A 57,671-nucleotide genomic window follows, 5' to 3' on the forward strand; every position below is an offset into this window, starting at 1 on the left:
AAAAGTGTCAAAAGTAAAAAATAATGAACCATTTGATCCTCACAATTTAAAACCGGAAGAAGTACTTAAGTTTGAAATAGCCACCGAACTCGGGCTTGGCGATAAAGTAATAAGAGGCGGATGGCGCAGCCTGACTGCTAAAGAGAGCGGCCGAATCGGCGGATTGATTACGAAACGAAAAAGAGAATTAAAAAGAGAAGCTTTGGAAAAAGAAGAGGAAGCATAGGAAAAAGCTAGGAATTCCCTTGCGCCATAAGCAAAAATCTTTTATAATGTACATCAAAGAGGATAAAAAATGGAAAAATACCAACTAAGAAGCGGATTTACCACTGGCACATGTGCCGCTGTTGCGGCAAAGGCAGCAGCAGCCATGTTGCTTACGGGAAATCCTTTACAACATATGAAGCTTGTGACACCAAAGGGGACGGAAGCCGATCTGCCCCTTTTTCGCGTTGTCCTAAATGATCAGGAAGCAGCCTGTGGAGTACAAAAGGATGCAGGAGATGATCCGGATGTGACCCATCAGGCATTTGTTTTTGCAAGTGTGGGTCATTTTTATGGGGATGAAAAGGAAGCTCTTAAGACCTGTTACCGATACGATTTAGAGAATGGAAGCCCCCTGTTTCTGACCGCAGGGGAAGGAATCGGCTGGGTGACGAAGCCAGGTCTGTCCTGTCCCATTGGCTTACCTGCCGTTAATCCCGTTCCCAGAGCCATGATTTTTCAGGGAGTGGAAGAGGCCAGAAGAGAAGCCGGATTTGAGGGACCTCTTATAATAACCATTTCCATGCCGGAAGGAAAAAAGTTGGCAGAGAAGACCTTTAATTCAAAGCTTGGTATCGTGGGAGGGCTGTCTATCCTGGGAACCACGGGAATCGTTAACCCCATGAGTGAAGAAGCACTCACTGCCACCATACGCCTGGAGCTTCATATGAAGGCTGTGGCAGGGGAAAGAAAGGTCATACTCACTCCTGGGAATTATGGAGAAGCATTCATTAAGGAAGCTTTATGCCTTTCCATGTCAGAAGGAGTCACCTGCAGTAATTTTATTGGGGAAGCTTTTACCATGGCAAGAGAGGACCGCTTTAAAGAGATTTTGTTCGTTGGCCACATCGGAAAGCTGATAAAGGTAGCAGGAGGGGTATACAACACCCACTCCAAGCATGGAGACCGGCGCATGGAAATCCTATGGGATTGTGTTAGCAGCGTAATTCCGGATTCTCAAAGGCTTGAGAAAGAGATATTAAGTGCCAATACCATGGAAGAGGCTTCTAAGATTCTAAAGGAATATAATATTCTTGAGCCGGTAATGAAAGAAGTCGTACATAGAATACAAGCTCATGTGTCTCGCTGGAGCGGAGGGATCCATGTGGAAGTCGTAACCTTTTCCACCACATACGGAATCCTCGGTATGAGTGAGGGCGCACAGGAGATGATAAGTCATTTTGCAACACGAGAAGAGGACAGGGAATAGACAGGAGGATAAAACATGGCAGGGATCATGTATGGAATTGGAGTCGGACCAGGGGATCCTGAGCTGATGACGATAAAAGCAGTAAAAAGAATCAGAGAATTAAAGGTAATTGCAATCCCCCATAAGGATAGGGAAAAGTGCACTTCCTATGAGATTGCCAGACAGGCGGTGCCTGAAATTACAGAGAAGGAATGTCTTTGCCTTCATATGCCTATGACAAAGGATGAGGAGGCGCTGAAAAGAAGTCATGACGAGGCCGCAGAGGCTGTGATGGAGCGGCTTAAGCAGGGAGAGGACGTGGGCTTTCTCACTCTTGGAGATGTGAGCATCTATTCTACCTTTGCCTATCTGGCAGAGCGTGTCATAAGCGAAGGCTATGAGATACAGCTGGTCAGCGGAATTCCTTCTTTTTGTGCAGCGTCAGCAAGACTGAATCTACCCCTGGTGACTGGGTCAGAGGAACTTCATATCATACCGGCTTCCTATCAGATTTCCCATGCCTTAAAACTGCCTGGGGTAAAGGTATTGATGAAAGCAGGCAGGCAGATGAGCGCAGTGAAGGAAGAAATAAAAAACAGCGGCTTGACCGCAGTCATGGTGGAAAATTGCGGTATGGAAGAGGAACGGATTTATCTAAACCTGGATGAAATACCGGAAACGGCTGGTTACTATTCATTGCTGATTGTGAGGTAAATATGGTACATATTGTTGGAGCAGGTCCGGGAGCACCGGATCTTATTACAGTAAGAGGGAAAGAACTCCTTTCCAAAGCGGATATAATTATTTATGCAGGTTCACTCGTAAATCCCCTTCTTTTAGATTACAGAAAAGAAACGTGTCAGGTCTATGACAGTGCCAGGATGACTCTGGAAGAGGTGATCTCTGTGATAGAAAAGGGAGAAGCCGAAGGAAAGATGATGGTAAGGCTTCATACAGGAGACCCCAGTCTTTACGGAGCCATCAGAGAACAGATGGACGAGCTTGATGTCAGAGGGATTTCTTATGAGATCTGTCCTGGTGTCAGCTCTTTTTGCGGTGCTGCAGCAGCTCTACAGATGGAATATACCCTTCCTCAAATAAGCCAAAGTGTAGTGATTACCCGTATGGCAGGCAGGACACCGGTGCCAGAAAGGGAATCCATCGCTTCCTTTGCTTCTCACGGTGCCACTATGGTCATATTTTTAAGCACAGGAATGCTTACGGCTTTATCAGAAGAGCTGATCAAAGGGGGATATGCTCCTGAAACACCGGCTGCCATCGTTTATAAAGCTACCTGGGAGGATGAAAAGACCGTTGTTTGTACGGTTGCCACTCTGGAAGAGAATGCCAGAAGGTGGGGCATTAAAAAAACGGCTCTCATTATAGTAGGAGATGCAGTGGCTCAGACAGGCTATGAGCGGTCTAAGCTTTACGATCCTGAATTCACCACAGAGTACCGGAAAGGAACCGGTGAAAATTCATGAAAATTTCCCTTGTCTGCTTTACCAGGGCTGGAGCCGGATTGTGTGTAAGGCTTATGGAGGGATTGTCAAAATCCGGAGATGTCTGCGAAGGATTTGGACCAGAGGGAAGCCCTCTTTTGCCAATGAATGCGCCTTTAAAGGATTGGACAGGGGATCAGTTTGAGCGGAAAGAGGGAATTGTCTTTATCGGGGCAACAGGAATTGCAGTCCGTGCCATCGCTCCATATTTAAAAGGGAAAGATAAAGATCCTGCTGTGGTGGTGTTAGACGACTTAGGCCGCTTCTCGATCTCGCTGCTATCCGGTCACTTAGGAGGCGCCAACGAGCTGGCGGCCCGGGCAGCCAGTATTTCAGGAGGACAGGCAGTGATTACGACAGCAACGGACAATCATGGCAGATTTGCGGTGGATCTGTTTGCAAAAGAACATGGTCTTTTTATCTCCCGACTGGATGGGATTAAGGATATATCATCTTCTCTGCTAAATGGACATGATGTTGGATTTTTCAGTGATTTCCCCATAGAAGGAAAGCTCCCAAAAGGACTTTGCAAAGACGGGCCATTCTCTCCGTCAGTCTATATCAGTATAAAGGATCGCCTTGAGGGAGAATGGAAAGATTCTCTGCTCCTGGTTCCTAAGATAGCAGTACTTGGAATCGGATGCAGAAAAGGAGTTTCTTTTAATGCCATAAAATCTGCTGTGGATCAGGTGCTTTTTGATTGGAATATAAAGAAAGAAAGTCTGGCTGTATGTGCCAGCATTGATATAAAGAAAGAAGAACCGGGAATCTGCCAATTGGCAGCCTTTTATGGAATTCCGTTTGTTACGTACCCGGCGGAAGTTCTATCAAAGGCAAAAGGAGAGTTTTCTTCCTCATCTTTTGTAAAACAGATAACTGGTGTTGATAATGTATGCGAACGGGCAGCCATAACCTGCGTAGAAGAAATGGGTGGAGGTAAGCTTCTGATTAAGAAACAGCCCCACCATGGTGTAACAGTGGCATTGGCAGTCCGGGATTGGAAGGTAGAGATATGAAAAAAACAGGTAAGCTTTATGTTGTGGGAATCGGCCCAGGTTCCTATGAGGACATGACAGTCAGGGCGATCAATATATTAAAGGAATGTGAACTCATTGTTGGGTATACTGTATACATAGATCTCATTCGAGATCATTTCCCGGATAAGGAAACTCTTACAACTCCAATGCGTCAGGAGAAAGAACGGTGTCAGATGGCTCTTGATGAAGCAAAAAAAGGGAAGACAGTTGCCATGGTATGCAGTGGAGATTCCGGCGTATATGGAATGAGCGGATTAATTCTGGAGCTTTCAGATGGAAGCGTTGATGTTGAGATGGTTCCTGGTGTAACGGCCGCATTAAGTGGAGGAGCCCTTCTTGGAGCCCCTCTTGGACATGATTTTGCAGTCATCAGTTTAAGCGATCTGCTTACCCCCATGGAACTGATTGAAGACAGATTAAGAATGTCTGCAAAAGCGGATATGGTAATCTGCTTGTACAATCCTTCCAGCAAGAAGCGGTCAGATTATTTAAAGAAGGCCTGTGAAATTGTGATGGAGTACCGGGATCCTAAAACTGTCTGCGGAATCGCAAGAAATATAGGAAGAAGCGAGGAAGAGAAGAGTGTCTTAAGTCTGGAAGAATTAAGGGATACCCAGGTAGATATGTTTACCACCGTGTACATAGGAAATTCCATGACAAAAGAAATAGATGGAAACATGGTAACGCCGAGAGGATACCGGCATGTGTAGGATTCTGATTTTCGGAGGAACAACGGAAGGACGTCTTCTTTCTGAGTACTGCCACCAGCAAAAAAAGAAAGTTTGGGTCAGCGTTGCCACTGGTTACGGCAAAATGGTCCTTCCGGAAAGTCCCTATCTTTTCGTTCATGAAACCCCAATGAATGAAGAGGAGATGGAAGGGTTTATCAGACGCAACAAGATTACCCTTGTGTTCGATGCGACCCACCCCTATGCAGCAGTGGTGAGTAAAAACATTGCCTCCTCCTGTGAAAAAACTGGGACTAGAAGAATTCGTGTGATACGGGAATCCTTAACCAGCGTGGAGGATTTAGGAGCAGGGGATCATGTTGTCTGGGTCGATTCTGTAGAAGAGGCAGTTAAGTATCTGGAGGAAGAGACTGGAAATATTCTTGTTACCACAGGCAGCAAGGAGCTTGTCCGCTTTACTCGCTTAGACTCCTTTGAGGAGCGCGTCTACGCCAGGGTACTTCCTACGGTTGGTGTTATTTCTGCCTGTGAGGAAATCGGCATAAAAGGAAAGCGCTTAATCGGGATGCAGGGTCCGTTTTCGCAGGAACTGAACGAAGCCATGATCCGGCAGTATGATATTCGCTATCTGGTGACCAAGGAGGCAGGATCTGCCGGAGGTTTTCAGGAAAAAATAAATGCAACAGAAGCCTGTCAGATAAAAGCTGTGGTTGTGGGCCGTCCCGTTGTCGAATCGGGTATGACCTTAACAGAAGCAAAAGAGTTTCTTTCTGAGTATGAAGCAGAAGAAGAGGAAGAGGATGATAAAAAATCACCTTCTGAGGCATTTGGAATCAGAAACGTATCCCTCATTGGAATCGGCATGGGCGGACCGGAACAGATGACCGGACAGGCTGTCAAAGCATTAAAAGAGAGTCAGGTGGTATTTGGAGCAGAAAGAATGCTTAAAAGCATAGGAGATTTGATTCCAGGCGTAAATCTGATTCCATGGTATTTAAGCCATGACATTCTCCCCTGGCTGAATGAACATAAGGAATACAAGAAGATAGCCATTCTTTATTCTGGAGATACCGGATTTTACAGCGGTGCAAAAAAGATGATAGAAGCATTTCAGACTGAAACAAAGGAAAACCAGTATGAAATAGAGGTTCTACCCGGTATTTCTTCGGTATCTTACCTGTGTGCCAGGTTAAGCACCGGATGGGAGGATGCCAGACTCATAAGCCTTCATGGAAGAGACGGAGATGTGGCCCGGGAGCTTTTAAAATTCCATAAGGTATTTGCACTTTTAGACGGAACCAATACCGTAAACCAGGTATGTGGCCGGCTTATAGAAGAAGGGTTTGGACATGTTTCTCTCTCTGTTGGTGAGAGGCTTTCCTATCCGGATGAGCGAATTACTACTGGTACGCCGGAAACCTTGAAAGATGGTTCTTTTGATGTGCTGTCAGCAATATGGATTGAGAGGTAGGATATGAGAGATGAAGTCTTTATCAGAGGAGCTGTGCCCATGACCAAAAGTGAGGTCAGGGCTGTTTCTCTTTCTAAACTGGAGCTAAGACAGGATTCCATTCTATATGATGTAGGTGCAGGCACCGGCTCCGTTTCCATAGAAGCGGCTTTCGCTCTTTCTAAAGGACGGGTCTACGCCATAGAAAAAAAGCCAGAAGCCATTGAACTGATTCAGGCAAATAAGGAAAAATTTTCTGCGGAAAACGTAACTGTAATCGAAGGCATAGCGCCTCATGCTCTTTCTGATTTAGAGGCACCTACCCATGTGTTTATTGGTGGCACCTCCGGGGCCATGGGAGAGGTTTTAGATACCGTCCTTAAGAAAAATCCAAAGGCAAGGATCGTTATAAATGTGCTTGCCCTGGAATCCATAGCAGAAGTACTTGACTGGCTAAAAGCTCATTGTGTAGAAGCGGAAATGGTACAGGTACAGGTTTCCAAAGGGAAAACGGCAGGCAGCTATCATATGATGATGGGACAAAATCCGGTGTATGTGATTTCCTTCGGGGGAGAAGGAGGTGTGCCGGTTGCGTGATTCTTTTCATAGACTCCTTCTTGGTGCTCCTAAAAGTGGCAGCGGAAAGACCATGATTACCTGTGGGCTGTTAACCGCATTTCAATTACGAGACATTTCCTGCCGCTCCTTTAAATGCGGCCCCGACTTCATTGACCCCATGTTCCATAAACATGTGCTGGGCATAGAAGGCGGAAATTTAGATACATATTTTCTGGAAAAAGAAAGAGTAAGGGACCAGTTCATGGCAAGGGCATTAGGTGCGGATGTGTCTGTCATAGAAGGGGTTATGGGGTATTACGATGGAGTGGGAGGCAATACCACCCAGGCAAGCTCCTACGAAGTAGCCTGCGCCATAGATGCCCCTGTAGTCCTGATTATAGATTGCAAGGGTGCCAGCCTTTCTCTGGCGGCTGTGGCAAAGGGGTTCCTGGAGTATAAGGCTGACAGCCATATTGCCGGTGTTATCCTAAATCGTACCTCAAAGGCCATGGCAGAACGACTGAAACCAGAGATAGAGGCACTGGGAGTAAAGGTTTACGGATATCTGCCGGAATGCGAGGAAGGGAGACTAGACAGCCGTCATCTTGGCCTGGTTCTGCCGGGTGAGATCGGGGGGCTGAAAGAAAAGCTGAAACAATTGGCTGAGACTATGGAAGCTACCATAGATATTCAAGGGCTGTTAGAGCTGGCAAGGAGTGCAAGTCCTCTTTTAACGTCTGATTCTTTTGTTGAAGAGAATGTACCTATAGGTGAAGAACAAGAACAGGTGTCCATCGGAATTGCAATGGATGATGCTTTTTGCTTTTATTACCAGGAAAATCTGGAACTTTTAAAATCCATGGGAGCAAGGCTGGTTCCATTTAGTCCGTGTAAGGACCATAAGCTGCCGGAAGGAATCTTAGGGATTCTCCTTGGGGGCGGTTATCCTGAGCTATATGCAAAAGAATTGTCTGAGAACACCTCCATGCTTTCAGACGTGAACCAAGCGTTTCATTCCTCCCTGCCCATATTGGCTGAATGCGGTGGTTTTATGTATCTTCATGAAGAGCTTACCACTGATGAGGGTACTTATCCCATGGCTGGGGTAATTAAAGGGAAGGTATTTCCCACCAAACGGCTGGGACGATTCGGTTATATTGAGGTCCATCCCAAGGAAGACCTTTCATTTCTGAAAAAAGGAGAATCCATACGAGGCCACGAATTTCACTATTGGGACAGCGAAAATAATGGTGACCATATGGAAGCGGTAAAGCCGGGACAAAACAGAAGCTGGGACTGTGTTCATGGGAAGAATCATCTGATGGCAGGCTTTCCTCATTTTTATTATCCTTCTAACCCATCCTTGCCCCGCCGCTTTTTGGAAGCCTGTAGAAACTATAAGTCACAAGAATGCAGTGAAATGCCTGTGACGGGAAAGGGCTGATGATATGACAGAGGAATTAAAGGAATCTTTACTTAAAATCGCTCCACTGGATGAAGAAGCCATGGAGATGTCCAAAATTCGATGGAGCCGGGTTGCAAAACCGCTCTACAGCCTTGGGGCCCTGGAAGAGGACATCATTAAAATAGCAGGAATCAGCCAAAATCCCAGAGTCCATATGGATAAAAAAGCACTGATCATTATGTGTGGGGATAATGGAATTGTGGAAGAAGGGGTTACACAGACTGGGCAGGAAGTAACTGCGGTTGTAACTGAAAATATGACCCATGGGAACAGCAGCGTCTGTATTATGGCAGAGCGGGCAGAAGTGGACGTATTTCCTGTCGATATAGGTGTTTCCAGAGATTTAGAATCCGGGGACCGTTACCCCCTCATACGTAAAAAACTGGCTTATGGAACGAAAAACTTCTGCAAGGAGCCTGCAATGACAAGGCAGGAGACCATAAAAGCAATTGAAACCGGTATGGAACTTGTAAAAGTTCTGGCAGAGAGAGGCTACCGTCTGATTGCCACGGGAGAGATGGGAATTGGAAACACCACCACCAGCAGTGCGGTAACCTCCATGCTGTTAAGTATGGAGCCTGGCCTATTGACAGGCAGAGGTGCGGGGTTAAGCGATGAGGGACTGGACCGGAAGCGTAGGGTCATTGAGGAAGCCGTAAGAACCTACGGGCCTTCCTGCAAGGACGGGATCGATGTTCTTTCCAAGGTAGGTGGGTTTGATCTGGCTGGCCTTACGGGAGTTTTTCTGGGAGGTGCCATTTACCGGATCCCCATTCTTTTGGATGGATTTATTTCAGGAGCAGCCGCTCTGGCTGCGGAAAAGATCCATCCTGGCTGCCGTGATTTTATGCTAGCGTCCCATGTTTCGGCAGAACCAGCAGGAAAGCTGCTCCTTGATGAGCTTAAGCTGACTCCTCTCATTCAGGCAGGTCTTTGCCTTGGAGAAGGAAGCGGAGCCGTGGCTGCCATTCCCCTCCTTACTATGGCGGCTGATATTTATGAGAAGATGAGCTCCTTTGAAGATATAAAGATTGAAGAGTATAAGCCTTTGGGAGGTAAATGATGATAACCCTGATCATCGGAGGAAGCGGAAGCGGAAAATCAGAATATGCAGAAAACATGATTACCAGCCGGTCCAAGGGAAGGTGTATCTATATCGCTACCATGAAGCCCTGGGATGAGGAATGTGAAAAGCGGATTCAGAGGCACCGACTCATGAGGGCTGAAAAAGGATTCGAGACGGTGGAATGCTACCGGGATTTAAAAGAAGTCCATTTCTCACAACAGGAGGCGGTTTTGGAGGTCCTTCTGGAATGCATGTCAAATCTGGTATCCAACGAGCTTTTTGGCCTTTTGGAACAGGGGGAAGTCTTACTGACGCCCCATGAGGCAGTGACGGAAATTTTAGAAGGCATCAGCCGTATCCACCTTCAGACAGGTAATCTTACCATAGTGACCAATGAAGTCTTTTCCGACGGAGACAGCTATAGCATTCAGACCAATGAATACCGGGAGGCCCTGGCAAGAATCAATCAGGAGATTGCCCGTATTTCAGATCGCGTGATAGAAGTGACAGCAGGAATCCCGATAATCGTAAAAGGAATTAATTGAAAAAAATCCTCAAGTATGATATTATCTTAACATAGCAGTATCCTGACACCAAAAACGTTGTTTGAGGTAGAAGGTTCGGCATTTGGGGAATGTTATGTTTGCCGCACCTTTTTGGTGCGGTTTTTTGCATGTTAAAAGAACCGTATCAGGTGTGATGAAGATGGAGGAACAGACATGGAAACTAGAATTGCTGTTATCGGAATCGTGGTGGAGGAAGAGGAGTCTGTAGAGCTGCTTAATGATATCCTTCATGACTACCGCAATATTATCATTGGGCGCATGGGAATCCCATATCCTCAAAAAGGAGTCTGCATCATAAGCATAGCGGTTGACGGACCGCAGACCGCCATTTCTGCGCTGACGGGAAAGATCGGGAAGCTGAAAGGAATCAGCTCCAAGACAGCTTACCAGGGAGTAAGCGGTTGATAAAAAGCCGGAAATAATTTCAAAAGACCAAGGTCTTATGAAGTAATATACCACTGACGGAGAAGCAAAAAGCTGACCCTAAAGAAAGGAAGTAACATTTATGTATGATCCTAAATCGCTGAAGGCGGAAGAATTCATTTCACACGAAGAAATTCTTGAAACACTTGATTATGCGGAAAGAAACAAAGACAATGTAGAGCTGATCGACCAGATTATTGAAAAGGCACGCAGCTTAAAGGGACTGACACACCGGGAGGCTTCTGTGCTTCTGGCCTGTGATATCCCGGAGAAGATTAAAGAGCTTTATGATCTGGCGGAGCAGATTAAAAAAGACTTTTACGGAAACCGTATCGTTATGTTCGCTCCATTGTATCTGTCCAATTACTGTGTAAACGGCTGTACTTATTGTCCTTACCATTTAAAGAACAAACACATAGCAAGAAAGAAACTGACTCAGGAAGAGGTAAGGAAAGAAGTGATTGCACTTCAGGATATGGGGCACAAGCGCCTTGCTATAGAGGCCGGCGAGGACCCGGTAAACAATCCCATCGAGTATATATTAGAATGTATTGATACCATTTACTCCATCAAGCATAAGAACGGCGAGATACGAAGGGTCAATGTCAATATAGCGGCAACCACAGTGGAGAATTACCGTAAGCTAAAGGATGCAGGAATCGGAACCTACATTCTTTTTCAGGAAACATATCATAAAGAGAGCTACGAAGAGCTTCACCCAACAGGTCCAAAGCATGATTATGCCTACCATACCGAGGCCATGGACCGTGCCATGGATGGGGGGATTGATGATGTGGGCTTAGGCGTGCTTTTTGGTCTGGAACGTTATAAATATGAATTTGCAGGTCTTTTGATGCATGCGGAGCATTTAGAGGCAGCAAAAGGGGTAGGTCCTCATACCATCAGTGTTCCCCGTATTAAGGCTGCGGATGATATTGACCCGTCAGCATTTGCCAATGGAATTGATGATGAGATATTTGCCAAATTATGTGCTCTGATCCGGGTTTCTGTGCCTTATACAGGAATGATCATTTCTACCAGAGAAAGTCAGGCGGTAAGGGAAAAAGTGCTTCGTCTTGGCGTGTCTCAGGTGAGCGGTGGTTCCAGAACAAGCGTCGGCGGATATCAGGAAGAGGAACGTCCTACAGATACCGAGCAGTTTGATGTATCGGATCAGCGTTCCCTTGATGAGGTGGTTCGCTGGCTCATGGATATGGGATATATTCCTTCCTTTTGTACTGCCTGCTACCGGGAGGGAAGGACCGGAGACCGTTTTATGAAGCTGTTAAAGAGCGGCCAGATTCATAATTGCTGCCAGCCCAATGCACTTATGACTTTAAAGGAATATTTAATGGATTACGCCTCAGAAGAGACCCATCAAGTGGGACAGGCGCTGATTGAAGCCGAATTAGACCGTATTCCCAAAGAAAAGGTACGGCTGATTTGTGAAGATCATTTAAAGAAGATAGAAGAAGGCATCAGGGATTTCCGTTTCTAGTAGTAGCACATACGAATAATGAGGTGAAAGCATGGGACTTAACGAGACACCGTCATCTGAACGGGTACACATCGGCTTTTTCGGCCGCCGCAATGCAGGCAAATCCAGCGTAGTCAATGCAGTGACAGGACAGGAACTGTCCGTAGTATCTGATGTAAAAGGCACCACCACCGATCCTGTTTACAAGTCCATGGAGCTTCTTCCCATGGGTCCGGTAGTCATCATAGATACCCCAGGTTTTGATGATGAGGGAGCCTTGGGGGAAATGAGAGTCAGAAAGACAAAGCAGATACTTAACCGGGCAGACTGTGCTGTTTTAGTGGTTGACGGCACCCTTGGTAAGACTGAGATGGATGAAGAACTCATCGGCCTGTTTCAAGAAAAAAAAATACCTTATGTAGTCGCTTATAATAAATGTGACCAGACAGGCAGTCAGGAGTATTCAGACGGTTTGGCTGTCAGTGCAACCGAAGGGCTGTTTATCCATGAATTAAAGGAGAGAATCGGAGCCCTTGTAAATACCGGGGATGCCAAGATGAAGATTGTCGGAGATTTATTAAAGCCTCTGGATCTGATTGTTCTCGTAATCCCAATTGACACGGCAGCACCCAAAGGACGTCTCATACTGCCGCAGCAGCAGACCATAAGGGATATTCTGGAAGCAGGGGCCGTAGCCATTTCCGTTCGTGACACGGAACTTAAGGATACTCTTCATCGGCTAGGGACAAAGCCTGCTCTTGTGATTACCGACAGCCAGGCGTTTGAACAGGTAAATAAGGATACGCCGGAAGATATTTTACTTATCTCTTTTTCCATTCTCATGGCCAGATACAAGGGCTTTCTGGCTGATGCGGTGAAAGGCGTTTCCGTAATTCCAGAGTTAAAGGATGGGGATAAGGTTCTTATTTCTGAAGGCTGTACCCACCACCGGCAGTGCGATGACATCGGCACGGTAAAGCTGCCCCGCTGGCTGAAGGAGTCTACGGGAAAGGAGCTTGTAATAGAAACCACATCCGGCAGAGAATTCCCCGATGATATTTCTTCCTACCGCCTGATTATCCACTGCGGAGGCTGTATGCTGAATGAAAGAGAGATGGAGTACCGCAGAAAATGCGCGGCAGATGCCGGTGTGGCATTTACCAATTATGGAACAGCCATTGCATTTATGAAAGGGATTTTAAAGAGAAGTCTCATGGTACTTCCGGATTTGGAACATTTGATACCATAATAGAATCACAGTATAAATAAAAGACAAGGCCAGTATCTGTAACCGAAGATACTGCTTTGTCTTTTATTGTTACTATATTGATGCTATAAAATAAATCACTCTATGGGGGTGAAATCTCAATTAAAATCACCACAGGTATCTGGAATACAAATGACAATTTCCTGATTGTGTGGTATGATATTTTATGTCTAAAAATGGAAAAGTAATTTCATCGTTTGTAATTTAGACAGGCTATGGCAGAGGCAGGTATAAAAATAATGATAAATTTAATGGGAAGCTTTGTAATCGCATTTTCCATGTATTCCCGGATCCCCATGCCTCAGGTGGAATGGACCAGGGAACGGATGAAATATGCCATGTGCTTTTTTCCTCTCATTGGAGCGGTGATTGGAGTATTACAGCTATTGGTTTATTGGGCCTGTAATCGGTTTGGTTTTTCTTATTTTGGCAAATTATTTCCTGTGATTCTCCCGATTCTTATTACAGGGGGAATTCACATGGATGGACTTTTAGATGTGATAGATGCAAGGTCCTCTCATATGGAGACAGAAAGGAAACTGGAAATTTTAAAGGATCCCCATACGGGAGCATTTGCCATCATAGGATGCGGCGTTTACCTGCTTTTATATGCGGCTGTATTTGGAGAGCTGAGACCCAATATGCTTCCTGCATTTGGAATGATATTTATTCTCACAAGAGCCTTGAGCGGATTAGCAGTGGTTACGTTCCCAATGGCAAAAAAAAGCGGACTGGCTGCTTCGTTTTCCGGTGCTGCTCATAAAAGAACGGTTGGAATTGTGATGATTCTTTATCTTCTCATAGGAGAGGTTGGCATCTGGTATTTTAGTGGTATTCTTGCTGCGGCAATTGTATTTTTGATTGCCTCCTTGGTGTACTGGTATTATTACACTATGGCAAAACGGGAATTTGGCGGTATTACCGGGGATTTGGCCGGATATTTCCTGCAGATATGTGAACTTGCTCTGGTAGCGGGGCTGGCAGTGGTGTCACATCTGGTGTAGCAGAGAAACAGAAAGGAAGGACAATGATACTGATTATTGGAGGAGCGTGGCAGGGTAAACTTGATTTTGCCAGGGAGCTGGCTGAGAAACGGGGAATCATGGTTAACGTCTCAGAAGGAAAGACAGATTCCTTAAAATATGCGGAAAGCAGCTCTATCATCCACGATTTTCATGAATACATAAAGCGGATTTTAAAAACAGATGACAGTGTGGAGGATTTTATTTCCACCATAGAAAGAAACAATCCGGATGCGATCATCATATCCAATGAACTTGGCTGTGGCATAGTTCCAATGGACCCGGAGGACAGGGCATGGAGAGAAGAAACAGGAAGAGCCTCAGTCCGTATCGCAAAATCATCCGATGAAGTATACCGCCTGGTTTGCGGCATTGCCACCAGGATTAAATAGAGATAATAAGGAAGAAACGTATGATTCAACTACATTTATTAGCAGTGCTTACCGGATGTTTTCTGGACTTCTTATTGGGTGATCCAAGGTGGCTGTGGCACCCGGTCTGCGGCATTGGTAATTTGATTGCAAGGCTTGAGAAGGCGTTAAGAAAATGGTTTCCAAAAGGGGAGAAAGGAGAGCGAATGGCAGGACGTTTTCTGGTGGCTCTTGTCCTGTTGGTGACAGGAGGGCTATCCGGAGGTATCCTGCTTGCGGCTTACTCCTTCTCTCCCTGCATCGGTTATGTGGCAGAAAGTATCATCTGCTATCAGATGATGGCCTGGCGCTCTCTTCGGTCTGAAAGCATGAAGGTCTTAAAGGCGTTTGAAGCAGGAGATGTGGAAGAAGCCAGGACGGCAGTTTCCATGATTGTAGGAAGAGATACCAAATCCCTGTCCGAAGAGGGAATTGCAAAAGCGGCCATTGAAACCGTAGCGGAAAATGCATCTGACGGTGTGATTGCTCCCTTACTCTCCATGATTTTCTTTGGAGGGGTGGGAATCTGCCTTTATAAAGCAGTCAATACCATGGATTCCATGGTTGGCTATAAGAATGACCGTTATCTGTGGTTTGGCCGGACGGCGGCAAAGCTTGATGATGTCTGCAATTTTATACCGGCAAGGATATCAGCCGGACTCATGATAGGAGCAGGCTATGTGTGCCAGTTCCTTTCCAGAAGAAAGAAAGCTGACAATCCCTATAATGGAAGCAAAGGGATTGAAATTTTTAAAAGAGACCGTTTCAATCACAAAAGTCCCAACTCCGCCCAGACAGAATCCGTATGCGCGGGGGTCCTGCAGATTCAGCTTGCAGGCAACGCCTGGTATTTTGGGAAGCTGTATGAAAAGCCGACCATTGGAGATTCCGTAAGGCCAGTGGAATATGAAGATATCAGAAGGGCCAATGACCTTATGACCGTTACATACCTCCTCGCCCTGGTCCCGGTCATCATACTCTTTTTTATCACCCTATAATTGTTTATTGTATACAGGAGAAAACCATGGAATATCAGCACGGCGGAGACATTTACACCAATCATGTTAAAATAGATTATTCAGCAAATATTAATCCTTTGGGAGTTCCAAAGGGCGTAGCAGAGGCAATCTGCGGGGCAGTGGCAGATTGTGACCGTTACCCGGACAGCCAGTCAGCTTCCCTTAGAAACAAGCTTTCTAAGTTTCATGGAGTTTCTGAAAATACGATTGTGTGCGGGAATGGCGCTGCAGACCTGATCTTTCAGGTGGTATTTACTCGAAAGCCTAAGGAGGCTCTTTTGATTGCTCCCTCTTTTCTGGAATATGAGCAGGCCCTCAGGGCGGTTTCCTGCCATATATCCTATTACGATCTAAAGGCAGAAGAGGGATTTTTACTGAATGTGGAAAATTTAATATCCTGGATTCAGGAAAGTAACATCCGGTTTCAGATGATATTTCTATGCAATCCAAACAATCCCACTGGCTTTGCCATTACAAGAGAGCGTATGGAAGCGTTTCTTGAGTTTTGCAGGACAAACCGCATATTTTGTGTCGTGGATGAATGCTTTAATGAATTCCTGGAGGAGCCGAAACGCTACTCCATCCTGGATTCCATGAGCTGTCTGGAATGGAATCATGTATTCCTTCTTAAGGCATTTACAAAGATTTATGCCATGGCAGGAATTCGCCTTGGGTATGGGATTTGCAATGATGGTAAGATTCTGGAGCAGATTCACAGCCTGCGGCAGCCCTGGAGTATATCTTCTTTGGCTCAGGCGGCCGGGGAAGCGGCATTATCTGAAACAGAGTATGTAGAGAATACAAGAAAACTGATGAGGAAAGAACGGGATTTTATGAAAGGCCAGCTGTCCTCCCTGGGATTTCATGTATTTGATTCTATGGCAAACTATATTTTCTTCAAAGATGAAAGGCCAGAAGCATTGGTACAGGATAAGCTTTTATATCATCAGATGCTGTCAAAACAGGTTCTTATTCGGTCCTGTGGAAACTATAGAGGACTTGACGGGACGTATTACCGTATCTGCATCAAACAAAGAGCAGAGAATGAAGAATTTCTAACTATATTAAAAACCATACTGGAAAAAGGGGAATAAGAGGATGGCAAAAACGATTATGATACAGGGAACCATGTCAAATGCAGGAAAAAGCCTGATTGTTGCAGGTTTATGCCGTATCTTTAAACAGGATGGCTTCCGGGTCGCGCCCTTTAAATCCCAGAACATGGCTCTGAATTCCTATATCACGGAAGATGGCCTGGAAATGGGGCGTGCCCAGGTGGTTCAGGCAGAGGCAGCGGGAGTAAAGCCGGATGCATCCATGAATCCCATCCTTCTAAAACCCACCAATGACGTAGGCTCCCAGGTGATTGTAAATGGAATCTCCATAGGGAATATGCCGGCAAAAGAGTATTTTGCATACAAGAAAGAACTGGTTCCCCAGGTTCAAAAAGCCTTTAAAAAGCTTTCCGATGAGTATGATATTATTGTGATAGAAGGTGCAGGAAGCCCGGCTGAGATTAATTTAAAGCAGGATGATATCGTAAATATGGGAATGGCTAAGATGGCGGATTCTCCTGTCCTTTTGGTAGGAGACATTGACCGGGGAGGTGTATTTGCCCAGCTTTATGGAACTGTTATGCTCTTAGAACCAGAAGAAAGGGCGCGAATCGCCGGGCTGGTGGTCAACAAGTTCCGTGGCGATAAAACCATTCTGGATCCAGGACTTGAGATGATTGAAGATAAGCTTCATATACCGGTGGCAGGTGTAGTGCCTTACATGAAGGTGGATATCGAAGATGAAGACAGCCTTGGGACCCATTTGGAAGGAACCGAGCGGACGGAGCACACAAAAGCCGAAATCGCAGTGATCCGGTTTCCCAGAATATCCAATTTTACAGATTTTCAGGTATTTTCCATTATGCCTGAGGTACAGCTTCGGTATGTGGAACGGGAAAAGGACCTTGGAAGTCCTGACATGGTAATCCTGCCGGGAAGTAAAAATACCATGGAAGATCTTCTCTGGATGCGGCAAAATGGGTTGGAAGCCGCTATCCTTAAGCTGGAAGCAGAGGGCATTCCGGTGTTTGGAATCTGTGGTGGGTTCCAGATGCTTGGGGAAAGCCTTTCAGACCCTCATGGAGTGGAGACAGCATCTGCTGCCCAGCAGATAAGGGGAATGGGACTTTTACCAGTAAGGACCGTATTTGAAAAAGAAAAAACCAGAACCAGAGTGACGGGAGCCTTTGCAAGTGTAGATGGGATACTGGCAGGGATGTCCGGCAGAAGTTTAGAAGGTTATGAGATACATATGGGAGAAACGGTGCGTGCAGTGCCGCCTCTATCCTATGTAATGGAAAGCCAGTCCGGCTCCCATTTGGCAAAGATGGACGGATGTCAGCGGGGGAATGTATACGGAACCTATATCCATGGCATCTTTGATAAAGAAGGCATCGGAGAAGCTGTGGTTGAAGGGCTTATGAAGATGAAAGGAATCTCTGGTAATGTTCAGGGGATCTCCTATCAGGATTATAAGGAAAAGCAATATGAACGTCTGGCAGATATGCTGAGAGAAAGCCTTGATATGGAAGCAATCTACCGTATCATGGGGTTAACCAAGAACAAATGACAACAACGGAGGAATCAATGAAACAATACGAATTAGAGCGAGTGCTGCCGGAAGAAATTGAAAAGAGAAGCTTTGAGATTATTACTAAAGAGCTGGGCGAGAAAAAGCTGGATCCTGAAAATGAGCTGGTAATCAAACGAGTGATCCACACCTCAGCCGATTTTGAGTATGCGGATAATCTGATTTTTTCCCCTCATGCCGTGGAACTTGCGTTAAAAGCGATAAAAGAAGGCGTTTCTATTATTACGGATACCAATATGGGGAAAGCTGGAATTAATAAGGCAGCTTTAAAAAGACTTAACTGCACCGTAGACTGTTTTATGGCAGATGAGGATGTGGCAGAATATGCAAAGGAGCACAATACCACCAGAGCCTGCGCAAGCATGGACAAGGCCTCCAAGCTTCCTGGGGAATGTATTTTCGCCATTGGAAATGCACCAACAGCCCTGGTACGGCTTCATGAACTGATAAAAGAAGGTAAGATCCGTCCAAGACTGATCATAGGAGTTCCTGTAGGATTCGTCAATGTAGTGCAGTCAAAAGAGATGATCCTCTCTCTTGAGGGAATCCCCTATATTGTGGCCAGAGGAAGAAAGGGTGGAAGCAATGTGGCAGCAGCCATCGTGAACGCCTTGTTATATCAGGTAAAATAATCAGGATGTTTCTTATGAGGGGTAGGACAGTATGGATTTATACAGCATTATTTTAGTGGACGATGAAGAAGAGGTACGCAAAAGCATTATAAAGAAAATTGAATGGCAGGCCGCTGGATTCCACGTGGTTGGGGATGCGGAAAATGGGGAAGATGCCATGGAAAAAATAGAGATGCTGGAGCCGGATGTGGTTTTGACTGACATCCGTATGCCTTACATGGATGGGCTTCAACTGGCAGAAAAGGTCAGACAGCGTTACCCTTCCATGAAGGTGGTGATTTTTTCCGGGTATGATGATTTTGAATATGCCCAAAGGGCCATCAAGCTGAATGTATCCGAGTATATTTTAAAACCGGTCAATGTGGAGGAGCTAACCTCCATTTTAAAACGGATTAAAGAAAATCTGGATCTTGAGATTGAAGAAAAACGAAATCTAAGCCGTTTAAGGGAGAAATACCGGAAAAGCCTTCCTATTATTCGGGAGCAGTTTTTTAATGAGCTGATCCATAAAAATCTAAAAAAAGACTTGGCGGAACAGAAGCTAAGGGAATATGATATCCCCATTCTGGGAGCGAGAAAATGGATGCTGGCAGCCATTGATGTAGAAGAAGGAGATGTTGTGGAGTCCCTATCACTTCATAGCGAGGAAGAGCTGATTCCCATATCTGTCATGCAGATTGTAAGAGAGAAGCTGGAGGGATACTGCCGGTTCGCCCTGTTTCAGTCTGCCTCAGAAGCAGACATGGTGGTCATTACCGCCCTTGATGAGGACAATTCCATCACAGGGCTTACCGATGTTCTTGGGGATATCTGCAAAGAAACGAAACGTATCTTAAAGGTTCCTGTCACCATTGGCATTGGCCATAGCTGTGAAGATATCTCGGGAATTCCAAAGGCATACCAGTCTGCGGTAGATGCCCTTGGCTACAAGGCCATCGCAGGGAACGGCAGTACCATATATATCAATGATATGGAGCCTGTGGGCTCCGGAAAACTGGAATTTGACAGCTTAACAGAAGGAGAACTGATCTCTGCTATTAAATTCGGACCGGAAGAAAAGATTGAATCTTCTGTGAAGAATATTATGGAGAAGATGAAAACTGCCAAGGTCCATTTTCGTCAGCAGCAGATCTACATGATTGGCATCTTTAACAGCATCATTCAGATGATGCAGCAGTATGATCTGGCTCTTGAGGATATTATGGGGGAGGAGCTGGAGTCCATGGTCCTGTTTGACAAGCTGAAAAAGATAGAGGAATTTGGTCAGTGGCTTCTAAGGATTGCAGGCAAATTAAATCATCTCATCAATCAGGAACGTGATATGACCACCAGACAGGTCATTCAGGAGGCAAAACAGTATATCCTGGATAACTACCAGAATCCGGATTTGTCGGTTGAGATGATCTGCCGCCATCTTCATATGAGTCCGGCGTACTTTTCCACTGTATTTAAAAAGGAGACCGGACAGGCTTATATCGCTTACCTTACGGAGGTAAGGCTTAATAAGGCGGTGGAGCTTTTAAACAAAACCGATGATAAGACCTACATCATTGCTTCTAAGGTAGGATACCAGGAACAGAATTATTTCAGCTATGTGTTTAAGAAAAAATTCGGTGTATCACCCACCAGATATCGCGGAGCCAGGTAATGGAAAAAAAGAATAACAGCATTCGCTATACCATATTTGTATATTTTACCGTGACAGCACTGGCTGCCAGCCTTTTAATCACCTTTTCCCTATACCAGCGTCTCACCGGCCAGGTAACGGAAAAGGTAATGGCTGAGAATCAGAGCCTGATCAATCAGGTGGCAAGGTCTGTGGAATCTTATCTGCGAACGGTCATGAAGCTGTCAGATTCCCTTTATTATGGTGCCGTTAAAAATGCAGACATTTCTTCCGAATCCATCAATAATGAAATCACCCTGCTATATGACAATAACAAGGACAATGTGGATAATATTGCCCTTTTTACCCAGACAGGTTCCATGGTGGAGGCGGTTCCTGCGGCAAGGCTTAAAAATGGCCTGAAGGTCACAGAAGAGCACTGGTTCATCAATGCGCTGGATAAAACTGAGAACCAGCATTTCTCCTATCCCCATGTCCAGTACATTTTTGACAGCAATGAAAATCAGTACCGATGGGTGATTTCCCTTTCAAGAGCCGTGGAGCTTACGGAAGGAACCTCCACCACCCAGGGGGTACTGCTTGTGGACTTAAGCTACTCCAGTCTGGAGCATCTTTTTGACGGGGTAACCACTGGAAAGGACGGCTACGTCTATCTCATAAGCAGCGACGGTCAGATTCTTTATCACCCCAACATGCAGCTTATTGACTCCGGCCGTTTGAAAGAAAGCAATCTGGCGGCTGCTACCTATAAGGATGGAAACCACAGAGAGGAGCTGGAGGGGAAAGAGAGAATCATAACGGTCAAATCAATTGGCTATACAGGCTGGAAGGTCATCGGAGTGACTCCCAAAAATGTGGTATCCTTAAATTCCATTAAAACAAGACTTTTCATTGTCTTTTTAATCACCTTAATTTTATCGGTACTTGCCGTAATAAACTCTTACATCTCATCACGTATCACGAATCCGATCAAAGAGCTTGAAAAATCCGTAGGAATGCTGGAAGAAGGAAATTTAGACACCCCTGTTTTAATTGGAGGTTCTTATGAAATCCAGCATTTAGGAAATTCCATTAAAAACATGGCAAAGCAGATCCGCGTCCTTATGGATGACATTGTTTCCGAGCATGAAGCCAAACGTAAACAGGAATTTGACACTCTCCAATCTCAGATCAATCCTCATTTCTTATACAATACCCTTGACATCATAGTATGGATGATCGAAAATGAACAAAAAAATGAAGCGGTGAAAGCGGTAACCGCCCTGGCCAGATTCTTCCGTATCAGCTTAAGCAAAGGAAAAAGCATTATTACCGTCCGGGACGAGCTTGAGCACGTAAGGAATTATTTGATGATTCAGCACATGCGGTTTAAAAATAAATTCTCCTATGAAATCCATGTAGAGGAAGAATGTCTGGAGCTGACCAGTTTAAAACTCATGCTGCAGCCTCTTGTGGAAAATGCCATTTATCATGGCATGGAGTTTATGGATGGAGAGGGAGAGATCTATTTAGAGGTTTTTTGCCGGGGAGAAGAGCTTTATTTTATCGTAAAGGACAATGGACTGGGAATGACAGAGGAGCAAGTCGAAAGCTTATTTACCGGACAGTCTCACAGTACCTCTAAAAAGGGCTCAGGAATCGGCGTAAAGAATGTGAATGAACGGATTAAGCTTTATTTTGGGGAAGCGTATGGCCTTATTATCAGCTCTGAGCCAGACGAAGGAACCACCATTACCATTCACCTGCCTGCCGTTTCTTATGGTTCTGTTTCAGAAAAGGAAAAAAGAGTATGACAAAACAGGAAAAATTACTATGGAGTTTCATGGCATTACTGCTTGTTGTCCTGTTTCTTTTGTCCTCCACGGATCTGATCATTAAAGAAAAGAAAACAGATATTTATCCAGTTTCCATAATTATCAGTGACACCAGCGACGAATATTATGCGAATTTCAGAAAGGGCGTGGATAAGGCGGCAGAAGAATATAATGTGGATGTCAGCTTTATCACACTTTTTGAAAAAGGAGATGACATTCAGCAGATGGAGCTGTTAAAAAGAGAGATGGATGACGGTGCGGCGGCAGTCATCTTGGCACCAGCCAAACCAGAAGCGTGTGCTAAGGCCCTGGATAACATGGTTCTTAACAGCCCGGTTGTTGTACTTGGAAATCTGTTCCCCAATGAACTTGTCCGCAGCAGCGTTTCTCTTAATTATGAAGATGAGGGAAAAAAGCTTGGACAAGCCATTGCATCAGAACATTCTACGTCTCTCCCGGTGTGGATTTTTACGCAAGGACTTGATTATGGATATAACAGAGAAGTGTACGACGGACTGACTGCCGTTCTTAAGGCCTCTGGATTTTCTGTTGGTCTGTATGAAAAGAAGGAGATCGAAACCTTTCGAAAGGTCATAGAAGGAACCGTATATCCAGACAGCAAAGAGGCTATTATCGCAGCCATTGACGTGGAAAGCCTTGATGAAGCAGCAACCATCATCGCCGGAAGTCCGGTATATGGCAATTATATTGCAGGACTTTATGGAGTAGGCAGTACCACAAAACTATTAAAGCAGCTGGATAATGGAGTCATAAAAGGGCTTATGGCAAACAATCAGTTTGATGCAGGCTATACCAGCATTGAGAAGGCAGTGGATGCGCTGCACAAAAGACAGGAAAGAGACCAGATTATTTTGGAATCCTATTATATTAACAAATCCAATCTGCGAGAAAGCAAGTTGGAAAAAATCTTATATCCGATTGATTAAATGGGGGAAGGAATATGAGAAAAATTCATGGGATCATAGCAGCAGCATTCGTAATACTTTTGATTTTGGCAGGGGTTTCTTATAAGAATTTTAAAGCGGGAGAAGCAGACGATAAAAAAGCCATTCGCATTGGTGTAGCACTTTACCGGGGGGATGACTCATTTATCAATATGCTGCGTTCCAATTTAGAGGGCCAGGCAAAGGAATACGAAAAAAGGACCGGAGTTAAGGTAGTTATGGAAGTCGTAGATGCCAAGGGAAACCAAAATACGCAAAACAGCCAGGTAGACCGCTTTATTTCCCTTGGATATAATGCCATCTGCGTTAATGTGGTAGACCGCTCCATGGCGTCTAACATTATAAATAAGACAATGGACGCCAAGCTGCCTGTAGTATTTTTTAACAGAGAGCCGGTAGAAGAGGATATGAGGCGGTGGGAGAAGCTTTACTATGTGGGAGTGAATGCAAAGGAAACTGCTGTTTTGCAGGGAAATATACTGGTGGAGGCATATAAAAAAGATCCGGCTTCTCTTGATTTAAATGGAGACGGGAAAGTAAGCTACGTTCTTTTAGAAGGAGAGAGCAGTCATCAGGATGCGCTGATTCGTACAGAATGGTCCATACAGACTCTGAAAAATGGGGGAGTGCCCTTAGAGAAAATCACTGGTGCCATAGCCAATTGGGACAGAAGTCAGGCCTCCGCCTGGATGGAACAGTGGCTCTCCGAATATCCGGACCAGATTGAGGTAGTGATTTGTAACAATGATGATATGGCTCTTGGAGCATCAGATGCCCTGGAGAGAAATAACATTAAAAAACCAATTAAGATCGTAGGGATTGACGGCACTCCCCAGGGCATAGAAGGGCTTCGTACCGGTAAAATATTCGGAACCGTTCAGTGTGATGGCGAGGAATATGCAAAGGTCATATTTGAAATTGCAGCAGCAGAATCCTTAGGAGATAATGTACAGGATAAAGTAGCTCTTCGTGATGGCAAATATTATGACTGCAGTCAGAGGGCGGTTTACCAGCAATAAAGAACTGTGCTTTGTCTGTGAGTTACAAAAATATAAAAATATTCTATAAAAATATAGATAATCTAAAAAATTCGATATATGACCCAATAATATCTTATGGAAAAGTGCACAAAAAAACTATATAATGAGCGTGTTGATAAAGCAAAGTGCTTACATCGATACGCTCATTTTATAATGTAAAGGGAGGATTTTTCATGAGATTACTTAAAAAAGTATTAGCAGTTGGCCTTGCATCAGCAATGGTATTATCCATGGCAGGATGCGGTTCAGGAGGCAAAGGAACTACGGCAGCATCAGAGGCTACCACTGCAGCTGAGACCAAAAAAGAGGATGGAAGCGCGGCTGAAACCACTGCAAAGGCAGTAAAGGACGCAGTAGGCGGAGACTTAGCAGATAAGAAAGTGGGTATTTCTATCTACAAGTTTGACGACAACTTTATGACTCTTTACAGAACAGAGCTTCAGCGTTATCTGACAGAGGACCTTGGCTTTAAAAAGGAGAATGTAGTTATTCAGGATGGTAAGGGTGATCAGGCAGAGCAGACCAATCAGATTCAGAACTTCATCACACAGAAGTATGATGTACTGATCTTAAACCTTGTTCAGGCTTCCTCCGCTCCGGAAATCACCAACATGTGTAAAGAAGCAGGAATTCCGGTTGTATTCATTAACCGTGAGCCTGATACAGAAGAAGAGCAGAGATGGAAAGATGAGAAAATCAATGCAACCTACGTAGGATGTGACGCAAGACAGTCTGGTACCTATCAGGGAGAAGAAATTCTTGAAACCTCCAACAAAGGTGATATCAACGGCGATGGCGTTATTAACTATATTATGATTCAGGGTGACCCAGAGAACGTTGATGCACAGTATAGAACCGAGTTTTCTGTGAAAGCTCTTACAGAGTCTGGTATGAAAGTAAAAGAACTCTTAAAGCAGCGTGGTGACTGGGATCAGGCAAAAGCACAGCAGATTGCTCAGGATGCCTTAACACAGTACGGCGATCAGATCGAAGTTATCTTCTGCAACAACGATGCTATGGCACTTGGTGCTTTACAGGCAATCGAGGCAGCAGGCCGCACAGTAGATAAAGATATCTATTTAGTTGGTGTTGATGCGTTAACAGAAGCAGTACAGAACGTAATCGACGGCAAGCAGACCGGTACCGTATTCAACGATCACTTCTCACAGGCTAAGACAGCAAGTGATATGGCTGTTAAGTTCTTAAAAGGGGAAGCAGTTGAAAACGTAAACATGGTTGACTATATCAAGGTTACCAAAGGAAATGCTCAGGATATCTTAGATAAATTAAAATAATTAAAAAAGCTGAATAGCGGGTGTGTCGGTAAGGCACACCCGATTTTTAAAGATAATGAAGCACCCTACGGGTATACCTGGATGCCCAAAGAACATGGGCAATAATAATGTAATGAAAGGAGAAACGGGATGGCAGAGCAGTATAGACTGGAAATGGTTGGAGTCAGTAAATCCTTTCCCGGAGTCAAGGCACTTGATAAGATTAACTTAAAAGTACGTCCCGGTACCGTTCACGCCTTGATGGGGGAGAACGGAGCAGGCAAATCAACCCTTATGAAATGCCTTTTTGGCATCTATAACATGGATGAAGGTGAAGTCTTCATCGACGGCAACAAAGTGGATATTGCAAACCCTGATGATGCATTGCACAAAGGGCTCGCCATGGTACATCAGGAGCTGCAGCCGGTTCCGGCGCGTTCCATTGCAGAGAACATGTATCTGGGAAGATATCCTCTCATAAAATTTGGTCCATTAAAGATTGTGGATCATAAAATTATGAATGCAGAAGCAGAAAAATGGCTTAAGGATGTTAAAATGGAGTTTAATCCCAAAGCAAAGCTGGGAACTCTTTCAATCGGACAAATGCAGTCAGTAGAGATTGCAAAAGCGGTAAGCCAGAATGCGAAGCTGGTAATTCTGGATGAGCCGACTTCTTCTCTGACTGATAACGAAGTAGAAGCCCTCTTTCGGATTATAAGAGACTTAAAATCCAGGGGAGTTTCTATGATATATATCAGCCATAAGATGGCAGAAATCAGACAGATCGCTGATGATATTACCATCATGCGGGATGGCACTTACGTAGGCTCCTGGGAAGTTAAGGACATTACAGATGAAGATATTGTAAAACAGATGGTAGGACGTGAACTTGGTAATGTTTATCCGCCAAAGGATGATTACAGAACGGATGAAGTGTTATTAAAGGTAAGCCATTTGTCAAGCATTCACAAGCGTTCCTTTCAGGATTGCTCCTTTGAGTTAAGACGTGGGGAGATATTAGGCTTTGGAGGTCTGGTTGGAGCTCAGAGGACCGAGCTTATGGAAGCCATCTTTGGGATGCGAAACATCGCTTCCGGAGATATTGAAATCCTTGGGGAAAAAGTGTCAATCAAGCACCCGCAGGATGCGATTAATAATTCCGTTGGGATGATAACCGAAGACCGAAGGGGAAACGGAATCTTCGGATGCCTGAGTATTTCTGACAATACGGCAATCTCCTCTTACCGGAATTATACAAAAGCAGGTGTCATTAACAGTAAAAAGGTCGGAACGGTAGTAAAAGACAGCATTTCCAGGCTGAGTATAAAAACGCCTAATGACAGAACGCAGATTCAATCCCTTTCAGGAGGAAACCAGCAAAAGGTAATTATAGCAAGATGGCTGGCCAATAATCCGGATATTCTTATCATGGATGAACCGACCAGAGGAATTGACATAGGCGCTAAGTTTGAAATTTATCAAATTATGGTGGATTTAGTGAAGCAGGGAAAATCCATTATTATGATATCCTCTGAAATGCCTGAACTCATTGGCATGTCAAACCGAATCATTGTTATGTGCAACGGACGTATAACAGGAGAAGTAGAAGATGAGGAGGCAACTCAGGAGAAGATTATGGCGTTTGCCACTAAATTTGATCTAAACGATAAAATAGGAGAAAGTTCCACTCAGGAGGTTAAGTCATGACAGCTAAGAAGGTTAATATGAAGGATTTCCTTATTAATAATGGAATCATCGTTGTCCTCATCCTGCTGGCCATATTTACGGCAATCAAGCAGCCAGCTTTTGCATCACCAGATAACTTGAAAAATATTGCACTGAATGTTGCACCTCGATTCATCATTGCCTGCGGTATCTCAGGCTGTCTGATCACCAGAGGTACAGATCTTTCCGCAGGACGTATTGTAGGACTTTCTGCCTGTCTTGCAGGTACTCTGCTCCAGAAGCCAGGATACAGCGGAAAATTCTTCCCTAATCTTCCTGATTTTGGGATCTGGTGGGTCTTTGCAGTGCTTTTAATCTGTATCGCTGTCTGTGCCATTTTCGGACTGATCAATGGCCTTGTTATTTCATACCTTAAGGTACCGGCCTTTATCGGAACTTTGGGTATGCAGTTAATTGTATACGGAGCATGTCTTGTGTATACCAATGCAACACCAATCGGAGGCTACCGCCCGGCTTATACCGAGGTGGCAAAAGGAAGACTTTTTGGTGTGATTCCTTATTTATTTTTAATCGCTCTGGCAATTGGTCTCATTATCTGGTTTGTTTATAACAAGACTCCTCACGGAAAATATATGTATGCCATCGGTGGAAACGAGCAGGCAGCAGAGGTTTCCGGTGTAAATACCAATAAGACCAAGATCATTATCTATGTAACAGCAGCCGTTCTTTATGCACTGGGAGGATTTCTTGTAGGCGCCAAATCAGGCGGTTCCTCTGTAAACATGGGTATGGGCTGGGAGCTGGAGGCAATCGCCGCCTGTACCATCGGTGGTGTTTCCGTTAACGGTGGTATTGGTAAAGTATCCGGTGTTCTCATTGGTGTATTGGTATTTGAGATTTTAAAGACATGTCTCCAATACCTTGGAGTGGATACCAACTACCAGTACATTGCGCAGGGTATTGTTATCGTAGTAGCAATTGCTCTTGATATCAGAAAATATATCGCTAAGAAATAATATAAATGACAGGAAGACTTTCGTCTGCATAGTCAGAAAAAGAACCGAAGCGAAGGTGTAGAATATTAATTTATTCTGCCTTCGCTTCGGTTTCTTTATGCCAGCCTGCTTAAACGGCTGTTTTGATACTCGCCGGAAAACGTTACATCTTCGCCGAACCATTCCGGTGCAGCAAAGGCTTCCGCCGCCTCCCGGCTCTCAAACTCTACTTCTGCAAGCATGAGCCCTTCAAACCGTCCCTCAAAGATATCCAGCTCAATCGTCAGAGAATCAGAATCCTCTATTGGAATTAAGTATCTTTTTTTTGTAAGGATATGCCCATCTGCCTTCAGAATTAAATGATCATAGGAATCCTTAGTCAGAGGAAGGTTATATTCCTCTCTCTCTAAAAGCCCTTTTGATTTATAGGTAAGATAATAGCTGTCATCCTCTCTTCTTACACGGACCACTGGCTCTGTGGAAAGGTATCCCTGCTCAATGAGATGATACGGATGGTCAGTAGCTCCCTCCGGGAGAGCGGAGATTAAATATTTTCGTTCTATTTCCATAAAAGGCCTCCTAATGCTTGTTTTATGCCGAATGGTGTTAGTATAGCACAATTGGATAAAAAATAGAAGTATGTGGCAAAATCAAGAAAAACGTGGTAATATGAGAAATACAGTAAAATCCAGGAGAAAGAAAGAGATGAAGTGGTCAAAAAAAGGGATATTGACAGCCTTTTTCATCGCAGGAACCATTTTCCTGCTTCATGGCTGCACTTTTTCCAAAAAACAAAAAGAAGTGAACGAGACCCAGGCGAAAGAAACAGAGAGTGGCCAGGTTCTGGAAGAAAAAGGACCTAAGATTGGTGTGAGTATATATCGTTATGATGACACCTTCATGAAGCTGTATCGTGCAGAGTTAAAGCAGTATCTGGAAGAGACGTATCGTGCAGAGGTGATTATGCGCAATGCAGGCGGCAATCAGGATATCCAGAACCAGCAGGTGAGCCAGTTTATTGCAGATGGCTGCCAGGGAATCATTGTAAATCCAGTCAACACCTCTGTGGCAGGGAAGCTGGCAGATGCGGCAAGTCAGGCAAAGATTCCGTTGGTATTTATTAACCGGGTACCAAACGAGACGGAGCAGCAAAGGTGGAAAAGCAGCCAGATGGCAATATCCAGTGTAGGAACCGATTCCAGGCAGGCTGGGACTTATCAGGGCGAGATTATATTAGAAACTCCTCAAAAAGGAGATATCAATAAAGATGGAGTGGTATCCTGCGTTCTGTTAAAGGGAGAGCCTGGCAATGAAGACAGCGATTACCGTTCGGAATATGCCATTAAGGCTCTTGTAAAAGGGGGCGTAAAGACAGAAACCCTCTATACAGCAAACGGGGACTGGAGCATGGAGACTGGAAAGAAGCAGGCGCAGGAGGCTTTTTCACAATATGGGAAACAGATAGAGGTGATGTTCTGCGGAAACGATGCCATTGCAATGGGTGCCATGGAAGCAGCTAAAGAAGCGGGCTATCAACCGGGAAAAGATATTTATCTGGTAGGAGTGGACGCGCTTTTGGAGACAGTCCAGGCGATAAAAGCAGGTGATATCGAAGGAACTGTATTAAATGATCATGAGGGCCAGGCAAAATTGGCAGCGGATACCCTGATTCAGATGATAAGCGGCGAAGAGGCAGAAACAAAGTATATGGTAGACTATATAAAAATTACAACAGTCAATAAATTTGAAGAGTAAAAGGAGTGGATTGCTATGGGTAAAGTGTATGCATTTTTGGCAGATGGTTCAGAAGAAGTTGAGTTACTGGCAGTTACGGATGTATTGATTCGCGGAGGACAGGATGTAAAGCTGGTATCTGTCATGGGGACCAGGGATGTTATTACCTCTCATAAGGTAAAGCTTCAGGCAGATTTAGAGTTTTCAGAAGCAGAGTTCTCTGATGCTGATTTACTGTTTCTTCCGGGAGGAATGCCGGGAACCCAAAATTTAGGAGCCCATGAAGGTCTTTTAGAGCTGCTGAAACAAGCGTATGAGAAGAATGTAAGAATCGCTGCAATTTGTGCAGCTCCCAGTGTATTAGGAAAGCTTGGCCTTTTAGAAGGGAAAAGGGCGACCTGCTTCCCGGGATTTGAAAGCGAGCTGACAGGCGCCAGACATACCAGCCAGGGTGTGGTTACAGACGGAACCATTACAACAGCAAGAGGACTTGGCTATGCCCTTGACTTAGGGATTGAGCTATTAAAATATTTATCAAGTGAAGAAGAGGCAGGAAGAATCAAGGAGGCAATCCAGTACGATCAGATTCCTATGTGACAGGGTGGGTCAAAGTATGAGAAAAACATGGCTGCTGCCTATTATGATGGCTGTCTTCTTAAGCCTTTTGACGGGCTGTGAAAAAAGGGACCCCTACGGGCTTTCCGAAGAAAATCCCATCACCATTACCGTATGGCATTACTATAATGGCGTACAGAAAGAAGAATTTGATAAGCTGATTCGTTCCTTCAATGAAAATGAGGGCCGAAAGCAGGGGATTATTGTAAAAGCATTTAATAAAGGAAGCATAGACGAATTAAGCAATCTGATCAATGAAAGCATAGATAAGAAAATTGGTTCTGATCCATTGCCTGATGTATTTTCAGCCTATGGGGATAAGGTATATGAGATCGACCAGATGGGGCTTGCGGCTGACTTAAGCCCATATCTGACACCGGAAGAAATCTCAGAATACGTAAACGCCTATATGGAAGAAGGGAAAATAGATGGGAGCGATGCCATAAAGGTATTCCCCATTGCAAAGTCAACGGAAATTCTTGTGGTAAATCAGACCGATTGGGAAAAGTTTGCAGAGGCAACAGGAGAGACAGAAGCTGTATTCTCAAGCTGGGAAGGTATTGTACGGGTAGCAGAGGCCTACTATAAGTGGACAGACAGTCTCACAAGTACGCCGGATGATGGGAAGGCATTTTTCGGAAGAGATGCCTTTGCAAACTACATAATTATTGGAAGTATGCAGCTTGGCCATGAAATCTTTCAGACTGAGAACGGTAAGATTGTCTTGGATTTTGATAAAGAAACCATGAGAAAGCTATGGGATAACTATTACGTTCCTTATGTCAATGGATATTTTGGTTCCTATGGCAAATTCAGGAGCGACGATGTTAAGACTGGAAAACTGGCGGCGTATGTGGGAGCAACCAGTGGGATTTCTTATTTTCCTACGTCTGTTACTCTAGACGATGGGACCAGCTATTCCATCAAAGGTAAGCTCTATTCTCTGCCTAATTTCGAGGGAACGATTCCTTCCGCCGTTTCCCAGGGAGCTGGTATGATGGTATTTCGTTCCGAAGAAAAAAGGGAATATGCAGCAACTGTATTTCTAAAGTGGTTTACGCGTGTGGAAAACAACATGAAATTTTCCATCGGCTCCGGCTATCTTCCTGTGAAAAAGGTATCAGGAACCCAGGAGATCTTAAAGCCGTTTTTGGAGGAGTCAGGGGAAACAAGTCCGGCATCACAAAATCTGCTTATTGGACTGGATACAGCCAATCGATACCGGCTCTACACTTCAAAACCTTTTAAGGGCGGAGATAAGGCCAGGGAGATCCTGCAAACTTCCATGAGTGGGAAAGCAAAAGAAGATTATGAAAAGGTAAGTGCGCTTATGGAACAGGGAATGGCCAGGGAGAATGCGGTTTCTGCTTTTCTCTCAGATGATAATTTTGAACAATGGTATGAAATCACCAAAAAGCAGCTGGAGACGATCATCGGAGAATAAGTCATGAAAAAAAAGAAAAGTGAATCCATTCGTACCCAGCTGCTTGGACCGTTGCTTATTCTTCTGGTACTACAGGCAGCGGTCATTGCCGGAACCGTTTTATTCGGCGGAGTTTCCATCAAACTAAAAAAGAACGAAATAAATATACTGACAGAAAACACAAAGAATACCATGACCGGATTTGAGAAGGAAACCATGCACCATTGGGTGGTGATGCTTAATAATTCCGGATTTATGTCAGAAGAGATCGAAAAATTACTTAAAAAAGAACAACGAGAGCCGGAAGCCATATTTTCAGATTATGACTTAAACCGTGATATCATCGATACCATAATGGGAAAGTCCATTGAAATGCTCCATTTAAGCAATGCCACTGGTGTTTTTATGGTATTAAATGGGCCAGCGGCTATGAAAAGCCCCACAGGGATGAAAGCAGGTTTCTATATCCGGAATTCCAATCCGGGAGGATATCTAAATGACAATTCCTCCCTTTTAATGGAACGGGGATTACCCTCACTGGCTGAAAAATACAATATTCCATTGGATTCTTTCTGGGAACTGGGATTTTTAAATACAGGAGGAAAAGGAGCGGCTGATTTTTATCAGAAGCCTTTTGATGCGGCGATAAAGTATAAGGGAAAGAAGAAGGATACCATGAGGTATGCTTATTTAAGTTCACCCTTTCGCCTAAGCCCCAAAGATACAGAGGTCATTACCTATTCTGCCCCTGTTATTTTGGAAGACGGTACGGTTTTAGGGGTCTTCGGACTTGAGATGACGGTAAATCAGCTGGAGCAGATTCTTTCGCAGGAACAGATTAATGGCAGCTTTAATGAATGCTGGCTCCTTGGCATACGGGAAAAAGGAACGAATACTATCATTCCCGTTGCGGAATCAGGATATCTCTATAATCAGTATTTCAATGAAAATACAAAAATTGAATATGAATACAACCATAAGGAAAATATCAGTACCTTAAGATCACCGGAAGGCACCGAATGGTATGCCAGCGTAAATAAGCTTGATGTTTATGGCGCAGACGATATGTATGGAGGAAGCGAATGGGTAATGGTGGGCATGGCGAGGCAGAAAGATCTTCTGTCCTTTTATAATGCCGTTAGGCGCATGCTTTTTAGCTCCATGCTGGTTCCGCTGCTTTTCAGCCTTCTGGGAGCATATATGATAGGAAGAATTATGACAGAGCCTATTCGCAGACTGGTGGAGGAACTTAGAAGAAAATCAGGAAGCCGCGGTTTGTCACTGGAGCGGGTCCATGTAAAGGAAATCGACGAATTATCAGAAACCATTGAACTGTTAAACCGTGATGTGGACCGGGCCTCCTATAAAATGTCCGGGATTTTGGAGCATGCGAATGTTCTTGTTGGAGTATTTGAATACGAGGAGGAAGAAAATAGAGTTTTCTGCAGCAGATCCCTCTTTGAAATGCTTGGCTGGGGTAAGATGAAAGAGGCTTATTGTTACATAAAGGCAGAGGAATTCAACCCCCTGTTAAGACAGACCTTTGGGCAGATAGAATTAAAAGGAGACCGGATTTTAAAGTGTCTTGAGGGGCCAGATGGCCTTAGATGGATTGAAATCATTCTGGATGAGTCAAAAAAAGGAACCGTTCTTGGAGTCTGCACCGATGTAACGGTAAATGTAGAAGAGAAAGAAAAGCTTGAACGGGAACGAAATTATGATCTTTTAACAGAAATATATAACCGCAGGGCGTTTCGAGAGAGGGCTCTGGCCGCCATAGAGGGGCTGCAAGACGAAATTGCAGCCGTAATTATGTGGGATCTTGATAATTTAAAATATATCAATGATACATACGGTCATGACGAGGGTGACCGCTATATTGTGCTGTTTGCAGACTGCCTGAAAAAATTTATGGAATATGGAGGTATTATTTCCAGATATTCGGGGGATGAATTTGTAGTATTCTTAAAAGGCCGGGAAAAAGAAGATATCCGAAGAATTGTCCGGGATTTTATGAAGCACCTTAAAAAGTTCACCTTGAAGATGGAGAGCGGCTATCAGTTTCCCATACGGGTATCCGGGGGGCTTTCCTGGTATCCGGATGATGCGCTTGATTTTGATGCGTTGTTTAATTATGCAGACTTTGCCATGTACATGGTGAAGCACAGTGTAAAGGGTGTGGTTAAGGAATTTGATATGTCTGAGCATAGACATAATTCCTATATGCTCACAGGAAGTGAAGAGCTTAACCGGCTGCTGGACAGGAAGGAAGTGCGGTTTGCCTTTCAGCCAATTGCTACAAGAGAAGGAGCTGTTTATGGATATGAGCTTCTTATGCGGCCTGATTTTTCCAATATCAAAGGAATTGGTGAGGTGCTTAACTTAACAAGAGCCCAGGCAAAGCTGCCGCAAATGGAGATCCTTACCTGGTTTGCCGGACTGAGGGCTGCAAAGGCGGAGGCAGAGGCAGGACAGCTTGGGAAGGATGAAAAGCTGTTCATCAATTCCATTGCCAGTGTCTGTCTGACAAAAGAAGGAATCAAAGAGCTGGAGGAGCAGTACGGAGAGCTTCTTAAAAGAGTGGTAATCGAGATGACGGAAGGGGAGCCGGCCAGCCAGAACTTCATGCAAAGCAAAAAGGAAATGGCAAAGGACTGGGGAGGGCTCACAGCCATCGATGATTTTGGAACCGGATACAACAGCGAATCCATTCTTCTTCACATGAAACCGGATATTGTGAAGATGGATATGAGCCTGATCCGGCGCATCCATGAGGACCCCAACCGCCAGATCATTTTAAAAAACCTAATGGGCTTTGCGGAAAAAAACAGCATCCAGGTGCTGGCAGAAGGCGTGGAAACGGCAGAAGAACTGGAATTTTTAATGAATTGCGGTGTCCAGCTTTTCCAGGGATATTATATTGCCAGACCACAAATGGAGATCCGTCCCCTTGACCCGTACATTGTGAAGAAGATGCAGGAGTTTTCAGGAAATGCCTTATGATTTCGTAAATAATACTGGAATTTACGGGACGAGTATGATATAATGCTAAATTGAAGTGTAACGCCCTGTCGGTATGGCGGTTCACATATATTTCAAGGAGGAACCCATTGATGAGTTTACAAGTAGAAAAATTAGAGAAGAACATGGCAAAGTTAACGGTAGAGGTGCCGGCTGAGGAGTTTGACAAGGCGCTTACCGCAGCTTACAATAAGAATAAGGGCAGATTTAATATCCCAGGTTTCAGAAAAGGGAAAGCTCCTCAGGCCATGATTGAAAAGATGTACGGAGCAGGCGTTTTATACGAAGATGCAGTAAACGAGGCTCTTGATGCAACATATGCAGGTGCAGCAGAAGAAAGCGGACTGGACATCGTTTCCAGACCAGAAATCAGCATTGTACAGGTAGAAAAAGGACAGAACTTAATCTATACCGCTACTGTTGCCGTAAAGCCTGATGTGACTTTAGGCGAGTATAAAGGAATTGAAGTAACAAAAGCTTCTGCAGAAGTGACTGAAGAAGACATTGCTGCAGAATTAAAGAGAGTTCAGGAGCAGAATTCCAGACTGGTATCTGTAGAAGACAGAGCAGTGGAAGACGGCGATCAGACTGTCGTTGATTTTGAAGGTTTTGTTGATGGAAAGACTTTTGAAGGCGGAAAAGGAGAGGATTATCCTCTTACTATCGGTTCCCATTCCTTCATTGATACATTTGAAGAGCAGTTAATCGGTAAGAAAATCGGTGAAGCTTGTGAAGTGAATGTTACATTCCCAAATGAGTACCATGCAACAGATTTAGCCGGAAAGCCAGCTATGTTCAAGGTTACCGTTAAGGAAATCAAGAAAAAAGAGCTTCCTGAGTTAACCGATGAGTTCGCCAGTGAAGTTTCTGAGTTTGAAACTTTGGAAGAGTACAAAAATGACATCAAAGTTAAGCTTGCAGAAAAGAAAGAAAAAGAAGCAGCAACAGAGAACGAAGACAATGTAGTTCAGAAGGTTGTTGAGAATTCTACCATGGAGATTCCTGAGCCAATGATCGAAAGCCAGGTAAATAACATGGTAAACGATTATGCAAGAAGAATGCAGAGCCAGGGATTATCTCTTGACCAGTACATGAAATTTACAGGCATGACAATCGAATCCTTAAAGGATCAGATGAAGCCACAGGCACTTAAGAGAATTCAGACCAGACTTGTATTAGAAGCAGTTGCTAAGGCTGAGAACATCACAGTAGCTGATGAAGCTGTTGAGAAGGAAATCGCTGGCATGGCAGAAGCTTACAAGATGGAAGCTGACCAGGTGAAAGAATATCTTGGAGAGAGCGGTATCAATCAGATGAAGGAAGATCTTGCAGTTCAGGAAGCAGTAGACTTTCTTGTTGCGGAAGCAAAATTAGTATAAGATGTTTCACCCGGATAGATTCCTGACGTTTTTTGTCCGGAGTCTATTCGGCTTTGAAGAAAAGAGACAGGAGGAAGACAGATGAGTTTAGTACCTTATGTCATTGAATCAACCAGTAAGGGCGAGCGTTCTTACGATATTTATTCCAGACTTCTTAAGGAGAGAATTATTTTCCTTGGTGAAGAGGTTTCTGATGTATCAGCAAGCCTGATTGTGGCACAGCTGTTATTTTTAGAGGCAGAAGATCCTAATAAGGATATCAATCTCTATATCAATAGCCCTGGCGGTTCTGTTACCGCAGGTATGGCAATTTATGATACCATGAATTACATCAAATGTGATGTCTCAACCGTTTGTATGGGTATGGCAGCCAGTATGGGTGCTTTCCTCTTAGCCGGCGGAGCAAAAGGCAAGAGATTTGCACTTCCTAATGCTGAGGTAATGATCCATCAGCCTTCAGGCGGAGCTAAGGGACAGGCGACGGATATCAGAATCGTTGCAGATAACATTTTAAAGATTAAAAAGCGTTTAAATGATATACTGGCAGCTAATACAGGCCAGCCGTACGAAGTAATTGAGCGCGACACAGAACGTGACAATTATATGACTGCGGATGAAGCAAAAGCATACGGCCTGATAGATGATATACTTTACAACCACAATCGTTAATCCCTTTGGGGCAGACCTTTATGTTTAAAGCATAAGTAACTATAGGAAAGAATGAGGTGTATGTATGCCGGTCAGAACTGACGAAAAGATCCGATGCTCTTTTTGCGGGAAAACCCAGGATCAGGTAAAGAAATTGATTGCCGGTTCCAATAATGTTTATATCTGCGATGAGTGCATTGATTTATGCGCAGAGATATTGGAAGAAGAATTTGACAATCACGAAGAAGAAGGACCTGATTTTGCTGATATCAATCTGATGAAGCCAAAGGAAATCAAAGAATTTCTGGACAGCTACGTGATTGGTCAGGACAACGCAAAAAAGGTATTGTCAGTAGCAGTCTATAACCACTATAAGAGAATCACATCCAGAAAGAAATTGGATGTGGATGTGCAAAAGAGCAATATTCTTATGTTAGGACCTACCGGCTCCGGTAAAACTTACCTTGCCCAGACCCTTGCAAAGGTGTTAAATGTTCCTTTTGCCATTGCAGATGCAACTGCCCTGACAGAAGCAGGCTACGTGGGAGAGGATGTAGAAAACATTCTTTTAAAATTAATCCAGGCAGCTGATTATGATATAAGCAGAGCGGAATACGGAATTATCTATATCGATGAAATCGATAAGATAACAAAGAAATCGGAGAATGTCTCCATTACAAGAGATGTTTCCGGTGAAGGTGTTCAGCAGGCGCTGTTAAAGATCCTGGAAGGTACGGTTGCGAGTGTGCCTCCACAGGGAGGAAGAAAGCATCCTCATCAGGAACTTTTACAGATCAATACAACGAATATTTTGTTCATCTGCGGCGGAGCCTTTGATGGACTGGAAAAAATTATTGAAAGCCGTTTAAGTGCCGGTTCTATCGGCTTTAATGCGGAAATCGTAGATAAGAATAAGACAGATATTGATGATCTTTTAAGAAAGACCCTTCCTCAGGATCTGGTGAAGTTTGGTCTGATTCCAGAGTTTATCGGTCGTGTGCCGATTACTGTTTCCCTGGAGCTTTTAGACAGGGAGGCACTGGTTAAGATATTAACAGAGCCAAAGAATGCTCTGGTAAAACAATATCAGAAATTGTTTGAACTTGACGATGTAAAACTTGAACTGTCCAAGGAAGCGGTAGAAAGAATTGCAGAGCTGGCCGTAGAGAGAAAAACCGGTGCCAGAGGTCTTCGTTCCATCATGGAAAGCGTGATGATGGAGCTGATGTATGAAATTCCTTCCGACAGCAACATCGGAATCTGCAAGATTACCAAGGAAGTTGTAGATAAGACAGGTGAGCCAGAACTCATCTTCCGGGATACGACAGTTCCCAGAAAATCGCTGGCCCAAAAGCTTAGAAAAGATAAAACAGGCGAGATCGCATAGATCCCTGCATGAGTCGGGAAGGTGTTACAGCGAGAAAACTGCTGCAACACCTTTTTGAATGCAAAGGAGAGAACATTATGGTGCATAAGACAATCACAATGCCAGTTATCGCCCTGCGCGGCATGACGGTTCTTCCCAAAATGATGTTACATTTTGATATCAGCCGGCCAAAGTCTGCGACAGCCGTAGAAAAAGCAATGGTTGGAGACCAGAAGGTGTGTCTCGTCACCCAGAGGGATTCGGAAGAAGAGAACCCTGATTTCGGGGGACTGCATTCCATCGGTACGGTTGCTGTTATCAAGCAGCTGGTAAAGATGCCTGGCAATGTAATCCGTGTTATGGTGGAAGGTCTGGAACGTGCAGAGCTTTTGGCTCTTGAGAATGAAGAACCCATGCTGGTGGGAGAAATCGATACAGTATTTGAATTTGATGAGATGATAGATGATGTTACAAAACAGGCTATGCTGCAGATTGTTCAGGATAAGCTTTCAGAATACGGCAAGGAGAACCAGAGGCTTTCCAAAGAAGTGATTCCTGGTCTTTTAGTACTGACAGATTTAGGGGAGCTTCTGGATCAGATCGCCGTGCAGCTTTCCTGGGATTACCAGGTACGCCAGCAGGTATTAGAGAGCATTATGCTGGATGAAAGGTATGCTCTAGTCATGAAGCATCTTTTGACTGAAATTGAGGTCACAAAGGTAAAACGGGAATTACAGTCTCAGGTAAAAGATCGAATTGATAAAAACCAGAAGGATTATATTTTAAGAGAGCAGTTAAAGGTAATCCGGGAAGAGTTAGGAGAGGATAATCCTCTTAGCGATGCAGATGAATACAACAAGCGGTTAAAATCATTAAAGGCTGATAAGGAAATTAAAGATAAGATCCAAAAGGAAATTGAGCGCTTTAAGGCGATGCCAGGCGGCAGCCAGGAGGCCAACGTAGTGCGCATGTACTTAGAGACTGTTTTGGAGCTTCCCTGGAAAAAGGTTTCCAAGGATAACAACAGCATATCCCATGCCGAAGATATTTTAAATGAGGACCATTATGGCCTTTTAAAGGTGAAGGAACGTATTCTTGAATACCTTGCAGTCCGTACGCTGACAAAAAAAGGAACAAGCCCTATTGTTTGTCTGGTGGGACCTCCAGGAACCGGTAAAACCTCTATCGCCCGCTCTGTGGCAAAGGCACTGAATAAGGAATATGTAAGAATCAGTCTGGGCGGAGTGAGAGACGAAGCTGAGATCAGAGGTCACAGGAAAACATATGTAGGTGCTATGCCGGGAAGAATTGCAGAGGCTCTAAGACAGGCAGGAGTCAGCAATCCTCTTATGCTTTTGGATGAAATCGATAAGGTCAGCAGAGATTACAAGGGAGACACGTCTTCCGCACTTTTAGAAGTCCTTGACAGTGAACAGAATGTAAAGTTCCGGGATCATTATATAGAGCTTCCCATTGATTTATCCAATGTTTTATTCATTGCTACGGCCAATACCACCACAACCATACCTGGGCCTCTCCTTGACCGTATGGAATTAATTGAAGTAACCAGCTATACGGAGAATGAAAAATTCCATATTGCAAAGAATTACTTAGTAAGAAAGCAAAGGGAAAAGAATGGACTGACCGAGAGTCAGGTCACCATCACAGATAAAGCCCTTGAAAAAATAATTCACAATTATACAAGAGAAGCAGGTGTCAGAACTCTGGAGAGAAGAATCGGTGCTGTTTACCGTAAAGCTGCCAGACAATTTCTGGAGAACAAAAAAGAGGTTATTGAGATTACCGATTTAAGTCTTGAAACATACTTAGGCAAAGAGAAGGTAACCTTTGAAGATGTCAATGAGGATGATGAGGTTGGCATCGTAAGAGGCCTTGCCTGGACCAGCGTTGGAGGAAGCACTCTGCAGATCGAAGTCAATGTTATGCCTGGTAAAGGAAATCTATCCCTCACCGGACAGATGGGAGATGTCATGAAGGAATCTGCCCGGACGGCACTTAGTTACGTGCGTTCGATCTGCCCGGACTATAAGGTGGCAGATAATTATTTTGAAAAGCACGACATCCATCTTCATATCCCGGAAGGAGCCGTTCCAAAGGATGGTCCTTCGGCAGGCATCACCATGGCAACAGCCATGCTCTCTGCGGTTATTAACCGCAAAGTAAAGGCAAAGGTGGCCATGACTGGAGAGATCACCCTAAGAGGTCGTGTGCTTCCAATCGGCGGTCTGAAAGAGAAGATACTGGCTGCCCGTATGGCACATGTGGAAACCGTGCTGGTTCCATTTAAGAATAAATCTGATATTCTGGAGCTTTCAGATGAAATTATCGGGAATCTTACCATTGTGTATGTCAAGCATATGTCAGAGGTCTTACAGGAGGCATTTCTCCAGGAATAGAAAGGAAATCATATGATTATTAAATCCGTAGATCTGGAAACGGTATGTGGTATTACAAGCACGCTTCCGGAGAACACTAAGCCGGAATTCGCCTTTGCAGGAAAATCAAACGTAGGAAAATCCTCTTTGATCAATGCTTTGATGAACCGCAAATCATTTGCCAGGACATCTTCCCAGCCGGGAAAGACCCAGACAATTAACTTTTACAATATCAATGATGCGTTTTATTATGTGGATCTTCCTGGATACGGTTATGCAAAGGTAGCCCTGGAGGTAAAAGCAAAATGGGGAAAGATGATTGAAAATTATCTTCACAAATCCCCTATGCTCCAATGCGTATTCTTATTGATTGATATTAGACACGAACCTTCCGTCAATGATAAGACCATGTATGACTGGATCGTGTATCAGGGGTATCAGCCGGTAATCATCGCGACAAAACTGGATAAATTAAAGAGAAGCCAGGTACAGAAGGCAATTAAGACAGTGAGGACCGGTTTGGGAATCGGAAGTGATGTAACTGTGATTCCTTTTTCTGCGGAAACAAAGCAGGGAAGGGATGAAATTTGGGAGCTGATATCAGATTACGCAAATAGTCTTGACAAGGAATAAAAATCTTTTTATAATGAACCTATTTATTACATAGAGTTCATTTTGGCAAGAAGAGGAGAAAACAGTTATGAAAAAGACAATAAAGAAAATTGCATCAACTCTTTTAGCAGTTTCCCTTGCGGCGGCAGCTCTTACTGCCTGCGGCGGAGGTGCTGGAAAAGGAACCACTGCAGCTGGTAAAGATGCAGACGGTAAGAAAGTACTGAAAGTTGCTATGGAGTGTAGTTATGCGCCTTATAACTGGACCCAGTCAAATGATGCCAATGGAGCAGTTCCTATTTCCGGTGGTTCTGATTTTGCTTACGGCTATGATGTTATGATGGCTAAGAAAATTGCAGATGAACTTGGATACGGCCTTGAGATCGTAAAGCTGGACTGGGATTCTTTAGTTCCTGCTGTTCAGTCTGGCAAGGTTGACTGCGTCATTGCAGGACAGTCCATTACAGCAGAGCGCCTCCAGTCAGTAGATTTTACAGATCCATATTACTATGCGACCATCGTAGCCCTTGTAAAGGGCGGCGGCAAATATGAGAATGCAAAAAGCGTAGCAGATCTTTCTGGTGCAACTGGTACTTCCCAGTTAAATACCATCTGGTATGACAGCTGCCTTCCTCAGATCCCCAATGCAGATATCCAGCCGGCTATGGAATCCGCACCTGCCATGTTAGTAGCTTTAAGCTCTGGCAGATGTGACGTGGTAGTAACAGACAAACCTACCGGACAAGCAGCATTAATTGCTTATCCTGATTTTAAGCTTCTTGACTTTACCGGTACAGACGGTGACTTCAAGGTATCTGACGAAGACATTAACATCGGAGTTTCCTTAAAGAAGGGCAACACGGAGTTAAAGGATGCCATCAACGGAGTCCTTTCTAAGATGACAAAGGCTGACTTTGACAAGATGATGGAAGAAGCCATTTCCGTACAGCCATTGTCAAAGTAGTACGAAATAAAAGAGAATCAGGGCTTGCAGGCACGGGACAAGAGCGTTCTTATCTTCGTGCCGCTTGTTCTGTCTAAATGACAGTTAGAAAAGGAGAAGGTAATATGTCTTTACCATCAGATTTTTTAGGCAGAATGCTGTTTATTCTGCGGGAATACGGTCCCTCCTTCCTGAGCGGCGCCGGTAAGACAATGGCGATTGCCATTGTAGGAACACTGATTGGCTGTATCATTGGTTTTGCAGTGGGAATTGTTCAGACCATTCCTGTTTCAAAGTATGATAACCCGGTAAAACGAGTCTTGCTGAAAGCAGTTAAAGTTATTTTAAATGTTTACGTAGAGATTTTCAGGGGAACCCCTATGATGGTCCAGGCCATGTTCATATTTTATGGTTCCTCGGCTCTCTTTCAGATCAATATGTCCATCGTATTTGCTGCATATTTCATCGTGTCCATCAATACAGGTGCTTATATGGCAGAAACGGTAAGAGGCGGAATTCTTTCCATTGATCCAGGTCAGACAGAAGGCGCCAAAGCCATTGGTATGACACATTTTCAGACCATGGTCAATGTTATCATGCCACAGGCTCTCCGTAATATCATGCCTCAGATCGGTAACAACTTAATCATTAATATTAAGGATACCTGCGTACTTTCCGTTATCGGTGTGGTTGAATTATTCTATGCCACAAAAGGCGTGGCAGGAGCGTACTATACTTATTTTGAAGCATTTACCATTACCATGATCATTTACTTTATTCTTACCTTCACCTGCTCCAGAATCCTGCGTCATTGGGAGAAGAAGATGGATGGTCCTGACAGCTACGATCTGGCAACTACCGATACCCTGGCTTATACCAGCGGTATGGTGAAATTCCCAGATCCGAAAGAGAAGGAGGATAAATAAATGGCAGAAGAGAAAGTACTGGAAATTCATCACTTAAGTAAGACCTTTGGAACCAATGTTGTCCTGCGGGATATTGATTTTTCTGTAAATGCTGGCGATGTGACCTGCATTATTGGAGCTTCCGGTTCCGGTAAATCAACCCTTCTTCGCTGCATCAATCTTTTAGAGACTCCAACTACCGGTGAGATTTTATATCACGATGTAGATATCACGGACAGAAAGATGAATGTTCCGTCATATCGGACTAAGGTAGGTATGGTGTTTCAGAGTTTTAATCTGTTCAACAACATGACGGTTCTCGAAAACTGTCTGGTGGGCCAGATTAAGGTCCTGAAAAAGGATAAAGACGAAGCAAGAAAAAAAGCTATGATGTATTTAGAGAAGGTTGGAATGGCTCCCTACATCAATGCAAAGCCAAGACAGCTTTCCGGAGGACAGAAGCAGAGAGTTGCCATTGCCAGAGCTTTGGCCATGGAGCCTGAGATCCTCTTATTTGATGAGCCGACCTCAGCCCTTGATCCTCAGATGGTAGGAGAGGTGCTGGCAGTTATGAGAACACTTGCAAAAGAAGGTCTTACAATGATTATAGTAACCCATGAGATGGCTTTTGCCAGAGACGTTTCCAGTCGTGTGGTCTACATGGCGGGCGGTGTCATTGAGGAAGAAGGAAAACCATCAGATATATTTGGAAATCCCCAGAAAAGTTCCACCAAAGAGTTTTTAAACCGCTTTATGCAGGGATAACATAAGAAGGAGCTGAGTCAAGATAACTGAACAATCAGTTGTGGAGCAGGCTCCTTTTTGGTATGGTGAATCAGAACGGAGGTCTTATATGAAAATAGTCTTTTTGGAAACAGATTCATTAGGTGATGATGTGGATTACGCTCCATTTTACTCCATAGGAGAAGTGGTCAAATACAACAATTCTGATCCAGAGGAAAATTCTGCACGTGTAAGGGAAGCAGATATCATAGTAGCTAATAAAATATCTATGGACGAAGAACTGCTTCGAGATGCAAAAAAGGTAAGACTTATCTGCCTGACAGCTACCGGAACCAACAACGTGGATTTTCAATATACCAATAAGAGGAAGATAGCTGTGGCTAATGTAAAAAGCTACTCCACAAGATCAGTCGTACAGCATACCTTCGCTCTTTTGTTCTATGTCTATGAAAAGCTGTCCTATTATGACTCCTTTGTAAAATCAGGGGACTATACAGACAGTGATGTCTTCAGCTGTTTTGATAAAAAGTTTAATGAGCTTTATGGAAAGACCTGGGGGATCATTGGTCTTGGAGAAATCGGACGGGAAGTAGCAAAGGTGGCGGAGGCCTTTGGCTGCCGGATCATCTATTATTCCACCTCTGGGAAAAACAATCAGTCCAATTATGAAAGAGTAGAATTTGAGACCCTGCTGAAAGATTCTGATATCATTTCCATACACGCTCCTCTTAATGAGAAAACCGAGAATCTTATTGATAAAAAAGCTTTAAAGGCAATGAAAGAGACTGGGGTACTGTTAAATCTGGGAAGAGGAAAAATTATAGATGAAGAAGCACTTACCTGGGCACTATTAGAAGGGGAGATTGCAGGGGCTGGTCTTGATGTTCTCCGTGAAGAGCCAATGAGCAAGGATAATCCGCTTTTAAGTATTAAGGACAGTACCAGATTGATTATTACGCCCCATATTGGCTGGGCAACGGTAGAAGCAAGAAGAAGGTGCCTGTCAGAAATCTATGAGAATATCAGTGCATTTCTGAACGGAGAAGAAAGAAACATCGTAAAAGGAACGAATTAAAAAGGCGGTCTGAGTGTTAACACTCAGGCCGCCCCTTTTACGTTTCAGGAATCAATCACAAAAGCTCCAATATTATTTGGGCAGGTGGTCATCTTTAAAAGGACATGTTGTCTTAGTAAAAAGACTCCTGACCTTAATCTGTATAAACGTGCGAGTCACCTGAATTGCAAGAGCAAAAATAAAGATTGGAAGAAAGACAGTTAAAAACAACTTTACTTTCAAATGGGACAACCTTTTATTCTGCTGCTTTCGTACAGACTCATAATGGTCATGAATGGTTTGAAACCACGTTTGTTTCACTTGGGCTTTATTCAAGTAAATTCCCCCTTAACTTTTACTGACCTCCAGATCGTCAGGAACCGCTCATCAGAGATTTCATAGCAAAAGCATAAATTTCCTGGCTTTTTGATTTCCAGTGGTCACACATGATTTCTGCCTGGTCCTTGTCAGGAACAGATAGGTCTAAGCTGATCAGACAGTTTTTTCCTTCCCGTACTTCGCAGTGAACAATGTAATCCTGGCTCGTGGATTTGTAATAATCCGCTGTGACCCCAACTTCATTGCGGAGACGAAATTTGTTGTCCTTTAAATACTCATCCATATCATTGATGATGGCAGGTGATATTTTGTTCCCAAAAAAGGAAAGAGTCTCTTCGCCCTCTCTGGTAATATCATACCGGCTGCTGTTGTGATTGGTCTCCACATGAAGGAGCTTTGCCTCCAGCAGTTCGTTTAACGCCTGGTTCAATGTAAAGTAAGTCGTGTATTCATGCTCCAGAAAAAAGTTAGACAATTGTGCGCTGGTCAGGGGGAAATTAACCTGTTTAAGCATATATAAAATCATTAGTTTGTACAGGGTCATAGGTTCTGACAGCATAGTTACCTCCAGTGACGCATTTTTTGCGCCCTAATATAAAGGATGGCCGAAAAGCTTCCAGCCATTCCTCTTGTTTTACGCCTGACGGATATGATCCTTTACTGCCTGGCTCACAGCATCGGCAACCCGGGGATCAAATGCCTCAGGAAGTATGTTGTTTTCATCTAACTCTGAAGGTGCCACAAGCTCAGCAATGGCAACGGCAGCAGCCAGCTTCATCTCTTCTGTAATGGAAGAGGAACGTCCCTCCATAGCGCCTTTAAAGATGCCAGGGAATACAACGACGTTATTGACCTGATTTGGGAAATCGGATCGGCCGGTCCCTACGACTCTGGCTCCGGCTGCTTTTGCAAGATCCGGCATGATTTCGGGAACCGGGTTTGCCATGGCAAAAAGAATGGCATCAGAATTCATGGAAGCGACCATCTCCTGAGTTACAATCCCGGGAGCAGAAACACCTACGAAAATATCAGCTCCTTTTAAGGCATCCGCCAGGGAGCCCCTCATACCTGTAAGGTTGGTCACCTCTGTCATCTTTTCCTGCATCCAATTTAAGCCTTCCATACCCTTTGCCAGGATGCCGATACGATCACACATAATAATGTTTGTAAATCCATAGGTCAAAAGAAGCTTTGTAATGGCAATTCCGGCAGAACCTGCTCCATTTACCACAACGCGGCATTCTTCCATTGTCTTTCCGGTAACCTTTAAAGCATTGATGATTCCGGCTAACACCACAATGGCTGTTCCGTGCTGGTCATCATGAAAAACAGGAATATTAAGAAGCTCCTTAAGCCGTTCTTCAATTTCAAAGCAGCGTGGAGCAGATATATCTTCTAAGTTGATTCCCCCAAAGGCAGGAGCGATATGAACAACGGTTTTAATGATCTCTTCCGTATCCTGGGTATCCAGACAGATCGGGATCGCATTGATTCCTCCAAATTCTTTGAAAAGAACGGCCTTTCCTTCCATGACCGGCATGGCAGCCAGAGGACCGATGTTTCCAAGGCCAAGAACAGCGCTTCCGTCTGAGACTACAGCTACTGTATTGGATTTCATGGTATACTTATAAGCAGCTTCCGGATTCTCGGCAATGACCTTGCAGGGTTCAGCCACTCCAGGTGTATAAGCAAGGGCAAGATCTTCCCTGGTTTTGACCTTTGCTTTGGAATTTATTTCCAGCTTTCCGTTCCATTCTTCATGCAGCAATAAAGCTTTCTCGTTGGTTGTCATAATCAGTTTGTCCTTTTTTTCGCAGTTTTTATTATATCATACCAATTTTAGGGTTTTAAATCAATAGAAAATGTGTTAGAATATAGAGTAATTAATTTTTAGCAAACGAATAATATAAGGAAATTAAAGATACAGGTGGTACTATGAGAGAACGAATCAACAGGCTGGCAAAAGGCATCATTGATTCTGAAATTCCAAAGATAAAGGTTACCCCATCGGGAATTGATGATGTGGTGCGCTCCGGAGGAGCTACCAGGCGGGAGCTTGTCGTTACCAGTGAGAATAATCTGCACATAAAAGGACTTGCCTATTCCTCAAACTTCCGCGTCAGGCTGATTAGCGGAGCATTTGGCGGTACATATAACCATCTGGTCTATGAGATAAACGGAAGTTTCTTGGAAGATGGGGATGTCATTAAGGGATCTTTTTACCTGGTTACCAATGGCGGCGAGAGAGAAGTCCCTTATTCTTTTCGTGTGGAGCTTGGTACGTCAGGAAAAGCGCTCAGTGATTTAAAGACAGCAGAAGATTTTGCAGATGCTGCAAAGAAAGATATGGACACGGCTCTTCGTTTATTCGAGTACCGGGATTTTGTTACGGCTCCTTTTATGGATGATCTCCACATAAGGGCCATATATGACGGATTAAAGGGAAGACCGGACAGACGAAAAGAACTGGAAGAGTTTTTGACCGCTCTTAAGGTAAAGAAACCGGTCGTGCTGTCGGTGGATGATAAGGAGCTAAGATTTGGAGAACTGGAGGACGTTTTACACGATCAGGTATTTATTACACGGAGCGGTTGGGGCTATGTGAACCTGGATGTGACAACGGACTGTGAATTTATAGAGCTGCCTAAAAAGACGGTTGGTGAACTTGACTTTGAAAACGACCAGTGCAGCGTACCGTTTCTGATTCACCCGGAACGGATGCATCAGGGAGAGAATTCCGGCAGAATCATGATAACCGGAATGGAAGATAGATTTATAATACCGGTCACGGCGGTTGTAAACCCCGGAGGAGGGATATCGGCGGAGGATGCCTTTGCAAAAGAGGCTTTCGGCCGATTTTTGCGGCTGCGCCTTTTGGAGGAAAGCGGTCAAAGAAGCGGCGACGTTCTCTGTGAAGACATGGAAAAGGCCCTTGATGAGCTGGAGCTGATGAAGGGAGAGCAAAGCCTTTATAAGCTTTTTCGGTCTGAGGTCTGCCTGTTACAGGGGAAGCCATCAAAAGCAGCTCTTTTGCTTGACGAGTGCCGGGATGAAATCTTAAATGAGCGTCAGGAAAAACGGGAAATATATTGTTATTATCAGTATTTGCGGTTACAGGTTCAGCCGGATGAATATCAGAGGGAATCCCTGATCCGCCTCATGAAGAAGTATCTGGAAGAAGACAGAAGATTATTTTGGCTGTTTCTTCTTCTGATGAAGCTGGATCGCAGGATGTTTGACAATATGCCTGCTTTGTTTTCCATGTTAAAACGTCAATTTGATACGGGAGTAAGAAGCCCATTTTTCTATCTATGGGGCTGTCGGGTGCTCAAGGAAGCTCCGGACTTAATCCGGTCCCTGGGACCTATGGAGCTGCAGATTCTTTATCACTGCGTGGGCAAGGGCTTAGTGGATAAAAAGCTGGCTCTGGCAGTTTCAAAGCTGACCCTATCATCAAAGCATTTTAACAGTCTCCATTACCGGATGCTTGTAAAGCTTTACGAGGAATTTCAGGAAAAGGAAGTACTGGAAGCTATTTGTGCACTCCTAATTAAGGGAGAGTGCCGTATGGCAGAGGCCTTTGCCTGGTATGAAAAGGGAATAAAAGCAGGAATCAGCCTGACTAGGCTTTATGAATATTATATCTATGCCCTTCCAAAGAATTATTGCTATCTTCTGCCTAAGGAAGTACTTTTGTATTTTTCCTACGGAGGAAGTGAGCTGGATTTAAACAACAGAACAGTTCTTTATAAAAATGTCCTGGTATATCTGGAGCCGACAGATCCGTTATACCAGGCTTATGAACGAACCATAGAAAAGTTTGCGACCGAGCAGCTGTTTGAGTCCAGAATCGACAATCGTCTGGCCTCCATCTATGAAAAGATGATATTTAAGGATGTCATAGATCTGCCTATGGCCATGGTATTGCCATCGATTTTACGTTCTTACCGGGTGGAATGCCAGAATAAAAAGATGAAGTATGTGATTGTCTGCTACGAAGAGCTGACAGAAGAGGATGCATTCCTACTTGACGATGGAGTCGCCTATGTACCATTATTTTCAGAGCACAGCATTCTGTTATTCCAGGATGCCTATGGAAACCGGTATGCCAATATACCCTATAAGAAAGATGCGGTCATGGACCGGCCGGAGCTTGAGGAGCGTTGCTTTGAACTGTTTCCGGAGCATTCCATGCTTCGCTTGAGGGCGTGTGAAAAAGCACTGTCAAAGGGAATCACGGACAGAAAAGAAGTTAAGATTTTAGAAGCGACGTTAGAAGATCCTAAGCTTCGTCCGTATTATCAGCGACTTTTATTATCGAAAGTGATTGAGTTCTATCAAAAACAGACCGATGCTCCGGAAGAAGACGGAGATGGAGCTAAATATCTTCTGACTTTGGATAAAAAGGTTCTTACCAAAGAGGAACGGATTGGAGTCTGCAATACCCTGATCCTTAACGGTTATATGGAAGAAGCATTTCATATGATACGGGAATTTGGTTGTGAAGGCATAGGAATGGAGCAGCTTTATAAGCTGTGTACAAAGATGATTCTCCAAAAGCTATTTGACGAGGATTCTCTGCTTTTGACCATCGCCTATGAAGTTTTTAAAGAAGGAAAAAATGACAGTGTTATTTTGGACTATCTGTGTGAACATTTTAACGGTCTGTCAGACCAGATGTATCATGTTTTGATGCAATCGGTTTCCGGTCATGTGGAAACCTATGATTTAGAGGAAAGGCTAACGGCCCAGATGATGTTTTCCGGGGCCATGACAAAGCTTGATAAGGTATTCCATTTATATAGAAACCGCAAGGAGACCAATGACAATATTGTTAAGGCATATCTGACCATAAAGTGTACGGAATACTTTATGGAGGATAAGGAACCGGAAGAAAAGGTATTAGCTTATTTGGAAGGCGTGGTAAAAGCCTCCTCCATAAAGGGACGTCTGCCCACCATTTATTTACTGTCCCTCTCCAAGTATTATGCCAAGCTTTCAGAGCTTACGGATGAGCAGAAGGAACTGTGCAGGGAGACGGTTGAGTTTTTACTGGAGGAAGGATATGTCTTCCCGCATTTTAAAGACTTGTCAAAGTATGTTCCCATGCCTGAGGATATCCTCGATAAAGCTATGATCCAGTACTGCGCAGGCCGTGATTCCAAGATTGACCTTCAGATAAGGATTCTGCCAGATGAGGAAGAATTCCATAGTGAAGATATCTCCCGTGTCTACCAGGGCGTGTTCGTGAAGCAGAAGATTCTGTTTGAAGGCGAGATTATGGAGTACCGGATCAGCGAGCTGATTGACGAAGACTGGGTACTTAAAAAAGAGGGCAGCATAAGCTGCGATGCCGGGGAATCTTCAAAAGATATGGACAGCAGATTTGCGTGTCTCAATGAAATGAGCCTGTCTTTGAGTTTAAAGGATGAAACGGCGCTTAAAATACGGATGCAGGAGTACTTAAGGAAGAATGCTGCTGCAGAAGAATTATTTCCACTGATGTAAGATAAAGGGGGCTGTCGATGGACGGACTGATAATAGGGCTTGATCTTTGTGATGCCTATACCCGCATATGCTGCCATGACAGGGAAAAGTCATGGTGCATTCCAACGGTAATCTGCCGTAAAAAGGATGAAGATGCCTGGTATGTAGGAGAGGAAGCCTATGCCTACACGCTCGTAGGGGAAGGTATCATAGTAGACAAGCTGATAAAAATGGTTAGAAAAGAAGGAACTGCCACTCTGGGCGGTATCAAATACGAAGGTCTTAACCTTCTGACAATGTTCTTAAAAAAGATATTAAAGCTTCCCATGGAGGAATTTTTCTGCGAAGAAGTAAAGCAGCTTGTGGTCACACTGCAAAAGGCGGATGCGAAAATTATGGACGCTCTCATGTATTGCGGAGACGCCCTTGGCATTCCCAGAGACCGGATACATATCGTAAGCCATACGGAAGCATTTGTATATTACGTGCTCAGCCAGAAAAAGGAAGTCTGGAGCAACCAGGTAGGGGTATTTGACTTATCTGAGGATTCCTTTCATTATCATGAATTAAAGGTTCAAAGAGGGCTTCGAAAGATGATGGTCATTGCAGAGGATGAGGCATTAGAGGAGAGCTTTAACCTGGATATTTTAGATACGCCATCCGGCGGAAAGCTGGCGGATAAGATCTTAAGCTCCTGTGCAGACAGACTCCTTCAGAAAAAGCTGTTCTCCTCCTTATTCCTCACGGGAAAAGGATTTGAACGCCACGACTGGGCACCTGACTCCATGAAGCTTCTCTGCCATCGCAGAAAGGTATTTATGGAGCCGGAATTGTTTGCAAGAGGAGCCGCTATAAGGGGGATGGATTATCTCCAGGAAAAATCGGCGTATCCATTTATCTGTATTTGTGAAGGACGTCTCCATTCCACCGTTTCCATGCGGGTGCTTCATAAGGAACGGGAGAGCCAGCTGGTGGTTGCAGCCGCAGGTGACAACTGGTATGAATCAAAGAGCAGTGTAGATTTGATTGTGGATAATCAGGATTACGTAGAGTTTATGGTAACTCCAATGGATCCGAAGCAAAGACGCTTAATTAAAATAGATCTGGAAGGATTTCCAAAGCGTCCGGGGAGAACCACAAGGCTTGGCATCAGCTTTGGGTTTCTGGATGAAAAAACCATGGCAGTGGTATTAAAAGACAAAGGCTTTGGGGAATTGTTTCCGGCTTCAGATACCATCATAAGACAAGAGGTCATGCTATGAGTCTGATACTTTGCCGGCAGGAGCCGGTTAAACATCCATATTATTTTGAAGGTCTGGGAGTTCGCTTGTATTCCTCTCAGGAGCTTTGCTATGTTATTTATAACAATCCTCTCCTTGTTATGGAGGGCTTCGTAGATAATGCACTGATTGAATTCATTCGGGATGATCTTGATATGGCCTTTCTAGCGCTTAAGCTGGTCAAATGGCAGCAAAGCGGTGAAGACGGCGACGAGCTGCTGGCGCTCATTCTTCATGAATGCGATTATTACAATGGGGCAGAGGTAAGCCGTTTTAGGCAGAAGCTCTCATCCTACCGCAGAATGCCTGAGGCAGAGTTCTTAAAAGAAAGAGCCGATTATTTATTTTCCAGAAAGCAATATGGAAAATCAGCGGCAGAATACCAGAAGATTTTAGATCTCCCAAAGGGAAACCGTGGATCAGAGGTATTTCAGGCCAAAATTTATAATAACCTGGGAGCATCCTACGCCAGGCTGTTTATGACGGACAAGGCTTATCTGGCCTATCAGAAATCCTTTGATCTTGTGAAAAGCAGCGAGGTATTAAAAAGAATCTGCCATCTTTCCCAGTGGAATCCCGGCCTTGTCATCAGTGAGCGGTTAAAGGTTCTGATTACGGAGGAGCTTTTGCAGGAATCCGGGCAGGATCGAAAGGAAGCAGAAGAAAAGGCAGAACAGGCAGACAGCCTCTTAGAGCTTGATAAGCTGTTTCAAAAGGATCCCATTAAGCGTTTCCAGGGAGCTGGAGAGCTTGTGCAAAAATGGAAGCAGGAATACCGTAACATTATGTCTTGACAAAACCAGGAAAACACACTATCATTACATGGTATAAGATAACAATAAGAAAAAGGTTAAGAAAAAGAGGAGTACGATCATAACCCTGAAAGAGAGAATCGTCCATCGGCTGAAAGGCGGTTAAGGAAGTATGTTCGGAAGGTAGCTTTGGAACCGGAAGGCTGAAATTTAAGAAGTAAGTCTTCACGCCTGGCAGCGTTAAAGGCCTTAAGAGATATGACCAAGTGTCATAATATAAGGTGGTACCGCGACGATTCGCCCTTTGCATCCCAGGATGCAAGGGGCTTTTCTTATGTTCTAAAAACTGATGGAAGAATAAAGGAGAAGAATATGAAAGAGTTGGAAAAAACTTATGATCCGGCAGGGATCGAAGGAAAGCTTTATCAGAAGTGGCTGGATAAAAAATATTTCCACGCTGAGCCTAATCAGGATAAAAAACCATTTACCATTGTAATGCCGCCGCCAAACATTACAGGACAGCTTCACATGGGGCATGCTCTTGATAATACCATGCAGGATATCCTTATTCGTTATAAGAGGATGCAGGGCTTTGAGGCTCTTTGGCAGCCGGGAACCGACCATGCGGCCATTGCGACGGAAGTAAAGGTTATTGAGAATTTAAAAAAGCAGGGCATTGATAAGGCTGATCTTGGCAGAGATGGCTTTTTAGAAAAGTGCTGGGACTGGAAACAGGAGTACGGCAGCAAGATCATTAACCAGCTTCATAAGATGGGCTCCTCCGCAGATTGGGAGAGAGAACGTTTTACCATGGATGAAGGTTGCTCCGAAGCTGTACAGGAAGTATTTATCCGCCTTCATAAAAAAGGATATATCTATAAAGGATCAAGAATTATTAACTGGTGTCCAGTGTGTCAGACCTCCATTTCAGATGCTGAGGTAGAGCATGAGGACCAGAACGGCTTCTTCTGGCATATTAATTATCCCATTGCCGGGGAAGAGGGAAGATATGTAGAGATCGCTACCACAAGACCGGAGACTCTCCTTGGAGATACGGCTGTTGCTGTAAATCCGGAAGATGAGCGGTATCAGGGACTCATTGGAAAGATGCTTAAGCTTCCGCTTACAGACCGTGAGATACCTGTTGTTGCAGATTCCTATGTAGATAAAGACTTTGGTACCGGCTGTGTTAAAATCACACCGGCCCATGACCCTAACGACTTTGAGGTAGGTAAAAGACATCATCTGCCGGAGCTTACCATTATGAATGACGATGCAACCATTCATCTTCCTGGCAGCAAGTATCATGGCATGGACCGCTATGAGGCCAGAAAGACCATGGTTAAGGATTTAGAAGCACTTGGCTTATTGGTTAAGGTGGTTCCCCATACCCATGCGGTAGGAACCCATGACCGCTGCGGCACCACAGTAGAGCCTCTGGTAAAACAGCAGTGGTTCGTTAAGATGGAAGAGATGGCAAAGCCAGCCATTGAAGCATTGAATAACGGTGCCTTAAAGTTTGTTCCAGAGCGTTTTGACAAGACCTATCTTCACTGGCTTGAGAACATCCGTGACTGGTGTATTTCCAGACAGCTTTGGTGGGGACACCGGATTCCGGCTTACTACTGCGATGAGTGCAAGGAAATTATCGTAGGGAAGGAAGCCCCAGATGTTTGCCCAAAATGCGGCTGCACTCACTTTACTCAGGATGAAGATACCCTGGATACCTGGTTCTCCTCTGCATTATGGCCATTTTCTACACTTGGCTGGCCCAATGAAACAGAGGAACTTAAATATTTCTACCCAACAGACGTACTGGTAACAGGTTATGATATCATATTCTTCTGGGTAATCCGTATGGTATTCTCAGGCATTGAGCAGACCGGAAAACTTCCATTCCACACCGTACTGATCCACGGCCTTGTAAGGGATTCGGAAGGACGTAAGATGAGCAAATCCTTAGGCAATGGAATCGATCCTCTGGAAATCATTGATAAGTACGGCGCCGATGCGCTTCGTATGACTCTGATTACAGGAAATGCTCCTGGAAATGATATGCGTTTTTACTGGGAGAGAGTAGAAGCCAGCAGAAACTTTGCCAATAAGGTTTGGAATGCGTCCCGTTTCATTATGATGAATATTGAGAAAGCACCAAATGCAGAGGCTGAGTTATCCCAGCTAACCATGGCGGATAAGTGGATTTTATCTAAGGTCAATTCTCTGGCGAAAGATGTAACAGAAAACCTGGATAAATATGAGCTTGGAATTGCCCTTCAAAAGGTATATGATTTTATTTGGGAAGAATTCTGTGACTGGTATATTGAGATGGTAAAACCAAGATTGTGGAACGATGAAGATACCACAAAGGCGGCAGCCATCTGGACCTTAAAGACAGTACTCATTCAGTCCTTAAAGCTGCTTCACCCATATATGCCGTTCCTTACCGAGGAGATTTTCTGTAATCTTCAGGAAGAGGAAGAGTCTATTATGATTTCTCAGTGGCCGGTATTTAAAGATTCCTGGAATTTTGCCTCAGAGGAACACGCGGTAGAGACCATTAAGGAAGCTGTAAGAGGAATCCGTAATGTGCGTACCTCTATGAACGTTCCGCCAAGCAAAAAGGCTAAGGTTTACGTGGTATCTGAAAACCAGGAAATCCTTACGATCTTTGAGCAGAGCAAAGTATTTTTTGCGACCCTTGGATATGCAAGTGAGGTTTGTCTCCAAAAGGATAAGAACGGTATCTCTGACGATGCAGTTTCCGCAGTTATCCATCAGGCGGTAATCTATATGCCATTTGCAGAGCTGGTAGACATTGAGAAAGAGATTGAGCGTCTGAAGAAAGAGGAAGAACGTTTGGAGAAAGAGCTTGCCCGTGTAAACGGAATGCTGAACAACGAAAGGTTCGTAAGCAAAGCGCCGGAAGAAAAGATCGAAGAAGAAAAGGCAAAGCTTCAAAAATATACCCAGATGCTTCTGCAGGTTAAGGAAAGACTTGATCAGCTTTCTTAAACCGTTATAGAATAATCGACAATTAAAAATGGTTTGGTAAAAACAGTCGAACATGGCCATAGGGCCGTGTCCGGCTGTTTTTTTGTGGCAGGAAAGTGGGAGTGGAGGGGAGAGCACAGAAGTGCTGGATTGACTTTCAAGACAAGTTTTTGGTGTAAAAATATGTCAGCAAATGCCGTAGCAGGATGGAAAAAGACGATGAAAAAGTGGAATTATTCCCTTGGTTTTGACAAATTCTGAAAGGTATACTGGCTATAATGTTCGTACAGGGCAGGAGGTGAATGCAGCAACGGAAATAAACCTGTACATAGACGTGTTGTTCTTTATTAATTTTACCATGGATTTGCTTGTATTATCCATCGTGAGACGAGGTCTCAAATATCGTTTGATCTGGTGGAGAATGATTCTTGGGGCAGGGTTAGGAGCTTCCTGGGCTGTATTTGCCGCCGCATTTTCCTTGTTGCCCCCATGGCTTTTAATGGGAATCACCTATCTTGTGATAAGCACTCTGATGGTGATGACAGCCTTTTGTATAAAAAAACCAAAGGAAATAGTTAAGGCAGTGGCAGCGCTTTACCTGGCAACGGCATTGACAGCCGGTATTATGTATGCCCTATATCAACATACGAAGGCCGGTTATTATATAGAACAGATTCTTAGAGGAAATGGCAGAGCTGCCATGCCTCTTTACCGGTTAATTTTTCTTGCAGCAGGCGCTTATTTTGGCATTCGGTATTTTCTTTGGAGGATTCCCGCCATATGGAAAGGAAAGAGCAATTTTTTTGAAGTCACCATGCGTTATCGAGGAAAGGAAAAAAAGGTGATGGCTCTTCTTGACACGGGTAACCGACTCTATGAACCAGTAAGCCGCAGGCCTGTCCATGTTGTGACTTATGAGGCTGTACGGGAGATCTGCGAGACCGTATCAGAGGTTATTTATATTCCCTTTGGAAGTGTGGGGAAAAGCAGTGGAGTAATGCCCGGGATTTTTTTAGACGAGATGGAGGTACGTCAGGGAGATGAAGTAAAAGTAATTGAAAAGCCTTTGATAGCTGTCTGTAAAAAGACATTATCCGTTAACGGTGAATATCAGATGCTGCTGCACGAAGAGTAAATGTTTGATGTAAAGGAGAGAGTATCGACATGATTATAAAAGTTTCTGTACCAAATCGTTTCCAGTTCAAGGCAATTCCAACGTTCAGGACGCTTATGATGCCGTCTCAGGGGGAGATCCATTACATCGGAGGAGCAGATATCCTGCCTCCGCCGCTAGACAATGAAAAGGAGGCACAAATTATTGGGCTCCTGGGCGGAGACGATGACCAGAGGGCAAAATCTGAATTGATCGAGCACAATCTCCGGCTTGTTGTATACATAGCGAAGAAGTTTGATAACACCAGCGTTGGTGTAGAGGATCTGATTTCCATAGGGACAATTGGACTCATTAAGGCAATCAATACCTTTAATCCGTTAAAGAATATTAAACTTGCAACTTATGCATCCCGATGTATTGAAAATGAAATACTAATGTATCTGCGCCGGAATAATAAAACAAAGATGGAAGTTTCCATAGATGAGCCTCTGAATGTGGATTGGGACGGCAATGAGCTGCTCTTATCTGATATACTGGGGACAGAAGAGGATGTGATTTATAAGGATCTGGAAACAGAGGTAGAACGTAATCTCTTAAACACGGCCATCAGTCGCTTAAGCCCAAGGGAACGTAAGATTGTAGAACTCCGGTTCGGTCTGACGGATGATGAAGGAGAAGAGATGACCCAGAAAGAAGTTGCAGATCTCCTTGGTATTTCCCAGTCTTATATCTCCAGACTGGAGAAAAAAATCATGAAACGACTAAAAAAAGAGATTGTTCGTTTT

The 57,671-nt window shown here is 44.2% G+C and carries 49 protein-coding genes and 1 other annotated feature (1 of these 50 only partly in view); of the genes, 46 read left to right on the forward strand and 3 right to left on the reverse strand.

The window, feature by feature from the left end; genetic code table 11:
- Positions 1–4: 4 nt before the first annotated feature.
- The 27 genes from OW255_RS08910 to OW255_RS09040 all read left to right on the forward strand — a co-directional run bounded on the left by OW255_RS08910 (position 5) and on the right by OW255_RS09040 (position 28,104).
- A complete protein-coding gene (locus tag OW255_RS08910; protein ID WP_024836262.1) occupies positions 5–226 on the forward strand; it encodes a small, acid-soluble spore protein, alpha/beta type in 222 nt (73 codons plus the stop codon).
- A gap of 69 nt (positions 227–295) precedes the next feature.
- The gene (gene cbiD, locus OW255_RS08915) at positions 296–1,474 is read left to right on the forward strand and encodes a cobalt-precorrin-5B (C(1))-methyltransferase CbiD (RefSeq protein ID WP_024836261.1); all 1,179 of its coding nucleotides are present in this window, start codon (positions 296–298) and stop codon (positions 1,472–1,474) included.
- 15 nt (positions 1,475–1,489) lie between these two features.
- Positions 1,490–2,167: a precorrin-2 C(20)-methyltransferase gene (gene cobI / locus OW255_RS08920; RefSeq protein WP_024836260.1), complete on the forward strand. Its 678-nt coding sequence runs from the start codon at positions 1,490–1,492 to the stop codon at positions 2,165–2,167.
- 2 nt (positions 2,168–2,169) lie between these two features.
- On the forward strand, positions 2,170–2,937 hold the full coding sequence (gene cobM, locus OW255_RS08925; RefSeq protein WP_024836259.1) for a precorrin-4 C(11)-methyltransferase: 768 nt from the start codon (positions 2,170–2,172) through the stop codon (positions 2,935–2,937).
- Positions 2,934–3,971, forward strand: coding sequence for a cobalt-precorrin 5A hydrolase (locus tag OW255_RS08930; RefSeq protein ID WP_024836258.1), 1,038 nt, complete (start codon positions 2,934–2,936; stop codon positions 3,969–3,971). Before cobM ends, OW255_RS08930 begins: the two co-directional genes overlap by 4 nt.
- Positions 3,968–4,702 (forward strand): precorrin-3B C(17)-methyltransferase, encoded by a 735-nt coding sequence (gene cobJ, locus OW255_RS08935; protein ID WP_024836257.1) that lies wholly within the window; start codon positions 3,968–3,970, stop codon positions 4,700–4,702. The genes OW255_RS08930 and cobJ overlap by 4 nt, the downstream gene beginning before the upstream one ends.
- A complete protein-coding gene (cobK, locus tag OW255_RS08940; RefSeq protein WP_035317623.1) occupies positions 4,695–6,152 on the forward strand; it encodes a precorrin-6A reductase in 1,458 nt (485 codons plus the stop codon). Before cobJ ends, cobK begins: the two co-directional genes overlap by 8 nt.
- A 3-nt stretch (positions 6,153–6,155) precedes the next feature.
- Positions 6,156–6,728, forward strand: a complete 573-nt coding sequence (gene cbiT, locus OW255_RS08945; RefSeq protein WP_035317621.1) for a precorrin-6Y C5,15-methyltransferase (decarboxylating) subunit CbiT — start codon at positions 6,156–6,158, stop codon at positions 6,726–6,728.
- Positions 6,721–8,133, forward strand: a complete 1,413-nt coding sequence (locus OW255_RS08950; RefSeq protein WP_024836256.1) for a cobyrinate a,c-diamide synthase — start codon at positions 6,721–6,723, stop codon at positions 8,131–8,133. Before cbiT ends, OW255_RS08950 begins: the two co-directional genes overlap by 8 nt.
- Before the next feature lie 4 nt (positions 8,134–8,137).
- Entirely contained in the window at positions 8,138–9,217 is a 1,080-nt protein-coding gene (gene cobT / locus OW255_RS08955) for a nicotinate-nucleotide--dimethylbenzimidazole phosphoribosyltransferase (protein ID WP_024836255.1), read from the forward strand.
- On the forward strand, positions 9,214–9,765 hold the full coding sequence (locus OW255_RS08960) for a bifunctional adenosylcobinamide kinase/adenosylcobinamide-phosphate guanylyltransferase (RefSeq protein ID WP_326498152.1): 552 nt from the start codon (positions 9,214–9,216) through the stop codon (positions 9,763–9,765). Before cobT ends, OW255_RS08960 begins: the two co-directional genes overlap by 4 nt.
- A 174-nt stretch (positions 9,766–9,939) precedes the next feature.
- Positions 9,940–10,191 (forward strand): TM1266 family iron-only hydrogenase system putative regulator, encoded by a 252-nt coding sequence (locus OW255_RS08965; protein ID WP_024836253.1) that lies wholly within the window; start codon positions 9,940–9,942, stop codon positions 10,189–10,191.
- A gap of 100 nt (positions 10,192–10,291) precedes the next feature.
- Positions 10,292–11,707 carry a [FeFe] hydrogenase H-cluster radical SAM maturase HydG gene (hydG, locus tag OW255_RS08970; RefSeq protein WP_024836252.1) on the forward strand — a complete coding sequence of 472 codons (1,416 nt, stop codon included), beginning with the start codon at positions 10,292–10,294 and terminating at the stop codon, positions 11,705–11,707.
- 31 nt (positions 11,708–11,738) lie between these two features.
- Entirely contained in the window at positions 11,739–12,935 is a 1,197-nt protein-coding gene (gene hydF, locus OW255_RS08975; RefSeq protein ID WP_268116382.1) for a [FeFe] hydrogenase H-cluster maturation GTPase HydF, read from the forward strand.
- 260 nt (positions 12,936–13,195) lie between these two features.
- Positions 13,196–13,957: an adenosylcobinamide-GDP ribazoletransferase gene (locus OW255_RS08980; RefSeq protein ID WP_268116593.1), complete on the forward strand. Its 762-nt coding sequence runs from the start codon at positions 13,196–13,198 to the stop codon at positions 13,955–13,957.
- Positions 13,958–13,980: 23 nt separating this feature from the next.
- Positions 13,981–14,367 (forward strand): bifunctional adenosylcobinamide kinase/adenosylcobinamide-phosphate guanylyltransferase, encoded by a 387-nt coding sequence (locus OW255_RS08985; RefSeq protein WP_268116383.1) that lies wholly within the window; start codon positions 13,981–13,983, stop codon positions 14,365–14,367.
- A gap of 20 nt (positions 14,368–14,387) precedes the next feature.
- Complete coding sequence (gene cbiB / locus OW255_RS08990) at positions 14,388–15,383, forward strand: adenosylcobinamide-phosphate synthase CbiB (protein ID WP_268116384.1); 996 nt, start codon at positions 14,388–14,390, stop codon at positions 15,381–15,383.
- A gap of 26 nt (positions 15,384–15,409) precedes the next feature.
- Positions 15,410–16,498, forward strand: coding sequence for a pyridoxal phosphate-dependent aminotransferase (locus tag OW255_RS08995; protein WP_268116385.1), 1,089 nt, complete (start codon positions 15,410–15,412; stop codon positions 16,496–16,498).
- Positions 16,499–16,502: 4 nt separating this feature from the next.
- Positions 16,503–18,029: a cobyric acid synthase gene (locus tag OW255_RS09000; protein ID WP_268116386.1), complete on the forward strand. Its 1,527-nt coding sequence runs from the start codon at positions 16,503–16,505 to the stop codon at positions 18,027–18,029.
- Positions 18,030–18,046: 17 nt separating this feature from the next.
- Positions 18,047–18,682 (forward strand): precorrin-8X methylmutase, encoded by a 636-nt coding sequence (locus tag OW255_RS09005; RefSeq protein WP_268116387.1) that lies wholly within the window; start codon positions 18,047–18,049, stop codon positions 18,680–18,682.
- Between the two features lie 31 nt (positions 18,683–18,713).
- Positions 18,714–20,330, forward strand: a complete 1,617-nt coding sequence (locus tag OW255_RS09010; protein ID WP_268116388.1) for a response regulator — start codon at positions 18,714–18,716, stop codon at positions 20,328–20,330.
- On the forward strand, positions 20,330–22,102 hold the full coding sequence (locus tag OW255_RS09015; RefSeq protein ID WP_268116389.1) for a sensor histidine kinase: 1,773 nt from the start codon (positions 20,330–20,332) through the stop codon (positions 22,100–22,102). Before OW255_RS09010 ends, OW255_RS09015 begins: the two co-directional genes overlap by 1 nt.
- The gene (locus tag OW255_RS09020; RefSeq protein ID WP_268116390.1) at positions 22,099–23,070 is read left to right on the forward strand and encodes a substrate-binding domain-containing protein; all 972 of its coding nucleotides are present in this window, start codon (positions 22,099–22,101) and stop codon (positions 23,068–23,070) included. The genes OW255_RS09015 and OW255_RS09020 overlap by 4 nt, the downstream gene beginning before the upstream one ends.
- Before the next feature lie 14 nt (positions 23,071–23,084).
- Positions 23,085–24,107, forward strand: coding sequence for a galactose ABC transporter substrate-binding protein (locus tag OW255_RS09025; RefSeq protein WP_268116391.1), 1,023 nt, complete (start codon positions 23,085–23,087; stop codon positions 24,105–24,107).
- 194 nt (positions 24,108–24,301) lie between these two features.
- Positions 24,302–25,423, forward strand: a complete 1,122-nt coding sequence (locus tag OW255_RS09030) for a galactose ABC transporter substrate-binding protein (protein WP_024836241.1) — start codon at positions 24,302–24,304, stop codon at positions 25,421–25,423.
- Positions 25,424–25,552: 129 nt separating this feature from the next.
- Positions 25,553–27,109, forward strand: coding sequence for a sugar ABC transporter ATP-binding protein (locus OW255_RS09035; RefSeq protein ID WP_268116392.1), 1,557 nt, complete (start codon positions 25,553–25,555; stop codon positions 27,107–27,109).
- Positions 27,106–28,104: a galactose/methyl galactoside ABC transporter permease MglC gene (locus tag OW255_RS09040; protein WP_024836239.1), complete on the forward strand. Its 999-nt coding sequence runs from the start codon at positions 27,106–27,108 to the stop codon at positions 28,102–28,104. Before OW255_RS09035 ends, OW255_RS09040 begins: the two co-directional genes overlap by 4 nt.
- A 95-nt stretch (positions 28,105–28,199) precedes the next feature.
- On the opposite strand, the gene OW255_RS09045 is transcribed toward OW255_RS09040, so the two are convergent.
- On the reverse strand, positions 28,200–28,652 hold the full coding sequence (locus tag OW255_RS09045; protein WP_024836238.1) for a CYTH domain-containing protein: 453 nt from the start codon (positions 28,650–28,652) through the stop codon (positions 28,200–28,202).
- A 136-nt stretch (positions 28,653–28,788) separates the two neighbouring features.
- On the opposite strand from OW255_RS09045, the gene OW255_RS09050 reads away from it, so the two are divergent.
- The 13 genes from OW255_RS09050 to OW255_RS09110 all read left to right on the forward strand — a co-directional run bounded on the left by OW255_RS09050 (position 28,789) and on the right by OW255_RS09110 (position 44,944).
- Positions 28,789–29,838 (forward strand): substrate-binding domain-containing protein, encoded by a 1,050-nt coding sequence (locus OW255_RS09050; RefSeq protein WP_268116393.1) that lies wholly within the window; start codon positions 28,789–28,791, stop codon positions 29,836–29,838.
- Between the two features lie 15 nt (positions 29,839–29,853).
- Complete coding sequence (locus OW255_RS09055) at positions 29,854–30,414, forward strand: DJ-1 family glyoxalase III (protein ID WP_268116394.1); 561 nt, start codon at positions 29,854–29,856, stop codon at positions 30,412–30,414.
- A 16-nt stretch (positions 30,415–30,430) separates the two neighbouring features.
- Positions 30,431–31,876 (forward strand): extracellular solute-binding protein, encoded by a 1,446-nt coding sequence (locus OW255_RS09060; protein WP_268116395.1) that lies wholly within the window; start codon positions 30,431–30,433, stop codon positions 31,874–31,876.
- A gap of 3 nt (positions 31,877–31,879) precedes the next feature.
- Positions 31,880–34,858: an EAL domain-containing protein gene (locus OW255_RS09065; protein WP_268116396.1), complete on the forward strand. Its 2,979-nt coding sequence runs from the start codon at positions 31,880–31,882 to the stop codon at positions 34,856–34,858.
- 110 nt (positions 34,859–34,968) lie between these two features.
- On the forward strand, positions 34,969–36,255 hold the full coding sequence (gene tig / locus OW255_RS09070; protein ID WP_024836233.1) for a trigger factor: 1,287 nt from the start codon (positions 34,969–34,971) through the stop codon (positions 36,253–36,255).
- An 81-nt stretch (positions 36,256–36,336) separates the two neighbouring features.
- Positions 36,337–36,924 (forward strand): ATP-dependent Clp endopeptidase proteolytic subunit ClpP, encoded by a 588-nt coding sequence (gene clpP / locus OW255_RS09075; protein WP_024836232.1) that lies wholly within the window; start codon positions 36,337–36,339, stop codon positions 36,922–36,924.
- Between the two features lie 64 nt (positions 36,925–36,988).
- Complete coding sequence (gene clpX, locus OW255_RS09080) at positions 36,989–38,290, forward strand: ATP-dependent Clp protease ATP-binding subunit ClpX (protein ID WP_024836231.1); 1,302 nt, start codon at positions 36,989–36,991, stop codon at positions 38,288–38,290.
- A 77-nt stretch (positions 38,291–38,367) separates the two neighbouring features.
- Positions 38,368–40,686: an endopeptidase La gene (gene lon / locus OW255_RS09085; protein ID WP_268116397.1), complete on the forward strand. Its 2,319-nt coding sequence runs from the start codon at positions 38,368–38,370 to the stop codon at positions 40,684–40,686.
- A gap of 12 nt (positions 40,687–40,698) precedes the next feature.
- Positions 40,699–41,298 carry a ribosome biogenesis GTP-binding protein YihA/YsxC gene (yihA, locus tag OW255_RS09090; RefSeq protein ID WP_024836229.1) on the forward strand — a complete coding sequence of 200 codons (600 nt, stop codon included), beginning with the start codon at positions 40,699–40,701 and terminating at the stop codon, positions 41,296–41,298.
- A 67-nt stretch (positions 41,299–41,365) separates the two neighbouring features.
- On the forward strand, positions 41,366–42,241 hold the full coding sequence (locus OW255_RS09095) for a transporter substrate-binding domain-containing protein (RefSeq protein ID WP_024836228.1): 876 nt from the start codon (positions 41,366–41,368) through the stop codon (positions 42,239–42,241).
- Positions 42,242–42,345: 104 nt separating this feature from the next.
- Positions 42,346–43,146 (forward strand): amino acid ABC transporter permease, encoded by an 801-nt coding sequence (locus OW255_RS09100; protein ID WP_024836227.1) that lies wholly within the window; start codon positions 42,346–42,348, stop codon positions 43,144–43,146.
- Entirely contained in the window at positions 43,147–43,890 is a 744-nt protein-coding gene (locus OW255_RS09105) for an amino acid ABC transporter ATP-binding protein (RefSeq protein ID WP_024836226.1), read from the forward strand. It begins immediately after the preceding gene.
- Between the two features lie 88 nt (positions 43,891–43,978).
- A complete protein-coding gene (locus tag OW255_RS09110) occupies positions 43,979–44,944 on the forward strand; it encodes a D-2-hydroxyacid dehydrogenase (protein WP_024836225.1) in 966 nt (321 codons plus the stop codon).
- 352 nt (positions 44,945–45,296) lie between these two features.
- On the opposite strand, the gene OW255_RS09115 is transcribed toward OW255_RS09110, so the two are convergent.
- Both OW255_RS09115 and OW255_RS09120 read right to left on the reverse strand, forming a co-directional pair.
- Positions 45,297–45,821: a DUF4364 family protein gene (locus OW255_RS09115; protein WP_024836223.1), complete on the reverse strand. Its 525-nt coding sequence runs from the start codon at positions 45,819–45,821 to the stop codon at positions 45,297–45,299.
- A 75-nt stretch (positions 45,822–45,896) separates the two neighbouring features.
- On the reverse strand, positions 45,897–47,054 hold the full coding sequence (locus OW255_RS09120) for an NAD(P)-dependent malic enzyme (RefSeq protein ID WP_268116398.1): 1,158 nt from the start codon (positions 47,052–47,054) through the stop codon (positions 45,897–45,899).
- 143 nt (positions 47,055–47,197) lie between these two features.
- Between OW255_RS09120 and OW255_RS09125 the strand changes: the two genes are divergently transcribed.
- The 6 genes from OW255_RS09125 to sigE all read left to right on the forward strand — a co-directional run.
- On the forward strand, positions 47,198–50,770 hold the full coding sequence (locus OW255_RS09125) for a DUF5717 family protein (protein ID WP_268116399.1): 3,573 nt from the start codon (positions 47,198–47,200) through the stop codon (positions 50,768–50,770).
- 17 nt (positions 50,771–50,787) lie between these two features.
- Entirely contained in the window at positions 50,788–52,011 is a 1,224-nt protein-coding gene (locus OW255_RS09130) for a DUF5716 family protein (RefSeq protein ID WP_024836220.1), read from the forward strand.
- Positions 52,008–52,823, forward strand: coding sequence for a hypothetical protein (locus tag OW255_RS09135; protein ID WP_268116400.1), 816 nt, complete (start codon positions 52,008–52,010; stop codon positions 52,821–52,823). The genes OW255_RS09130 and OW255_RS09135 overlap by 4 nt, the downstream gene beginning before the upstream one ends.
- 49 nt (positions 52,824–52,872) lie before the next feature.
- Positions 52,873–53,089 (forward strand) — a binding site (T-box leader).
- Positions 53,090–53,153: 64 nt separating this feature from the next.
- Positions 53,154–55,793, forward strand: coding sequence for a valine--tRNA ligase (locus OW255_RS09140; protein WP_268116401.1), 2,640 nt, complete (start codon positions 53,154–53,156; stop codon positions 55,791–55,793).
- A 220-nt stretch (positions 55,794–56,013) separates the two neighbouring features.
- Positions 56,014–56,907 (forward strand): sigma-E processing peptidase SpoIIGA, encoded by an 894-nt coding sequence (locus OW255_RS09145; RefSeq protein WP_026890810.1) that lies wholly within the window; start codon positions 56,014–56,016, stop codon positions 56,905–56,907.
- A gap of 29 nt (positions 56,908–56,936) precedes the next feature.
- Positions 56,937–57,671, forward strand: the 5' portion of a protein-coding gene (sigE, locus tag OW255_RS09150) for an RNA polymerase sporulation sigma factor SigE (protein WP_024836216.1). The gene runs 6 nt beyond the window's last position; the window shows 735 of its 741 coding nt (coding positions 1–735); its start codon is at positions 56,937–56,939; the stop codon falls past the right edge of the window.

It is taken from the genome of Lacrimispora xylanolytica (assembly GCF_026723765.1).
GTDB classification, from domain to species: Bacteria; Bacillota; Clostridia; order Lachnospirales; family Lachnospiraceae; genus Lacrimispora; species Lacrimispora xylanolytica.

Excerpts from the sequence above, each read along its gene's own strand:
- cbiD (WP_024836261.1), top strand. The coding sequence starts at position 296 with ATGGAAAAATACCAACTAAGAAGCGGATTTACCACTGGCACATGTGCC.
- cobI (WP_024836260.1), top strand. The coding sequence starts at position 1,490 with ATGGCAGGGATCATGTATGGAATTGGAGTCGGACCAGGGGATCCTGAG.
- cobM (WP_024836259.1), top strand. The coding sequence starts at position 2,170 with ATGGTACATATTGTTGGAGCAGGTCCGGGAGCACCGGATCTTATTACA.
- OW255_RS08930 (WP_024836258.1), top strand. The coding sequence starts at position 2,934 with ATGAAAATTTCCCTTGTCTGCTTTACCAGGGCTGGAGCCGGATTGTGT.
- cobJ (WP_024836257.1), top strand. The coding sequence starts at position 3,968 with ATGAAAAAAACAGGTAAGCTTTATGTTGTGGGAATCGGCCCAGGTTCC.
- cobK (WP_035317623.1), top strand. The coding sequence starts at position 4,695 with ATGTGTAGGATTCTGATTTTCGGAGGAACAACGGAAGGACGTCTTCTT.
- cbiT (WP_035317621.1), top strand. The coding sequence starts at position 6,156 with ATGAGAGATGAAGTCTTTATCAGAGGAGCTGTGCCCATGACCAAAAGT.
- cobT (WP_024836255.1), top strand. The coding sequence starts at position 8,138 with ATGACAGAGGAATTAAAGGAATCTTTACTTAAAATCGCTCCACTGGAT.
- OW255_RS08960 (WP_326498152.1), top strand. The coding sequence starts at position 9,214 with ATGATGATAACCCTGATCATCGGAGGAAGCGGAAGCGGAAAATCAGAA.
- OW255_RS08965 (WP_024836253.1), top strand. The coding sequence starts at position 9,940 with ATGGAAACTAGAATTGCTGTTATCGGAATCGTGGTGGAGGAAGAGGAG.
- hydG (WP_024836252.1), top strand. The coding sequence starts at position 10,292 with ATGTATGATCCTAAATCGCTGAAGGCGGAAGAATTCATTTCACACGAA.
- hydF (WP_268116382.1), top strand. The coding sequence starts at position 11,739 with ATGGGACTTAACGAGACACCGTCATCTGAACGGGTACACATCGGCTTT.
- OW255_RS08985 (WP_268116383.1), top strand. The coding sequence starts at position 13,981 with ATGATACTGATTATTGGAGGAGCGTGGCAGGGTAAACTTGATTTTGCC.
- cbiB (WP_268116384.1), top strand. The coding sequence starts at position 14,388 with ATGATTCAACTACATTTATTAGCAGTGCTTACCGGATGTTTTCTGGAC.
- OW255_RS08995 (WP_268116385.1), top strand. The coding sequence starts at position 15,410 with ATGGAATATCAGCACGGCGGAGACATTTACACCAATCATGTTAAAATA.
- OW255_RS09000 (WP_268116386.1), top strand. The coding sequence starts at position 16,503 with ATGGCAAAAACGATTATGATACAGGGAACCATGTCAAATGCAGGAAAA.
- OW255_RS09005 (WP_268116387.1), top strand. The coding sequence starts at position 18,047 with ATGAAACAATACGAATTAGAGCGAGTGCTGCCGGAAGAAATTGAAAAG.
- OW255_RS09010 (WP_268116388.1), top strand. The coding sequence starts at position 18,714 with ATGGATTTATACAGCATTATTTTAGTGGACGATGAAGAAGAGGTACGC.
- OW255_RS09015 (WP_268116389.1), top strand. The coding sequence starts at position 20,330 with ATGGAAAAAAAGAATAACAGCATTCGCTATACCATATTTGTATATTTT.
- OW255_RS09020 (WP_268116390.1), top strand. The coding sequence starts at position 22,099 with ATGACAAAACAGGAAAAATTACTATGGAGTTTCATGGCATTACTGCTT.
- OW255_RS09025 (WP_268116391.1), top strand. The coding sequence starts at position 23,085 with ATGAGAAAAATTCATGGGATCATAGCAGCAGCATTCGTAATACTTTTG.
- OW255_RS09030 (WP_024836241.1), top strand. The coding sequence starts at position 24,302 with ATGAGATTACTTAAAAAAGTATTAGCAGTTGGCCTTGCATCAGCAATG.
- OW255_RS09035 (WP_268116392.1), top strand. The coding sequence starts at position 25,553 with ATGGCAGAGCAGTATAGACTGGAAATGGTTGGAGTCAGTAAATCCTTT.
- OW255_RS09040 (WP_024836239.1), top strand. The coding sequence starts at position 27,106 with ATGACAGCTAAGAAGGTTAATATGAAGGATTTCCTTATTAATAATGGA.
- OW255_RS09045 (WP_024836238.1), bottom strand. The coding sequence starts at position 28,652 with ATGGAAATAGAACGAAAATATTTAATCTCCGCTCTCCCGGAGGGAGCT.
- OW255_RS09050 (WP_268116393.1), top strand. The coding sequence starts at position 28,789 with ATGAAGTGGTCAAAAAAAGGGATATTGACAGCCTTTTTCATCGCAGGA.
- OW255_RS09055 (WP_268116394.1), top strand. The coding sequence starts at position 29,854 with ATGGGTAAAGTGTATGCATTTTTGGCAGATGGTTCAGAAGAAGTTGAG.
- OW255_RS09060 (WP_268116395.1), top strand. The coding sequence starts at position 30,431 with ATGAGAAAAACATGGCTGCTGCCTATTATGATGGCTGTCTTCTTAAGC.
- OW255_RS09065 (WP_268116396.1), top strand. The coding sequence starts at position 31,880 with ATGAAAAAAAAGAAAAGTGAATCCATTCGTACCCAGCTGCTTGGACCG.
- tig (WP_024836233.1), top strand. The coding sequence starts at position 34,969 with ATGAGTTTACAAGTAGAAAAATTAGAGAAGAACATGGCAAAGTTAACG.
- clpP (WP_024836232.1), top strand. The coding sequence starts at position 36,337 with ATGAGTTTAGTACCTTATGTCATTGAATCAACCAGTAAGGGCGAGCGT.
- clpX (WP_024836231.1), top strand. The coding sequence starts at position 36,989 with ATGCCGGTCAGAACTGACGAAAAGATCCGATGCTCTTTTTGCGGGAAA.
- lon (WP_268116397.1), top strand. The coding sequence starts at position 38,368 with ATGGTGCATAAGACAATCACAATGCCAGTTATCGCCCTGCGCGGCATG.
- yihA (WP_024836229.1), top strand. The coding sequence starts at position 40,699 with ATGATTATTAAATCCGTAGATCTGGAAACGGTATGTGGTATTACAAGC.
- OW255_RS09095 (WP_024836228.1), top strand. The coding sequence starts at position 41,366 with ATGAAAAAGACAATAAAGAAAATTGCATCAACTCTTTTAGCAGTTTCC.
- OW255_RS09100 (WP_024836227.1), top strand. The coding sequence starts at position 42,346 with ATGTCTTTACCATCAGATTTTTTAGGCAGAATGCTGTTTATTCTGCGG.
- OW255_RS09105 (WP_024836226.1), top strand. The coding sequence starts at position 43,147 with ATGGCAGAAGAGAAAGTACTGGAAATTCATCACTTAAGTAAGACCTTT.
- OW255_RS09110 (WP_024836225.1), top strand. The coding sequence starts at position 43,979 with ATGAAAATAGTCTTTTTGGAAACAGATTCATTAGGTGATGATGTGGAT.
- OW255_RS09115 (WP_024836223.1), bottom strand. The coding sequence starts at position 45,821 with ATGCTGTCAGAACCTATGACCCTGTACAAACTAATGATTTTATATATG.
- OW255_RS09120 (WP_268116398.1), bottom strand. The coding sequence starts at position 47,054 with ATGACAACCAACGAGAAAGCTTTATTGCTGCATGAAGAATGGAACGGA.
- OW255_RS09125 (WP_268116399.1), top strand. The coding sequence starts at position 47,198 with ATGAGAGAACGAATCAACAGGCTGGCAAAAGGCATCATTGATTCTGAA.
- OW255_RS09130 (WP_024836220.1), top strand. The coding sequence starts at position 50,788 with ATGGACGGACTGATAATAGGGCTTGATCTTTGTGATGCCTATACCCGC.
- OW255_RS09135 (WP_268116400.1), top strand. The coding sequence starts at position 52,008 with ATGAGTCTGATACTTTGCCGGCAGGAGCCGGTTAAACATCCATATTAT.
- OW255_RS09140 (WP_268116401.1), top strand. The coding sequence starts at position 53,154 with ATGAAAGAGTTGGAAAAAACTTATGATCCGGCAGGGATCGAAGGAAAG.